Here is a 57,671-nt window from a genome sequence, read left to right as displayed (position 1 = left end):
TTCCCCTGTGATTCAGGAGCTTAAAAATATCTGGATTATGGATGCGGGGGAAGAAAAGCTCCTTATTTTTCATGAAGGGAAGGAGGAGAGCTACGCCTATGGAGAGACTCTGCAGATGCCGGATCATCCAAGGGAGCAGATCGCAGATATTGTGCTTACAGACGGCGTTGTTACAGATATTTCCCTGAAAACAGAAAAGATAAACGGCAGGATACTGCGTGCGGATGGGGATGGAATCGAGGTGGAGGGCTATGGCTGGCTTCCTTTTTCGGAGGATTATAAGGGATACCGTATTTATAACACGCTGGAAATGTGCACTGCCTCTGACTTGAGCTTTGGATACAGCTTCACAGACCTTGTGCTTGACAATGGACAGGTGTGCGGCCTTCTGATGGTGAAGGAGGAGGCTATGGAGTACATAAGAGTGCTGATTAAGACGGGAGATTACGGCGGCCTTCTTCACCAAAGCCTGGTGATCACGTCGGATACTGATTTTACCGTGCAGTATGGAAGCTATGGGGAGCTTAAGGAGGAGACCTTTGGGGCGGGGGAGGAAGTGAGCATTGACCTGGAGAGCCCTTATTTTTCGGGGGACAGGGTAACCGTCACCCCGAACGTGCTCACCGGAAAGGTGATTTTGAAAAATGTAAACCGCAGTCAGGGCATTCCCAGCTACAGGGGACATATGGAGCTTTTGAAAACCCAGGATGGAATTGCTCTGATTAATGAGGTTCTTTTGGAGGAATATCTCTACAGTGTGGTGCCCAGCGAAATGCCGGCCTCCTACCCGGAGGAGGCTCTGAAGGCCCAGGCGGTCTGTGCCAGAACCTACGCCTATGATCACATGCTGCGGGCGGCCTACCCTGGGTATGGAGCCCATGTGGATGACAGCACCTCCTATCAGGTGTACAATAATATTTTAGAGCAGGAAAGCACCACTACGGCGGTAAAGGAAACCTATGGGCAGCTTTTGTATACCGGGGAGGGAACGCTTGCTGGGGCTTACTACTATTCCACCTCCTGTGGAGTGGGAAGCGATGCCTCCGTATGGAAAACAGAAGAGGCAGAGACACTGGATTATCTTCGGGCAAAGGCGTTAAATCCCGAGGCAGTGGAAAAACAGGGCGCAGAAGGCACAGAGAACGAATTGTCTGATATCGGGGAGAGGCTTAAGGATGAGGATGCCTTTGCCGCCTTTATCTGTTCCAAAAACGCTTCTGATTTTGAGGTGTCGGAGGGGTGGTACCGCTGGACCTATCAGGTCCCCCAAATAGATACCGACTATATGCTGGAAGCGCTCAAAAAGCGTTATGCTGCAAATGAAAAGCTTGTACTCACCCTTGTGGACGGAGAATTTGTCAGCACACCCATTTCAGAGCTTTCTGAGCTGACGGGGCTGTCCATTGTAAAGCGGGGCAGCGGCGGTGTTGCGGATGAGCTTATGATCGAGACAAAGGAGCACACCTATAAAGTGATCTCAGAGCATAATATCCGCTATGTGCTCAACAATGGGGAAAGCAAAATTCTGCGGCAGGATGGAAGCCAGGTGGATTCCCCTTCCCTGCTTCCCAGCGCGTTTTTCATTTTGTCCCCTAGTATGGAAAAAGAAATAGTGGTAGGATATACGCTGACAGGCGGGGGCTTTGGACACGGAGTGGGAATGAGTCAGAATGGAGCCCGGAATATGGCCAAAAGCGGCTATGTCTGTGAGGAGATTCTAAGCTTTTTTTATGAAAACTGCTTTATAGAAAATGTTTATCAGGAAGGGCAGACAGAGGAAGGACAGAGCATTGCATAAGCTATTTATAATCCTGCGGGATTTTTCCGCGCAGATGAAAAAACAGAATATCAGCGCATTTGCGGCAAGCACGGCATTTTTTCTGGTGCTGTCCATTGTTCCCATGCTGATTTTGATTTGTACCATAATTCCCTATACCCCGCTGACGGAGGAAAATCTGGTCAGAGCGGTCACTGAAATCACGCCGGACAGACTGGATTCTTTGGTGGAAGGCCTGATCGCCGAGGTTTATGAAAAATCGGCGGGGATTTTGTCCGTTGCAGCCATTACTACCTTATGGTCTGCGGGAAAGGGAGTTCTGGCCCTGATGCGGGGGCTGAACGCCATTGGCGGCGTGGAGGAGGACAGAAACTATTTTGTGGTGCGTCTGGTGGCGTCGCTGTATACTGTGGTGATGCTGGTGGTACTGATTTTATCTCTGTTTATTATGGTATTCGGCAATCAGCTGGTGGAGCTTTTGCTGTACAGAGTGCCTCAGCTGCAGATTCTGGTATCTTTTTTGATGAATTTCCGCTTCCTTCTGGTGTGGGCCATTTTGACGCTGCTTTTCAGCGCTGTGTATGCGTACGTGCCAAACGAAAAGCTGGCCTTTGGGGAACAGGTGCCGGGCGCTGCCTTTGCGGCGGTGGTCTGGAGTGTTTTTTCCTGGGGCTTTTCCCTGTATGTGGAAAGGACGGAATCCTACAGTATTTACGGCAGCCTTTCCCTGATTGTCATTGTCATGGTGTGGATGTATTTCTGCATGTATATCATTATGATCGGAGCCTACCTGAACCGGTATTTCAGGCCTGTAAACAGAGTCCTTGCAAACCGGCACAGGCAGGATGAGACCAGCTTAGAGGATTAGCCGGAAGGCTTCCTCGTCAGAAAACTCAGGCGCACAGAAGCCCGCGTAAAGCACAGCACCTTCCAGGGGCTTTTGGGGCCGACCCGTTTCATCTATTACAGAAAAGGCAGCAGGCGGAATGGACAGTTCAAAGTCAGCTGCCTTTCCTTTTTCCAGAAAAATCCGCCGAAAGGCCGCCAGCCTGGAGTTTGGCACCTCAAAGGGAGTGCCCTCCACGTGCAGATACAGCTGCAGCACATCGTCTACGTCAAAATCCCCGGTATTTTCACAGGACACGCGGCAGAGGAGTCCCTTTTGGGCAAAATCCCGGTAATCGGGGGAAGCCTGTGGAACATCCCTTAGCGACACCCCTTCTGCATCTTCCAAAAGAGAGCAGGACACCTGTGTGATCTGCACCCGGCCATAGGTGAGACCGTAGCCAAAGGGCCTCCAGGGTTTTTTCGTGAGATACCTATGGGTTCTGTCCTTCATGCTGTAATCAGTCATTTCCGGGAGAGGGTTTTGATTGTCATAAAAGGTAATGGGCAGCTTTCCGCCGGGGGAGGCCAGACCAAACAAAATGTCGGCAACCGCCCTGCCCCCTTCACCGCCGGGATACCATACCTGCAGTATGGCATCAGCGTCAGCCTCGTAAGCGGATAAGTCCATGGGACTGCCGGAGGCATTTAATAAAATTAAGGGCTTTTTGACAGCGATGATGGATTCCACCAGCTGTTTCTGCACCTTGGGAAGCAGAAGGTCAGGCCTGTCTCCTGCGGCAAATTCGTTTCCGGTGTCCCCCTGTTCGCCCTCCAGGGTGGCGTCCAGCCCCAGGCAGAGGATCACCAGATCAGCGTTTTCGGCAGCGATTACGCTTTCTGCAGCACCATAATTTTCGTGGGGCCTGCCCACCCGGGGCGGATGATATAGATTACATCCCTGGCTGTAATGGACGGCAATGCCATAGTCGTCGCACAGCCCTCTGATTCCCTCCAGCAAAGTGATTGTTCTGGGCGGTGTGCCGTGATAGTTGCCCACAAGGGCTGTGGCGCTGTCAGCGTTTGGCCCGATTACGGCGATGGTTCTGTATTTTTCTCTGGAAAGCGGCAGGATGTTGTCGTTTTTTAAAAGGACACAGCTTTTCACGGCGGCCTCGTAAGCCAGATTCAGGTGCTCCTTACACCCCACCACCTGGTAGGGAATCTGATCCAGGCTGGAGCGGTCGAACATGCCCAGAAGAAATCTTGTGGTGAACAGGCGCACGGCGCTGCGGCGGATGTCCTTTTCTGTGATTTTGCCCTTTTTGAAGGCGGCCATAAGGTGCTCGTAGGTGCATCCGCAGTTTAGATCGCAGCCCGTCTTCAGGGCCAGAGCCGCAGAGTCCTCAGGGGAATTGGTAACCTGGTGGTTTTCATGGAAATCTCTTATGGCCCAGCAGTCCGAAACATAATGGCCCTCAAAGTTCCATTCCTCCCGCAGCACCTGGTTCATCAAATAATTGCTTGCACAGCATGGCTCGCCATTGGTGCGGTTATAGGCTCCCATAACGGCTTCCACGCCTGCCTCCTTCACACAGGCCTCAAAGGCGGGCAGATAGGTTTCGCGCAGGTCTTTTTCGGATACCCTTGCATCAAATTCGTGGCGGAGAGCCTCGGGACCGGAATGAGCGGCAAAATGCTTGGCGCAGGCTGCAGTGGTGAGAAAACCGTCTATTTTTGCCTGAAGTCCTCTGATGATGGCGCAGCCCAGCTTTGCGGTCAGAAGAGGCTCCTCACCGAAGGTTTCCTGTCCCCGCCCCCATCTGGGGTCCCGGAAAATATTGATGTTTGGCGCCCACATGGTAAGTCCCTTGTACCGTGAGCGGTCACCGTGGGCGGTATAAGCATTATATTTTGCCCTTGCCTCCAGAGAAACAGCCCGGCCGATCCGCTCAAGAAGGTCCGGGTCAAAGGTTGCGCCAAGGCCGATGGCCTGGGGAAAGCAGGTGGCGGTGCCGGCCCTGGCTACGCCGTGCAGCGCCTCATTCCACCAGTTGTAGGCCGGTATGTTCAGCCTGGGAATAGCGGGAGCGTCATATTTAAGCTGGGATGCGGCCTCCTCAACCGTCATCTGCTTTACAAGGGCTTGTGCCTTTTGCTTTGCTTCACTTCTGGTCATGTCAGTAACCCTCCTTTAAGTCTTTTCCTAAGAACAGTTTAGTAGGAAAAATCTCGGAAAACCAGTCATAAATCTTGTTTTTTCAGACAAAAATTGCTATATTGGAAGAAGTAATGGAGGTGCTTTGTGGAGCGCACAGAATCTTGTCAGGAAACCAGCTTTTACGAAACCAGAAAAGAAATTTATGACTGCCATGTGTGGCATCATCCCAACTTTCCGCTTCATATGCACAAGCATCTGGAATTTGCCTATAACGCGGGAGGGCAGATGCAGATGACTGTGGGCGGAAGGGAATACTGTATGGAGGCGGGAGACTGTATGCTGATTTTTCCCTATCAGCTTCATTCCTTTTCCTCTGAAGGTGAGATCGACCTATCTCTGATTATCGCCGATATGGACTATGTGGGTGAATTTAAGGAGGAGCTTTCCCGTTATGAGCTGGAAACGCCCTGCTTTCCTAAAAGCAGCCTGTCCCGGTATGGCCAGCGTATTCTGGAGCTGGTCAGGACGAGCGCCTATGACAGCCAGGTGCCCTATCAGCTTGATAAGGGACTTCTGCTTGTGCTTTTGACGGACATTTTTCATCATATCCCCATGTCGCCCCGGAATGCGCCTGCAGATTTGAGCATTTCCCAAAAGCTTTTACAGTATGTGAATGAGCATATCGTTGAGGAGCTGACAGCGGCCAAAGCAGCCAAGGCCATGGGCATCAGCCCCTATTACCTGTCCAGAATTTTTTCCGAGGAGCTAAAGACCTCTTTTCCCGCCTATGTGGCCGGCCAGCGGCTGAATCTTGCCTGCAATATGCTGCGCAATACCCAGATGAGCGTGACGGAGATCACATACGAGGCGGGATTCCCCAATATGCGAACCTTCCACAGATGCTTCCGCAGACAGTTTGGCTGTACGCCCACGGAGTGGAGAAGCAGCAGCCATAGCTGAGAGGATAGCAGCTCAGCCATAAGCTGTATGACAAGCAGATCATGCTTGCATGAGATTGCTTGTTGCACAGCTTATGACTGAGCTGTTATGCGGGAAAATTTTAGGTTGACATTTTCTGCAAAAATCACTACAATGATAGTCAATAAGTCAAAGGCATTGAAGGCATAAAGTAGTGTTTCAGCTTCTGCCAGAGAGAGGAGGCCACCGGCTGCAAGTCTCCTTAAGTTCAGCTGAAATCGCGAATTTCCTGCCGGAGCCGCCGAGAGGAACAAGCCAAACAGGCTTCAGTAATTTCGGACGTATGCTGCACGTTACGCAAAAAAGAGAGTCCGTTAGACTGCATTTTACAGTAAAATGGAAACATGGGTGGTACCGCGGTGAAAGATCGTCCCTTGCTGCTTTTCGCAGCAAGGGACTTTTTTGCGCGAATCAAAAAAAGAAAGGAATAAGTCATGAAAGCCAAATTAGACCAGATCAGAGAACAGGCGATGGCACAGATTAAAAGCTGTGACACAATGGAAAAGCTTAACGAGATCAGAGTGGGCATCCTTGGAAAGAAGGGAGAGCTCACCAGCGTGCTGAAATCCATGAAGGAGGTATCTCCCGAGGACAGGCCCAAGGTAGGCCAGTGGGTCAATGAGACCAGAGAGGAAATCGAGAAGGCCATTGAAGCTTCCAGAACCAAAATGGAGAAAGCCCTTCGGGAGGCAAAGCTGAAGGCTGAGGTCATTGACGTGACGCTTCCAGCCAAAAAGGCTGAGATTGGACACAGACATCCCAATACCATCGCCTTAGAGGAGGTGGAACGCATCTTCGTGGGTATGGGCTACGAGGTGGTGGAGGGCCCGGAGGTTGAGAAGGATTATTACAACTTTGAGGCTTTGAACATTCCGGCGGACCATCCTGCAAAGGACGAGCAGGACACCTTTTACATTACGGGAGATATTCTTCTTCGTACCCAGACCTCTCCGGTTCAGGTGCGGGAGATGGAGACCGGGAAAATGCCTATCCGCATGATTGCCCCGGGAAGAGTATTCAGGGCCGATGAAGTGGACGCTACCCATTCTCCCTCCTTCCATCAGATCGAGGGGCTGGTGATTGATAAGAATATCACCTTTGCCGATTTGAAAGGAACCCTGGCTGCTTTCGCAAGAGAGCTGTTCGGGGAAGAGACGAAGGTAAAATTCAGGCCCCATCATTTTCCTTTTACAGAGCCCAGTGCAGAGATGGATGTAACCTGCTTTAAGTGCCAGGGAAAGGGCTGCCGTTTCTGCAAGGGCAGCGGCTGGATTGAGATTTTAGGCTGCGGCATGGTGCATCCCCATGTGCTTGAGATGAGCGGCATTGATCCGGAACAATACTCCGGATTTGCCTTCGGTGTGGGCTTGGAGCGCATTGCGCTTTTGAAATATGAAATCGACGATATGCGTCTGCTATATGAAAATGACATCCGTTTCCTGAAGCAGTTTTAGGAGAGGAATAAAAAATAGAAACATCGCTATAATGAGAAAGGAATAAGGACATGAATACAGCGTTATCATGGATTAAGGCATATGTGCCGGAATTAAGCTGCACGGATCAGGAATATTGCGACGCCATGACCCTTACCGGCACCAAGGTAGAGGGCTTTGAGAGAGCGGATAAAAATCTGGAGAAAATTGTGGTGGGGCAGATACTGTCCATAGAGAAGCATCCCGACGCGGACAAGCTGATCGTGTGTCAGGTGGATATCGGAACGGAAACCATTCAGATCGTGACGGGAGCGCCCAATGTAAAGGAGGGCGACAAGGTTCCCGTAGTGCTCGCAGGAGGAAAGGTGGCAGGCGGCCATGACGGCGGGCCCCTGCCGGAGAATGGAATTTCCATAAAGGCCGGCAAGCTCAGAGGCGTGCCCTCCAACGGCATGATGTGCTCTATCGAGGAGCTTGGCTCCAGCAGGGACATGTATCCGGAGGCTCCGGAGAACGGCATCTATATTTTTGAACCGGATGTTCAGGTGGGAGCGGATGCGGTGGAGCTTCTGGGACTGCGGGATACGGTGTTTGAATATGAGATCACAAGCAACCGTGTGGACTGTTACAGTGTGCTGGGAATTGCCAGGGAAGCGGCAGCGGCCTTTAAAAAGCCCTTTGTTCCTCCGGTTGTGCCTTCCACAGGGAACGATGAGGATGTGAAGGATTATATCAGTGTGGAGGTAAAGGACCCGGATCTTTGTACCAGATACTGCGCAAGGGTCTGCAAAAACATCAAAATCGGTCCTTCGCCCAAGTGGATGCAGAGGCGGCTTGCGGCCAGCGGCATCCGTCCGATCAACAATCTGGTGGATATCACCAACTATGTGATGGAAGAATATGGGCAGCCCATGCACGCCTATGACCTGAATACCATCGCCGGACATAAAATCATTGTCAGACGGGCAAAGGACGGGGATGAATTCCAGACCCTGGACGGCCAGATGCGTAAAGTGGACGGCCAGGTGCTGATGATCTGCGATGCCAAGAAGGAAATCGGCATTGCCGGCATTATGGGCGGTGAAAACTCCAAGATCACGGAGGATGTGCAGACCGTACTGTTTGAGGCGGCTACCTTCAACGGCCCTAATATTCGGAAATCTGCCAAGAGAGTGGGACTGCGCACGGATGCGTCCGGAAAATTTGAGAAGGGACTGGACCCCAGGAATGCGGAAGCAGCCATCAACCGGGCCTGCCAGCTGATTGAAGAGCTGGGCTGCGGCGAGGTGGTAGGCGGCATGGTGGATGTGAAGGAGCCTTTGGCGCCTCTTCGCCGGATTCCCTTCTGCCCGGAAAAGATCAACCGTCTTTTGGGAACGGATGTGTCTGTGGAGGAAATGCTTGCAATCTTCGCCAGAGAGGAGCTTGTGTATGACGAGGATGCGGGAGAACTGGTGATTCCTTCCTTCCGTCAGGACCTTGCAGGAACGGCGGATATTGCGGAGGAAGTGGCAAGGTTTTACGGTTATGATAAAATTCCTACCACTCTGCCAAGCGGAGAGGCCACCACAGGCAAGCTGTCCTACAAGCTCCGGATTGAGCAGAAGGCCAGAGACATTGCGGAGTATTGTGGATTTTCCCAGGGAATGTGTTATTCCTTTGAAAGTCCCAAGGTGTTTGACAAGCTTTTGATTGGGAAGGAAGACCCGGCCCGCAAAGCTATCACCATAGCAAATCCCCTGGGAGAGGATTTCTCCATTATGAGAACCATATCCTTAAACGGAATGCTAAACAGTCTGGCCACTAATTATAACCGGAGAAATAAGAATGTGAAGCTTTACGAGCTGGGGAATATTTACCTGCCTAAGGCGCTGCCCTTGACGGAGCTTCCCGATGAGAGGATGCAGTTTACCCTGGGATTTTACGGAGAGGGGGACTTCTTTACCTTAAAGGGAGTGCTGGAGGAGTTTTTTGAGGGTGTGGGCATGCGCAAAAAGCCGGAGTATGACCCGAAAGCCGGCAAGCCTTTCCTGCATCCGGGCCGTCAGGCGCTGATCAGATACGAAGATGTCTTAATCGGTTATCTGGGAGAGGTGCACCCGGATGTGCTTGACAATTATAATATCGGAACCAGAGCCTATGTGGCGGTGCTTGATATGCCCAGCCTGATTCCCTTTACCACCTTTGAAAGAAAATATGAGGGCATTGCAAAATTCCCTTCGGTGAGCAGAGACATCAGTATGGTGGTTCCCAAGAAGGTTATGGTGGGCGAGATTGAGCATGTGATTGTACAAAGAGGCGGAAAGCTTTTGGAGAGCTGCCAGCTTTTTGACATTTATCAGGGCAGCCAGATTAAGGAAGGCTTTAAATCGGTGGCTTATTCTATCACCTTCCGGGCCAAGGACAGGACGCTTTTGGACAGTGATGTAAACGCGGCTATGAAGAAAATCTTAAACGGCCTGGAGCAGCTTGGCATAGAGCTGCGCCAATAAGGATAAGGAAGCAGAAAAATTCAAACAAGCTTGGAAGTGAGGAGAATCATGGAAAGAAAGAACGTATGGGAAACTTATGATGCGAAAGAGCAAAAAAAGCTGGAGGCATTTTGCGGGGAATATCGGGAATTTCTGGATCATGGAAAGACAGAGAGAGAATGTATTGACACGATTGTAAATACCATTGAAAAGGCCGGGTACAGAGAGTTTGCCACTCTGGAAAAGAGCGGAGAGGGGCTGAAAAAGGGTGACAAGGTATACAGCGTGTGGATGAACAAGTCCATCGTCATGTTCCAGATCGGCGAAAAGCCCATGGAAGAGGGGATGAATATTTTAGGGGCGCATATTGACAGCCCGAGACTTGATATTAAGCAGAATCCTCTTTATGAGGAGGGGGGCTTTGCTTATTTTGACACCCATTATTACGGCGGCGTTAAGAAATACCAGTGGGTTACCATTCCTCTTGCCATTCACGGCGTGGTTGTGAAGAAGGATGGAACCACCGTGGAGATCAATATCGGAGAAAACGAGGAGGATCCGGTATTTTTCATATCCGATCTGCTGATTCACCTGGCACAGGAGCAGCTGGAAAAAAAGGCCGCAAAGGTCATCGAGGGGGAGGCCCTGGATATTATCATCGGGAATAAGCCTCTGGTTTTAGATAAGAAATCAAGAAGCAAAAAGGAAGATGTCCAGGGGAAGGAGGATGCCTCGGGAAAGGCCGGGAAGGAGGCTGTCAAGGCAGGTGTGCTCAATATCCTTAAGGAAAGCTACGGTCTGGAGGAAGAGGACTTTATTTCCGCAGAGCTGGAGGTGGTTCCGGCAGGAAAGGCCAGGGAAGCGGGATTTGACCGCAGCATGATCCTTGCCTACGGCCAGGATGACAGGGTGTGCGCCTATACTTCCATGAAGGCAATGCTGGACGTGGGAGAGACGGACAGAACCATCTGCTGTATTCTGGTGGACAAGGAGGAAATCGGCTCTGTAGGTGCAACCGGCATGCAGTCCCGGTTTTTTGAAAATGCGGTGGCCGAGGTCATGAATCTGTGCGGCGATTACAGCGAGCTGAAGCTTAGAAGATGTCTTTCCCGCTGCTGTATGCTTTCCTCAGATGTAAGCAGCGCCTTTGATCCTTCCTATGCTTCCAGCTTTGACAAGAAAAATGTGGCCTTTCTTGGAAAGGGCATGGTATTTAATAAATTTACAGGCGCAAGGGGAAAAAGCAGCTCCAACGACGCAAATGCGGAATACCTGGCCCATATCCGCCAGATTTTTGACAAAAAGAAAATACATTTCCAGACTGCAGAGCTGGGCAAAGTGGATTTGGGCGGCGGCGGAACCATAGCGTATATTCTTGCTTTGTACGGCATGAACGTGATAGACAGCGGCGTGGCGGTGTTAAATATGCACGCGCCCTGGGAGGCCACCAGCAAGGCGGACATTTACGAGACCTACAGAGGGTATAAAGCGTTTGTCCAGGGGGCTTGTCTCTGATGGCCGGCGAGCTGAAAAAGTCAGATTTTTATTTTGATCTGCCAAAGGAGCTGATCGCCCAGGACCCATTGGAGGACCGCAGCGCCTCCAGGCTTCTTTTGCTGGATAAAAATACGGGAGCCGTCTCCCACCGGGTGTTTCGGCAGATTACGGAATATCTGCGGCCCGGGGACTGTCTGGTGCTTAATAATACAAAGGTGATTCCCGCAAGACTGCTGGGACAGCGGGAGAAAACAGGAGGCCATGTGGAGCTTCTGCTTTTAAAACGAAGGCAGGACGATGTATGGGAGACCTTGGTAAAGCCTGGAAAAAAATGCAGACCGGGAGCAAGAATCAGCTTTGGGGACGGACTTTTGACTGCTGAGGTGCTTGAGACGGTGGAGGAAGGCAACCGGCTGGTACGGTTTACCTACGACGGTATCTTTGAGGAGGTATTGGACCGGCTGGGAGAAATGCCTCTTCCTCCTTACATTACCCATAAGCTTCAGGACAAAAATCGTTATCAGACCGTTTATGCAAAATATGAGGGCTCGGCGGCGGCGCCTACGGCGGGGCTGCATTTTACCCAGAGCCTGTTGGATCAGATTACGGAAATGGGAGTGGAAACCGCTTATGTGACTCTGCACGTGGGACTTGGAACCTTCCGGCCGGTGAAGGAGGAAAATGTGCTGGAGCACCATATGCACTCGGAGTTTTATCAGGTGACAGATGAGGCGGCACAAAAGATAAACCGGGTGAAGGAAAAGGGGGGCAGGATTATCTGCGTGGGAACCACAAGCTGCCGGACCGTGGAGAGCGCTGCGGATGAAAATGGCATAGTGCGGCCTGGATGCGCACAGACCGATATTTTTATTTATCCGGGGTATCGGTTTAAGGTTCTGGATGGATTGATTACGAATTTCCATCTGCCGGAATCCACACTGGTGATGCTGGTGTCTGCACTGGCAGGCAGAGAGCATGTGTTAGCGGCTTACAGAGAGGCTATCCGGGAGCGCTATCGATTTTTCAGCTTCGGGGATGCCATGTTCATTGCAGATTTCTCATGACGAAAACGGAGGTGTACGGCTATGGAGGAGAGAAGAAGGCATAAGAGAACACAATTATCAGCAGAGCTTGTGCTGAGGCGGATTGACGGAGAAGAAGAGGAGCTTGTGGAGATTGCAGTCACAGATGTGTCAAGGAGCGGCGTGGGATTTTTCTGCAGCGAGCCCCTGGCCATTGGAACGGTGTACGAATGCTATCTGACTTTGTGGACGAAGGAGGTATTACATACCTTTTTAAGAATCGTCAGGATTGAGATGGAGGAAAACGACTTTTCCTACGGCGCTGTTTTTGTGGGTATGTCAGAGACGGATGCGGCGAGGATTGAAGCGTATCAGACGATCAATGAAAGGGAAGAGTAAATGGACCGTCACCATAGCGGCGTCTTTGCTGCTTTTTTGGCTGTATATTTTGATTTTTGGATTTTCAGGACAGGACGGTGAGGAATCCGGAAATTTAAGCCTCACCATTTCAGAAAAATGTGTGGAGGTAATCAATTCTCTTGCGGGAAATCCCTGGAGCGGACAGAGGATGGAGAGCATAGCTCTTTATTTTGAACATCCGCTGCGGAAGCTGGCTCATTTTACGGAATATGCCTGTATGGGCATTCTGGTGTATGTGCTGTGGAGCCCTTGGATAAAAAAAGGGAAGGGCCTGACTGCGCTGACGGTGGCGTGGGTATTTGTGTCGGCGGCTTTGGACGAAATTCATCAGTTTTTTGTGCCGGGAAGATACTGCAGCTTTTGGGATGTGCTCCTGGATACCTGGGGCGGCTTTTGCGGCGTGCTTTTGTGCCTGCTGCTTTTAAAGGTCAGGAGGTACCTCAGAAGGCTTTTCCCCAGGGAGAAAAAGCCTTCTGGGAAAAATCCCTCATTGTAACGGGTGGAGGGCATATCCCTTTGCACTCAGAATCTGGGAGGCTTTTTCAATGGAGTCCTCCTCATAAAATTCGATTTTCAGAACGCCTCCTTCATATTCCCTGTTGTGGACGATCCCGATATTTTTGATATTGATCTGGTTCAGGGCCAGAATGGTGGCCACAGCGGCCAGCGCCCCGGGTTCGTCGGCAATATCAAGATTGAGGGTATAGGACCGTTTGATCGGGCCGCTGGAAGCGTCCAGAAAGGAATCTCTGTAAATGCGGGCGCTGTCAAACAGCTGATACAAGGCTTCTCCATCCCTTTTTAGAAGCTGGTCTTTTACTGCGGCAAGGGAGTCAATGTAGGAGGAGAGCAGCAAGGCGATATTTTCTGTGTTGGTCAGGCAGACCTGCTGCCACATAACGGCGGAGGAGGAGGCAATCCTTGTAATATCTTTAAAGCCCCCGGCGGCAATCAGACGCATGATGCTGTCCGGAGAATCCTTTTCCCGGATGAGATTGACCAGGGAAGCGGCAATCACATGGGGCAGATGGCTTATGGCCGCCGTCACATAATCATGAAGGCCAAAATCCAAAATGAGAGGGATAGCCCCCAGCTTTTGCACCAATTCCCGGTAAGCATCCACTTTTTGACGGGGAACCGTGTCTGTGGGAGTCAGTATGTAATAAGCGTTCTCCAAAAGCAGCGCCCGGGAATTGACAAAGCCTGTCCGTTCACTGCCGGCCATGGGGTGTCCGCCTATAAACTGTGCGCTCAATCCGGCACGCTCCACCGCGCTGTGAATGCCGCTTTTTACGCTTCCTACATCCGTGAGCAGGCAGGAGGGGGAAATCACTTTTTTTACTTCCTCCAGATTGGCGTCGTTTTTTTGTACGGGAGCGCACAAAAACAGATAATCACACTGGGAAAAGCTGTGATCTATGGAGGAAGCGGCAATGTCCGCCGTATGTGTTTCCAGAGCAGCCTGAAGGGTTTCCGGACGGACATCGTAAGCGATGACTTTCACGTTCGGAATTTTTTCTTTTAAAGCCCTTGCAATGGAGCCGCCAATCAGTCCAAGACCGATAAAACCGCAAGTGAGAGATGTCATGGTTAAGCCTTTCCTTCAGATTTTATCTGAAAACTGCGGCCAGCGAGGCTGCAGAAGGGAGCAAGCTCGCGGGTCAGCTGGTCAAAATGGGCAAAGGTGAGTGACTGGGGCCCGTCGGATAAAGCGTGGGCGGGATCGTTGTGCACCTCGATCATCAGTCCGTCCGCTCCGCATGCCACGGCGGCCTTTGCCATAGAGGGCACATATTTGTAGGAGCCGGTGGAATGGGAGGGGTCCACGATAATGGGCAGATGCGTCTTTTCCTTCATGACAGGAACCGCGCTGATATCAAGGGTATTGCGGGTGGCTGTCTCAAAGGTGCGGATGCCTCTTTCGCAGAGCACCACGTTGGGGTTTCCTTCGGACATAATATACTCCGCAGCGTTGAGCCATTCATCGATAGTGGCGCACAGGCCCCGCTTTAACAGTACCGGGAGACCGGAACGTCCGGCTTCTCTGAGCAGAATGAAATTCTGCATATTCCGGGCGCCGATCTGAATCATGTCCACATATTTTACCGCCGCTTCGATGGCATCTAAGCTTACCACTTCACAGATGGTGGCAAGCCCGGTCTCCTCCCCCGCACGCTTCATATAGCGCAGGCCCTCTTCCTCAAGTCCCTGAAAGGAGTAGGGAGAGGTGCGGGGCTTGTATGCGCCTCCCCGCAGGATGGAAGCGCCGGCATCCTTTACGGCCCGGGCGATGCACATAAGCTGTTCTTCTGTCTCAACGGCACAGGGACCGGCCATGATGGTCATGGTGTCTGGACCGATGATGACGTTTCCTGCTTTCACCCGGGTGGGTTCCGGGTGGAATTTTTTGTTGGCCAGCTTATAGCTCTCCGTGACGGGGACGATGCGGTCCACATCCTTATAGACGGTCAGGTTTTCCGTGGAAAGCCTTGTCTTGTCGCCTACGACACCGATAATGGTGACCTCCCTGCCCTGGGAGAGATGGGCGGTAAGACCGTTGGATTCAATATAGCTTATGACAGCCTTTACGCTTTCTTCGGCAGCACCGGGTTTCATTATAACAATCATTTGATCCTCATTTCTGCGCCGGATTTCCTGGAAGGGAGAACTGGATGCCGACGCCCATTCAGCGTTCTCTGATCTCTACAGTACTATAGCACTTCAACGTGCGAAAGTCAACCAAAACGTAAATAATGTGCAAAAATACCAACAATGACTTGTAATATGGGAATTAATTTAGTAAAATAACCGTATGGGGATTGGACTATCCAATTTTAGTTTTAGCAGGATACCCAAAATACATCGAAATTGGAGGAAAACACATGAATGTTTACACAACTGAAAAAATACGTAACGTTGTCTTGTTAGGACACGGCGGCAGCGGAAAAACCAGTCTGGCAGAGGCGATGGCTTATCTTTCCGGCATTACCTCAAGAATGGGCAAGGTTGCCGACGGCAATACCGTAAGTGATTACAGCAAAGAAGAACAGAAGAGAAAGTTTTCCATCAGCACGTCCGTAATTCCCATTGAGTGGGAGGGCTATAAGATCAATGTGATAGACGCTCCCGGATACTTTGACTTCGTGGGGGAAATGGAGGAGGCGGTAAGCGCCGCAGGAGCCGCAATCATTGTGGTAAACGGCAAGTCGGGAATTGAAGTTGGAACGGAAAAGGCCTGGGAGCTTTGTGAAAAATATAAGCTGCCCCGGTTTGTATACGTGTCCAATATGGATGTGGACAATGCTTCCTTCCGTCAGGTAGTGGAGGATATGACAAGCCTTTACGGCAAAAAAATAGCGCCCTTTCATCTTCCCATTCGTGAAAATGAAAAATTTGTGGGCTATATCAATGTGATTACCGAGGCGGGCAACCGCTGGCAGGGAAAAGAGGTAATTCCCTGTGAGGTGCCGGAGTATAACAAAGCAAACCTGCAGATCTGCCGGGACACCCTGATGGAAGCAGTGGCGGAGACCAGCGAAGAATTTATGGAGCGGTATTTTGGCGGGGAAACCTTTTCTGAGGCGGAGATCAGGGCTGCGCTGCGCACCAATGTCTGCGATGGAAGCATTGTGCCCATGACAATGGGGTCCAACACGCTCTGCCAGGGCGTATATACCCTGCTGGACGATATCATTAAATATATGCCGAGTCCCGAGAACAGGGAAGTGGCCGGCATCAATATGAAGACCAATGAGATTTTTCATGCGGATTACGATTTCTCCAAGGCGAAATCTGCTGTTATCTGGAAAACCATCGTAGATCCCTTTATGGGAAAATATTCCCTCATAAAGGTAAATTCCGGCGTATTCAAGACGGATGATCTGATCTATAATGTGGATAAGGATATTGAGGAGAAGATTGGCAAGCTGTATGTGCTCCAGGGGAATAAACCCATTGAGGTGAAGGAGCTGCATGCGGGAGACCTGGGAGCCCTGGCAAAGCTGACGGCGGCCAGGACGGGAAACAGTCTCTCTACAAAGGCAACACCCATTAAATTTGGCAAATTTGAAATTTCCACGCCATATACATATATGCGCTATCAGCCGAAAAATAAGGGTGATGTGGATAAGATTTCCCAGGCGCTCCAGAAGATGACCCATGAGGATCTGACGCTTAAGGCGGTGAATGATTCGGAAAACCGGCAGATGCTCTTATATGGAATGGGAGACCAGCACCTTGAGATCGTTGTCAGCAGGCTTCTAAACGAATATAAGGTGGAGGTGGAGCTGACAAAGCCCAAGATCGCCTACAGGGAGACCATAAAGAAGCAGTCGGATGTGGAGTACAAATATAAAAAACAGTCCGGCGGCCATGGCCAGTATGGTCATGTAAAGATGCGCTTTTCTCCTTCAGGTGATTTGACCACGCCCTTTGTCTTTGAACAGGAGGTAGTGGGCGGAGCGGTGCCCAAGAACTTTTTCCCGGCGGTGGAAAAGGGACTGCAGGAATCTGTGATCAAAGGCCCCATGGCGGCATACCCCGTTGTGGGTGTAAAGGCGGTGCTTTACGACGGTTCCTATCATCCGGTGGATTCCTCGGAAATGGCCTTTAAAATGGCTACCATTCAGGCATTCAAAAAGGGATTTATGGAGGCGCAGCCCGTGCTTTTAGAGCCTATCGCGTCCTTGAAGGTAACAGTGCCGGATTCCTATACCGGAGATATCATGGGAGATTTGAACAAGCGGAGGGGCCGTGTGCTGGGAATGAATCCTGTTGCAGGAGGAAAGCAGACCATTGAAGCGGATATTCCTATGAGCGGACTGTTCGGATATTGTACGGACCTTCGTTCCATGACCGGGGGCCGTGGAGAATACTCCTATGAGTTTTCCCGTTATGAGCAGGCTCCTTCCGATGTACAGGAGAGAGAGGTTGCGGCCAGAGCGGCTAAGGTGGCGGAAAACAGTGGAGAAGATTAACAGCTTCTTGACAGTAATGAAAAAACAGGATACAATGAACGGTAGTTTTAAATAGAAGAATTTTTTGTATTTTGTCATGGATCATAAAGTGTATAAGCTCTTTCGTCTCTTGACAGCGGAAGGGCTTATACTTATTTTCAGGAGGAACCAATATGGCAGTACCGTACAACCACAGAGAAGTGGAAACAAAATGGCAGAAAATCTGGGATGATGAAAAGGCCTTCAAAACTTCGGACGATTATTCCAAGCCGAAGTATTATGCGCTGGTGGAGTTTCCCTATCCCTCGGGACAGGGACTTCATGTAGGCCACCCGAGACCCTACACGGCCCTTGACATTGTGGCGCGAAAGAGAAGGATGCAGGGGTATAACGTGCTGTATCCCATGGGCTGGGACGCTTTTGGCCTGCCTACGGAAAACTATGCCATAAAAAATCATATTCACCCAAAGATTGTCACCAAAAATAATGTGGAGCGTTTTAAAGGCCAGCTGCATTCTCTTGGATATTCCTTTGACTGGGACAGAGAAATCAATACCACGGATCCGGCTTATTATAAGTGGACCCAGTGGATTTTTCTGAAGCTGTTTAAAGCCGGGCTTGCCTATAAGACGGAAATGCCCATTAACTGGTGTACTTCCTGCAAGGTGGGACTTGCAAATGAGGAAGTGGTAAACGGCGTGTGCGAGCGCTGCGGCTCTGAGGTTGTCAGGAAGGTAAAGAGCCAGTGGATGTTAAAGATCACAGAGTATGCGGAAAAGCTTATTGAAGGTCTGGACACTGTGGACTATATCGAGAGAGTAAAGGTTTCCCAGAAAAACTGGATCGGCAAATCCCAGGGGGCGGAGGTTGACTTTGCGCTCACGGGCAGAGAAGATAAGCTGCGCGTTTACACCACAAGGCCGGATACGCTTTTCGGGGCCACTTATATGGTGCTCTCTCCGGAGCATCCTTTGATCGACAAGTACCGGGATGAGATCGAAAACTGGGAGGAGGTGGCCGCTTACAGGGAAATGGCGGCCAGAAAGTCGGATTTTGAGCGGACGGAGCTTTCCAAGGAAAAGACCGGTGTGCAGATCAAGGGACTAAGCGCCACCAATCCTGTGAATCAAAAAGAGATTCCTGTGTGGATATCCGATTATGTGCTGATGACCTACGGTACCGGCGCGATTATGGCTGTGCCCGCTCATGACGAGAGAGACTGGGAATTTGCAAAAAAATTTGATCTGCCTATCGTAGAAGTGGTAAGCGGCAGCTCTGTCAGCGTACAGGAGGCGGTTTATTCAGATGTGGCTTCGGGGATTCTGGTAAACTCCGGCTTTTTGGATGGACTTTCCGTGGCGGAGGCCAAGGAAAAAATGATTTCCTTCCTGGAGGAAAAGAAAATCGGCAGGAGAAAGACCAATTACAAGCTGCGCGACTGGGTATTTTCCAGACAGCGTTACTGGGGGGAGCCTATTCCCATTGTGTACTGTGAGAAATGCGGCTATGTGCCTCTGGATGAAAGCGAGCTTCCTTTAGAGCTTCCCGAGGTGGAAAGCTATATGCCCACCGACAACGGGGAATCTCCTTTGGCGGCTATGGCGGACTGGGTCAATACCACCTGTCCCTGCTGTAAGGGACAGGCAAAACGGGAAACGGATACTATGCCCCAGTGGGCAGGCTCTTCCTGGTATTATCTGCGCTATACGGACCCTCACAATAATCAGGCCCTTGCCAGCAAAGAAGCGCTTGATTACTGGCTTCCTGTTGACTGGTATAACGGAGGAATGGAACATACCACACTGCATTTGCTTTATTCCAGATTCTGGCATAGATTTCTTTATGATCAAAAGGTGGTTCCCTGTCCGGAGCCTTACCAGAAGCGGACCAGCCACGGCATGATCCTTGGTTCAAACGGGGAGAAGATGTCCAAGTCCAGAGGTAATGTGGTAAACCCGGATGATATTGTGAGGGACTATGGAGCGGATACGCTGCGCACCTATGAAATGTTTATCGGGGCCTTTGATTTAAGCGCCATCTGGTCAGAGGACGGCGTAAAGGGCTGCCGCAGATTTCTGGAAAGAGTGTGGAAGCTGCAGGAACTTTTGACAGAAGGTGACGGCTATAGTCCTGAGCTTGAGACAAAAATGCACCAGACCATCAAAAAGGTGAGCAGTGATTTTGAAAGCTTAAAATACAATACCGCTATTGCGGCTATGATGTCGTTGATCAATGACATGTATAAGAGGAATGCGGTGACAAGAGGAGAGTATAAAACGCTTTTGACGCTGCTAAATCCGGTGGCGCCCCACATCACGGAGGAGCTTTGGCAGACGGCGGGATATGAGGGAAGAATCTATCAAACTGTCTGGCCGTCATATGACGAGTCTAAAACGGTGGAGAGCACCATAGAGGTGGGGGTACAGGTGAACGGCAAAATGCGTACAACCATTACAATCCCCAGAGAGGAAGCAAAGGAAGCTGTGATCGAAAAGGCGAAAGAGGCTTTGGGCGACAGGCTTACAGGCACTGTGGTGAAGGAAATTTATGTTCCGGGAAGAATTGTGAATATTGTAGTAAAATAGCAGCAAGGGAGGGCACTTAAGCCCCTCCCTTGCTTTTTTCCAATATTTTGTTGATCTGCTTCAGCTCTTCTGGGGAGCTGTGTTTTTTGATGGCTGCAATAGCCGCAGTCATTTCCTGCTGTGTGAAAGTCAGCTTTTCCTGCTTTGCCTTTTTCATCATGGGCAGGAGCATTGCCATCATTTCCTTTTGGCTTTTTCCGTGTCCCTCTGCGAACATTCTGCCCAGAAAATCCAGCTTGCCTGGAGGGATGTCCTTTACAAGTTCGTCCTGCATCCAGGCGGGCTTTGCCTTTTCATCCATTTATTTTCCTCCTCGGATCATTTATTTTGAAACATTCCCGACAATCCGGAAAGAATGTCGGCGGCATCTCCCTGAAAGGGATTTTCCCCCTCTGGGAAGAGCTCTTTCATCATCTGCATCATTTCCATCATTTCCTGCGCATTGGAAAGATTTTGAAGCATATTTTTCATGCTCTGCAGCTGTTCCTTTTCTCTTGGGGCGCAGTAGGGAAGCATTTCGTCGCAGAGCCTGGCAGCGTCAAAGCTCTCCTCTTTTGGAAGCCCCCTTATGGATGCGCCGGGATATCTTCGAAAAAAGGAAAGGGTATACTGCAGTTCCATCCATTTTATATAAACCGCAATGCTTTTTTGCGCGGCGGGATCCAGATAGGTCAGCAGAACCTTAAGCATTTGGATATGATTTGTGGTAAACAGCGTGTCAAATGCAACGACCTTATCCTGTCCCCTTTCGTCCATAGCTGCCTCCTTAATGGTATTTTTATATCCTATGAGGCCTCATTGAAAAATAGGCCCCCGAAGGAGCCTATTTTTGGAAAAATGGCAGCCGCATAAGCTTTGTGCCGCAGCAGAATCAGCAGCCACAGCCGCAGCTGTTGCCGCAGCCGTTGTTGTTGCCGCAGAAGCAGGACAGAAGCAGAATCCAGATCAGCCATTCGCAGCAGTCATTGTTTCCGCTTCCAAGGATGCCGTTGCCGCAGCCATTGCCACAGCCGTTGCCGCCGCAGCAGAACAACAGAAGAATAATCCAGATACAGTTTCCGAAACCGTTATTTCCGCAGCCGCAGGAATTGCTTGCGCAGCCACAGTTTGTAGCAGTCAAATCACTCATTTTTTTCCTCCAGGTTTTATTTATGGTTTATTCTATGCGCTACGGCATGTCAATGTTTCTGCGGTTTTTGGGTGTTTTGGAAAATGTGCGCAGATTAGGGTATTGCATTAATTTCAACATATAGTAAAATATAAATGGGGAGAAGAAAGACAGGGAGTAAGAACATATAGGGACAGATTATGACACAAAAAACATATATTGTGGAAGGCAGACAGTTCCGCACGGAGACAGATTACCGGCGGGCTGTCCACGACAGAGAGCTGATAGAGCGTCTGCGCGCAGAAGCGGCCGGATATGACAAAAAAAAGCTGGAACAGCTTTATTCTGATATAAAGAATGGGAAATATAATTTTTTTACGCTTTTGGGACAGGATTTTGCGGATGAGGTGGAGGAGCTTCTCCGGAAGAAGACTGCCAAAGGAGGCGGACAAAGAAAAAATGCCGGCTCTGAAAAAGGAAAGGGGAGAGGAAAGGAGAGCAGGAAAAGAGCAGGAACGAAAAAGAGCACGAAAAAGAATGACCAGAAGCTGGAGGCGTTTGTCCGAGAAGAGCTGAAGAAGCGAGAAAAGCGCAGAAGACTTATGATTGTGGGCTGTCTTGCAGTGGCAGCGGGCTGTATTGGTTATTTCTGCCTGTATTCTTATTATGATTACAGAACAAGAGCCGCCTACAGCGAGCTGAGCGCACTGAAGGAGAAGCCGGCGCCTGCGTCCGCTGATGAATCTCCTGTAATTCATTATACGCTGGACGGGGAAACACAAGCCCGGGAAGTGCTGGACGAATATAAAAATTTATTAAATAAAAATAAAAAGCTAATCGGATGGATAAAAATTGACGATACAAATATAGATTACCCTGTAATGCAGACCTCGGACAATGAATATTATCTGGATCACAACCTCAACCAGGAATATGATAAAAACGGTTCTATTTTTATGGACAAGGACTGCGACGTGCTGAAGCCAAGCACGAATCTGATTATATACGGACATCATATGAAAAATGGGCAGATGTTTGGGGATCTTGACCTGTACAGCAGCGAGGAATACTTTAAAGAACATCGGTACATTCAGTTTGATACCATTTATGAAAAAGGAGTCTGGGAGGTCATGTATGTTTTCAGATCCAGGGTATACAGCGAAGAAGAAATTGTATTTAAGTATTATCAGTTTATAGACGCGCTGAGCGAACAGGAATTTAATTCCAATATGCAGGAGATGGCCGCGATGTCGCTGTACGATACCGGCGTCACTGCTCAATATGGCGACAGGCTGTTAACTCTTTCCACCTGCGATTATCAGGAGACAGATGGAAGGTTTGTGGTCGTAGCCAAAAAAAGTCAGTGAGGAAGGTTAGCAAAGGAGTAGACAAAAGTGATGAAGGTGAAAAAGAAGACCAGGAGATTAAAAAAGGCGGTCAGGAAGACACTGGGGACGTTATTTCTGATTTCGGCGCTGATAGTAGCCGCCATACCGGTGGAAAATCTGCAGGCGTATGACGAGAACGGCGATCCGGTTCTGCCGGCGATTGTAACAGATGACGGCAGCAATATTCCTACGGTTAGATCAGGCGATAAGATATATACCACAGGGGATGGGCGGTTCCAGTTTGCTTATGTGAATGTTCCGGGCGGCTCCATTGAGAAGGTTGCCGTAATCGTAGGCTATTCGCAGGTGGGAAGCCTGCAGGGAAATACGCTTACCATACCCGACACAGTGGACGTGTATGATAAATTCACGGATACCAACGGTACCTACAGAGGCTATGCCGCAGTAAACGGCGACGGAGAGTTTCTGTATTATAACAAGCCGGATATTCAATATGGACCGGATGGATTGGAAGTGAGCCGGACGGACCACTTCTATGTGTGCTATTACGATACCTACAATGACTGGGGCAGCATTGCGTCCTCCAGTCTTTACATTAAGACCAATCCTGGAGGACTTGATACGGATTCTTCCGCCTTCAGTCAGACGATCGATCCCAGCCAGTGGAGGCTGTCCCAGATCACGGTGGCCTATATCGGCAATCAGAGGGTTGTGCAGTCGGCTGTAAGCGGCAATAACCAGGACTGGACTGTGGAGGATGTTACAAGCACCGCCAAGAACGGCGTTTTTTCCGGAAACGGAAGTATTATTCATCTGGTCGTGGGGGAAAACCTTCAGGGAATCGGGAATTATGCGTTCTATAACTGTACGGCAATGCAGTCCATCACATTGGGGAACGGCCTGACTACCATCGGCAATGGGGCCTTTGAAAACTGCGTCAACATAAAGAATATTAATCTGCAGCCAAACTCCAATATTCAGACCATTGGAGACCATGCGTTTTATAATTGCACCGGTCTGACCTCCTTTAATATGCCCATTAATGTGCTGCGGGTAGGAGATTACGCCTTTGCAGGCTGTACAGCTCTTGAAACCATAGACCTGGACGGCTATGAGGGAGAGCTTCAGAATGTGGTGCTTCAGCAGATTGGGAGAGGCGTGTTCAGGAGATGCAGCTCGCTGACAGGCGTGGCCTTTCATGAAAACTGGACTGCTGACCTGCCGGCGTCGATTTTTGAGGGCTGCACCAGCCTGGAATACATTACCTTCCCCAGCAGCAGCGCTAATTTGACCTTTTCTCCGGATGGCGGAGGAACAGACAGCCACAATCTGACCTTTACCATGGAGGATTTTAAGAATACCGTTCCGGAATCCTTTTATTTTGAGAGCATAGCGGAAGGAGATACCCATAATCTTTGCCGTACCAATGGTTTCGCTTTTAAATATTATGGACAGGATATTTACGAGATTATTCTCACCGATGGAGCGGGTGGAGAGGCCTTGTTCCAGGTAAATTCCTCCAACCAGCTGATCCAATGTGTGATCGACGGCATGAAGGATATTCCCATTCCGGGTACGATCGGGCCTTACCAGATTACAGAGATTTATTCTTCCAGCTTCCAGAATAATGCGGATTTGGAGTCAATTACCATCCCTTCGTCCATTACGGTAATCGGGGCGGACGCTTTTAAGGGCTGTTATAATCTGAAAGACGTTATTTTTGAGGAGCCCATTAATATCACCACAATTGGCAGCAATGCCTTTCAGACCCAGGACGTTCTGCCAGGATTGGAAGGAGCCCTGAGCCAGACGCCGAGACTGACCTTTACGGGAACTATTTCGCCGGACAGTGTGCCTTTTCAATATGCCATGGATCCCGGTTCTAACATTAATAAGGGAACCCAGCCGGTAACCTACATAGAATATTACAGCGGCTGGCCCACTAATCTGGTGGTACAGTATAATCCTTCAACCGACAGTAATGAATTGATAGATTATCCCACCATGAGTGATTTAAATTCCTACACGGCGGATTCCTTCCCTTATGCCACAGCGGAGCTGGCTCAGACTGCGAAAAACGCTGTGAACAAATACATCCGGGACAATGGCGGCACTGGTTATACTTTGGATCCAGGCATAGAAAGCGAGGCCATTACCCAGGATGAGCAGGCGATTTTGAATGCGGTGCTGAACCTGTCAATTCCAAACGGCGTGGAGTCTGTGAAGGACGAATTGTTCAAAGACAAGGAGGAAGAGGACTTTACGTGGGCCAAGGAGCAGCATTGGCAGAGCCTGGACTGGAATAATATGACAGCGGAACAGATGCCTTTGCAGAAATCCATTACCACGGAGGGACTGGCACAGATACCTGCCCAGATGTTTGAGGGATGCGTCAACTTAACCAGTGTCAGCATTCTCGGAGATACTGCAAGAATTGGAGATTACGCATTTGACGGCTGTACTTATTTAAGCTCAGTGCAGATTTCTCCCACGGTGAGCGAGATGGGGCTCAGGCCCTTTAGAGGCTGTTCCCAGCTGATTGATGTGGATTTTCAGGGAAGCCCTAACTTTACCTGTGAAAGGTCTATTATCTACGGGCTTACGGACGGAGCTAAAACCAGCATTGTGCAATGTCTGGAATCCAGAGGCAACGGCAGGGTAAACGGCAGCTATAACGGAAAGGTGGATGCCGTAGAGCTTGCAGGAGTCACCTCTGTGGCCGACGAAGCATTTATGGATGCTGCCAATGTGACCAGCATAGATTTCAATGACAGCAGGATTACAAGGGTTCCTCCTTACGCATTTGCGGAAACAAGCAGCCTGTATTCGGTAACGCTTCCCGCTACAGTGCAGAGCATTGCGGAGCATGCCTTTTTAAACAGCGGAGTGCAGGCGGTTTATATTCCCGGGTCGGTGAGCTACATCGACAATACGGCCTTCGGGGATGAGCGAGGAGAGAATATTTCATCCAACCTGACGCTCTACTGTCCGGATGACAGCGTAGCTGCTATTTTTGCCGATGAAAAAGGAATTGACCACCAGCCTTATAGCGGGCAGGAGGTATTTACCGTAATCTTCTGGATGACCAATTATGCCACCGGAAGGGGAGAGGTCATCCATCAGGAGGATGTGGTTGCAGGAGACGATGTGGCGCTGCCTACCACGGACGATTATCCGCAGCTGATTCAGGAGGGCTACCGCTTTATCGGATGGAGCGAGGATGGGCGTAATATTCAGGCGCCCACGGATATCTGGGCTCAGTATGAGGTGATAGATCCCAATGCGGAGAAGCTGACGGTTGAGTTTTATGATATCAATAATCAGCTGATTGAGAGTGTTTTGGTAGACGCAGGAAGCGATGCAACCTCTCTTGCCCCCAGCGCGGCGGAGATGGCAGTGTCAGGATACTCCTTTACCGGATGGCGTCCCGCCATAAACAATATTACGGAGAATACCAAAACCTATGCCCAGTACACTCCTTTGGGCGAGACAGAGTATGTTGTAAATTTCTATGATTGGAATGGAACGCTGCTTTACACCCAGACAGTGGCGGCAGGCGGCAGCGCGATTCCTCCCCAGAATCCGGTGCGGGAAGGCTATACCTTCACGGGCTGGATGCCGGGCATAACGAATATCCAGAAGGATACGGACGTATATGCCCAGTATGAAAGAAATGACGGCACCGGCGGGAGCGGAAACGGCAATAATAATGGAAACAATAACAATGGAAATGCAGTATACTATACCCTGACCGTGCGCAACGGCAGCGGGTCCGGAAGCTATGTGGCAGGCTCCCAGCCTATTATCATTGCCAACGATCCGGCATCCGGACAGGAATTCAGCAGCTGGACTGTGGAGCCTTCAGATGTGACCATAGCCAGCACGGCTGTAAGCGCTACTGTAATTACCATGCCTGAAAAAAATGTGACTGTAACGGCAAATTACAGAAAAGCAGGCTCGGGCACAGCTACTACGGGAAGCGGTAATTCGGCGGGCTCCAGCTCTTCTAACAGACCAAATAATACCACGGGGACCGTATCCAATGGAGGCACCACCGTTGTCATTGATAAAAACGGACTGTCCAACACAGGCGTAGTGTCCGCCACAGTAAACGGCTCCTCCGATGATTTTGTGATTAAGATTACGGAGAGTGCGCAGGCTACGGAAGCGGCCGTAAGAGCCCTGATGACGGAATACGGCGATTTGACAAACATAAAATATTTCCCTATGGATATCAGCCTTTATGATTCTACGGGTACGAAGAAGATTACAGACACTACAGGCTTGTCCATCACCATAACGCTGCCCTTGCCGGATTCCCTGATTACTTACGCAGGAAATAACATGATAGCAGGGGTGGTAAATGACAGATTAGATAAGCTGACGCCGAGATTTACCACAATATCCGGTGTGTCCTGTATCACATTTACGGCAGAGCATTTTTCACCCTATGTGATTTATGTGGATACGGAGGATCTGACTGCGGGAACCGTGGCGGACAATACGCCCCAGACCGGAGACGGCATTCATCCCAAGTGGTTTTTGTCCGTGGGTCTTGCATGTTTGTCCTTTGTATTGTTTATGAAGAGGGACAAAAAGGTGCTGAGAAAAGCAAGAGCTTAGCGTGAAGAGCGGTAAACGGAAAGAAGTGGGAAGATGTATGAGAAAAATGGAGCTTCATAAGAGTAAGAAAAAAATGAGCGGGATTCTGCTTATGATCACTGCGCTCATCATTATGCAGCTTCCTGTAACGGAGGCAGATGCGGCAACATCTGCCTCCGATTTTAGGATAGAGGGAAGTACACTGGTAAAGTACCGGGGAACAGAGACCAATGTGTCTGTGCCGGATACTGTGGAGGTTATTGGGGAAAGCGCCTTTGAGGGAGATACCAATATTGAATTGGTAGTGCTTCCCAATTCCGTAAGGCGGATTGAACCTTACGCCTTTTGGGGCTGTGATAATCTGGACACGGTGGTTTTGGGAAGAGGTCTTACGGAAATAGGTGATTATGCTTTTACGGAGTGCAGGGGACTTGAACAGATGACCATTCCCTCTAATGTGAGAAGCATAGGAATTCAGGCCTTTGCAGACTGCGTAAATCTCACCGATATCACGATTCCGGATCAGGTGACGAATATCCATGAGACAGCCTTTGACGGCTGTTATCAGCTGACCATACATTGTGATGCGGGGAGTGTGGCGGATCAGTTTGCGCAGGAGTTTTACGTAAGGCAGAGTGAAATGCCGGAATACGAGGATGTGCCTGATTACCAGTATGAGGACGATGCTTCCGGGGATGGCTCAGGAGAAGCTGTTGACGGTACTGCAGATGCTTCCGGGGAATCGGGTACACAGGACGATCAGACAGAGGAGACTCCCTCTCAGGACGGCTCGGGTACGGAAACCCTTCTGGGGAGCACTAAAATTGTAGGAAATCAGGCGGTTTTTTTTATAGATAACACAAGTCCTACCGTCTTTGACGGAAGCCAGGGAGGAAGTGGGCAGGCAGGAGCGGATGGCTCAGACACAGGAAACGACGCAGGAGCAGCGGATGCCGGTGCAGCAGTAAATTCCGCAGAAGCTGGGGAAGCCGGGGAACGGCTGGCCAAGTATACGATTGTAGATCAAAGAATCGTGGCGGATCAGGCGTATTACAGAAATGAGACTTTGGAGAACCTGACGCTGCCCGAGGGCATAGAGGAGATTGGACAGTTTGCCTTTGCCAGAAGCAGCGTGACACAGGCGGTTCTTCCGGAGGGAGTGGAGAGAATCTGCTATGGGGCCTTTTACCACTGTGACCAGCTTTCTTCGGTAGAACTGCCGGAAACCGTTATGCTGGTGGAACCTAAGGCCTTTGACCATACAGCCTGGGTGGAAAATTTTTTGGAAAACGGACAGGAAGATTTCTTGATCAGCGGCGGTGTGCTGGTTGCATACAGGGGGAATGCCTCCCAGGTGGAAATTCCGCAAGGCGTCAGAATCATTGCAGGAGAAGCCCTTAAGGATCACAGTGAGATCACCAGTGTGACCCTTCCGGATACCCTTTCCTCTATCGGGGAAGGCGCTTTTGAGGGCTGCAGCGGACTTTCCGAGATTGTGTTCGGACAGCAGGATACCTTGGTGGAGATTAAGGATAGAGCCTTTTTCGGCTGTGCTCTTGAGAGCGTTTCTCTTCCGGCCTCTGTGGAGAGACTGGGAACCAAGGCCTTTGATGAGGAGGCAGCTGTGAGCAGTGAAGGAGCTCAAATGCCGGAAACTACTTATGAGACTTCTGCCCAGAGACTATCCAATGAAGCCTATCGGAACTATCCGGAGGAAACGGGAGAGCCGGGCGTTGCAGTGACCGGATATGAAGGAGCCACAGCTTCCCTGGAGGGAGCGGCGCGGGCTTATACCCTGTCTGTAAATCCACAGGGGGACAGAGCTGTTTTGGAAGCTGCTTTCCAGAGGAGCCTTGGGACAGCGCTTCCGGAAAATACGCTGGTTTTGGAGCTTATACTGAGCGATAACAGTGGAATCCCTTTGACGAAGCTTGGAACAAGGCAGCTTACGGTGACGCTGCCGGTTCCTGATTCCCTGAAGGGTGAGCAGGCCCAGGTGTATACTGTAGACCGAAACGGACAGCTGGAGCAGATTTCCTCCCAGCGAATTCTTTCCGGGGATGTGGAGTGCATCCGGTTTTCTGTGAATCAGATTTCCTCCTTCGGAATCTGCGGCACGGGGGAAGCCCTTGACGACAGTGAGATATTAGAGGAGACTGTTCAAAGCACCAGCATGAGCGGACCTGAAGCAGGCAGTGACAGCGCCTTGGCGTTTGCTCGTTTTCTGGTGGGAGGAGCGCTTTTGATTACAGGAGCCATACTTTTATTTGTCAGAAGGAAAAGAGAAGAAACGTAACGAAACCATTGCTCCGGCATAAGATAGGATAAAGTATATGCCGGAGCAATCATTATTATGCAGCGTGTAAGAGAACAGATTGGGGCGCAGCCGCTGGAGGAATTGCCGGAGAGGCCGGTGACGGTAGCGGTGCTGGATACGGGGATCGCAAGGCATCCTGATCTTTTTGGGAAATTGTTATGCTTTCGGGATTTTGTAGGGCACAAAAATGTAATGTATGACGATAACGGGCATGGTACTCATGTGTGTGGAATTATCTGCGGGAGCGGCATTCTGTCAGAGGGACGCTACCGGGGAATCGCTCCGGAGGCCAGACTTGTGGTGGGAAAGGTTTTAGACAAAAAGGGAGATGGAACCACTGAGAGCATGCTGGAGGGATTAAAGTGGATCATGACCGTCCGGGAGAAATATGATATCAGAATTTTAAATATATCGGTAGGTATTGGAAATCTGGACGAGGAGAAAAAGGAAAGGGCTCTGAGAGAACGGCTGGAGGCTGTCTGGGACAGCGGAATAGCAGTGATTTGTGCGGCGGGGAATAAGGGCCCCGGAAACGGCAGTATTTCTTCCGTAGGGGGAAGCAGGCGGATGATTACGGTAGGATGCCATGACGGGATTTACTGCCGGGACAATCCCAAGAGATGTGAAACCTATTCGGGAAGGGGAAATCTGGCCGATTCCATCAGAAAACCGGACCTGGTGGCACCCGGTACGGATATCATATCCTGTAATATGGGGTATCAGAGCGTTCATGGAAAAATAAAAAACGCTTATATCGCAAAAAGCGGAACCTCCATGGCCACTCCTATTGTGGCCGGGGCGGCAGCCCTTGCGCTGCAGAAGTTTCCTGAACTGACCAATGAGGAGCTGAAGCAGAAGCTGACCATGACAGCCACCGACCTGGGGGAGCCCTGGAATAAGCAGGGATGGGGCATGGTTCATGTGAAAAGATTGCTAAAAAGCTATTGACACACCTGGTATGATTGTATACAATTATACGAGGCAAGCTGATAAATACAAAGCGTGCATGTGCATCCGCACACAAATGAACGCCTGAGCACAGGCAGATGGGAGTGCCCTATGAGAGAGAATGACACATTTCAAGATCGTCCTGTCACCATGAACCAGAAGAATAATCTGCTGCAGATTGAGGAGCATATGTACATATTAGACGATGTGGATAAGCCTAATGTGTTCCGTAATATGTTTCCTTATTCCGAGGTTCCAAAGATTCCTTTTAACGACAGGATCGTTCCCCACAATATGCCTAAGGAAATCTGGATTACGGATACCACCTTTCGGGATGGACAGCAGTCCAGAGCGCCTTATACCACGGAGCAGATTGTAAAGATTTTTGATTATCTGCATGAGCTGGGCGGACCCAACGGAATGATAAGAGCCAGTGAATTTTTCCTGTACAGCAAAAAGGACAGGGATGCGGTTTATCAATGTATGGAGAGAGGCTACCGGTATCCGGAGGTCACAAGCTGGATACGTGCAAATAGAGAGGACTTTAAGCTGGTAAAAGAGATCGGCATGAAGGAGACGGGTATCCTGGTAAGCTGCTCTGACTATCATATTTTTTTAAAGCTGAAGATGACCAGGCGCCAGGCTATGGAGCATTATCTGAGTGTGATCAGAGAGTGCTTAGAGGAGGGAATCAGCCCCCGGTGTCATTTGGAGGATATTACAAGAGCGGATATTTACGGCTATGTGGTGCCTTTTTGCCTGGAGCTGATGAAGCTGATGAAGGAGTACCAGATTCCCATTAAAATACGGGCCTGTGATACCATGGGATATGGCGTGAATTTTCCTGGTGCGGTGATTCCCAGAAGCGTACAGGGAATTATTTACGCCATCCATACCCATGCGGGTGTGCCTCATGAGCTGATCGAATGGCATGGTCATAATGATTTCTATAAGGCGGTGACCAATTCCACCACGGCGTGGCTGTATGGCTGCTCGGGCGTGAATACGTCGCTGTTTGGCATTGGTGAAAGGACGGGGAACACCCCTCTGGAGGCCATGGTGTTTGAGTACGCCCAGCTGAAGGGAGATTTAAACGGCATGAATACCACTGTAATCACCGAGCTGGCAGAATACTATGAAAAGGAAATCGGATATCAGATTCCGCCCAGAACTCCTTTTGTGGGCAAGAATTTCAATGTGACCAGAGCGGGGATACATGCGGACGGATTGTTGAAAAATGAAGAGATTTACAATATTTTTGACACAGAGAAGTTTTTGAACCGCCCGGTGCTGTGCGCCGTCTCCAACACCTCGGGACTGGCAGGCATAGCCCACTGGATCAACACTTATTACAAGCTTAAAGGAGACAAGCAGGTGGATAAAACCAGTGAGCTGGTAAAAGAGATCAAGAAATGGGTGGACGAGGAATATGCGGGAGGACGGGTGACCGTGCTTACGGACGAGGAGATCGTAGCCTGTTTAAACCGTATATGTCTGGAGAAAAACATAACCATTGGTGAATAAGCCCAAAGCAAGGCTTATCGGAAAGGCATGAAAAGTGAGCAAGTATGATGTGAAGCAGGAGGTAACGGACAAGTACTCCCTGCGGGGCCGGGTATTTCACCGGCTCAGGGAAGATATTCTCAACGGAAAATATGAGGAGCATGAAGAACTTCGGGAGGTTGCCATAGGCGAAGAGCTGGGAGTCAGCAGAACACCTGTGAGGGAGGCTTTCAGGCAGCTGGAGCTGGAAGGCCTGATTCAGATTATTCCCAACAAGGGAGCCTATGTGACGGGCATCACCCAAAAGGATGTGAAGGATATTTATATGATCCGTTCGCTTTTGGAAGGCCTGTGTGCCAGATGGGCCACGGAGCACATTACAAAGGAGCAGCTTGAGGAGCTGGAGGAGAACGTTTATCTGGCCCGGTTTCACGCAGAAAAAGGACATTTGGAGCAGCTGGCGGAGCTGGATAACCGCTTCCATGACATTTTATATGAGGCCTGCAGCAGTAAGATACTGGAGCATCAGCTGAAGGATTTTCACCAGTATGTGCTGCGGGTGCGCAGAAAAACCCTTTCCAGCGCAGACAGAGGGCCTAAGTCCAATGATGAGCATGAAGAGCTTTTAGAGGCAATCAAGGCGGGAAACGCCGGGCTGGCAGAGCAGCTTGCAAACCGCCATATGATAAATGCCTATGAAAATATGGTAAAAAACGGGCTGAATGAAGCCTACGGGAAACAAGAAAAGGAGACCGAAGCAAATGGAAAAAATTAAGATGACAACGCCTCTTGTGGAAATGGATGGAGACGAAATGACCAGAATTCTCTGGAAGATGATCAAGGATGAGCTTTTGCTTCCCTACATTGACCTGAAGACAGAGTATTATGATCTGGGCCTGGAGCACAGGAATGAGACCGACGACCAGGTGACGGTGGATTCCGCAAAGGCAACCTTAAAGTACGGTGTGGCCGTAAAGTGCGCAACCATTACGCCAAACGGCGCCCGGATGCAGGAATATCATCTGAAGGAAATGTGGAAGAGCCCAAATGGCACTATCCGCGCCATTCTTGACGGTACCGTATTTCGCGCACCCATCCTGATAAAGGGGATTGTGCCTTATGTGAAAAACTGGACAAAGCCCATCACCATTGCCCGTCATGCCTACGGCGATGTGTATAAAAACACAGAGATCAAGGTGCCGGGACCGGGCAGGGCGGAGCTTGTTTACACGGCGGCAGACGGCACGGAAGTAAGAGAGCTGATTCACAATTTTGAGGGACCTGGAATTCTTCAGGGCATCCATAATACGGAAAAGTCCATTTCCAGCTTTGCAAGAGCATGCTTCGGGTATGCGCTGGATACCAAGCAGGATCTGTGGTTTGCCACAAAGGACACGATTTCCAAGAAATATGACCACACCTTTAAGGATATCTTCCAGGAAATTTATGATACAGAGTACAAGGAAAAATTTGAAAAACAGGGGATTACTTATTTTTATACCCTGATCGATGATGCGGTGGCGCGGGTGATCCGCTCCGAGGGAGGATTTATCTGGGCCTGCAAGAATTATGACGGAGATGTGATGTCGGATATGGTGGCAACCGCTTACGGAGATTTGTCTATGATGACCTCCGTGCTGGTTTCTCCAAGTGGAGCCTATGAGTACGAAGCGGCTCACGGCACCGTACAGCGCCATTATTATAAGCATCTGAAGGGAGAAGAGACCTCCACCAATTCCATCGCTACCATCTTTGCATGGACCGGCGCTCTGAAAAAGAGAGGGGAGCTGGACGGCAATGAGGCGCTTTGCGCGTTTGCGGACAAGCTGGAGAAGGCCTGCATAAAGACGGTGGAGGATGGAAAGATGACCAAGAGCCTTTCTCTGATTTCCACCTGTGAAAATCCTGTGATTTTAAACTCCCTGGAATTTATTCAGGCGATACGTGAAACGCTGGAGACTCTTCTGTAGGAAAACATTAAGGAAATATTGCAGATTTTTCAGAAAAAGAATGGGAAATCCCGGCTTATCTTGCCAGGATTTCCCATTCTTCATATAAGGCTTCCAGCTGTGCATCCACCTGTTCCTGTTCCTTCGTAAGCTCCATAAGCTTTGCGGCCTGGGTGCCCAGGGAAGGGTCGGAAAGCTGTGCGCGCAGCCGCCCAAGCTGCTCTTCCAGTGCGGCAATTTTTTCCTCACATTTTTTTAAATCGTTTTCCTTTTTCCGAATCCGGGCCTGCTCCTCCTTTTGGGCTTTCCAGTCCTGCTTTGCTTCGGAAGAGGAAGGGGCCAAAGAGGGGGCAGAAACGTCAGCGGGAGCAAAGGAAGCCCTGACGGTATCTCTTTTTTCCAGATAATAATCATAATTTCCAATGTAATTGACAAACCGACAGGCCGTGAGCTCTAAAATGCGGTGGGCGGTCTTGTTGATAAAATAGCGGTCGTGGGAGACGTAGAGGACTGTGCCCTGATACTGGTTTAAGGCGTCTTCCAAAATCTCCTTTGACATGATATCCAGATGATTGGTAGGCTCATCCAGAATCAGGAAATTGGCGTTGGAAAGCATCAGCTTTGCCAGAGATACCCGTCCCCGTTCTCCGCCGCTTAAATCTGCAATGCGCTTGAATACATCGTCCCCCGTAAAGAGAAAGGCGGCCAGCACATTGCGGATTTCTGTGTTGGAGAGATTAGGATACTCGTCGGAAATTTCCTCAAAAAGAGTTTTTTCACTGTGCAGCACATGATGCTCCTGATCGTAGTAACCGATCTCTACATTGGCGCCCAGACGGAAGGAGCCGCTGTCAGCAGGAAGCAGGCCGTTGAGTATTTTGAGCAGGGTGGTCTTTCCCGTGCCGTTATCTCCGATAATGGCTGTATGCTCCCCTTTTTTCAGTTCAAAGCTTACATCCTGAAACAGGGTGTGTCCATCGAAGCTTTTGCTTAAGCCCTCCACCGAAAGCACATCCTTTCCGCTCTCCCTGCGGGGGGTAAGGGTAAGCTTCATGTCCGCCCTTGCCTCTGTGGGCCGTTCGATCACGTCCATCTTATCCAGCAGCTTTTCCCGGCTTTCCGCCCGTTTGATGGATTTTTCCCGGTTGAAGGAGCGCAGCTTTTCGATGACCGCCTCCTGATGCTTGATTTCCCGCTGCTGATTCATGTAGGCATTCCAGGCTGCAGCCCTAAGCCTTTCCTTCTTTTCCGCATAGGCAGAGTAGTTGCCCAAAAAGGTTGTGGACTTTGTCTGGTCGATTTCTATGATCTTTTGGGCAATGCGGTCCAAAAAGAAACGGTCATGGGACACAACCAGCACAGCGCCCCTATAATTCATCAGATAGGTTTCCAGCCAGGAAATGGAATTCATGTCCAGATGGTTGGTGGGCTCATCCAAAATAATCAAATCCGGCTTCTGTAAAAGCAGCCGCCCCAGGGCAACTCTGGTTTTCTGGCCTCCGGAGAGGGTGGAGACGGGCTTTGCAAATTCCTCTTCCTGAAAGCCAAGCCCCTTCAGCACGCCCATAATCTCGCTTTTGTAGGAATAGCCGTTTTTGGTTTCAAAGGCATGGGTGAGAGCAGAGTACTCCCGCATCAGCTCCTCCAGCCGGCCATCGTCCGCAGACTTCATGCTTTCCTCACATTCCCGCATGCGCTCCTCCAGATCGATGAGCTCCTGCTTCACAGACAAAAGCTCCTCATAAATAGAACGGGAGGTATCCGGCTCGCTGTTTTGGGCAAGATACCCCAGCGTCTTGTCCTTAGAGAGCACTGCGCCACCCTGGTCGGGTTTAAGCTCACCCACGATAATGCGCAGAAGCGTAGTTTTGCCCGCGCCGTTTATGCCTACGATGGCGGCCTTTTCATAATCTTCTATATGGAAGCTGATATTTTCCAATACTTTGTTTTCGCCAAATGCCTTGGATATATTTTGACAGGAGAGTATCATAATTTATTCCTCCTCAATAGTATCATAATATTTTACCTTGGAGAAATAATCCTGTCAATTCATTGACAAGTTTTTAACATTCGTCTATAATAATTTTATAAAATAGTTTGGAGGTAGTATCTTTGGAAGAAAAAGAAATTTCTCAAGCTGTCATCAGCCGTCTGCCAAGATATTTCCGTTATCTGGGAGAGCTTAAGGATGAAGGGGTTGAGCGGATATCCTCCCAGGAGTTAAGCGAGCTGATGAAGGTGACGGCATCCCAGATTCGGCAGGATTTTAATAATTTTGGCGGCTTTGGACAACAGGGCTATGGTTATAATGTGGAATATCTCTATAGGGAAATCGGCAAGATTCTCGGGCTGGATGAGAAGCATAACTTTATTATAATAGGAGCGGGAAATTTAGGACAGGCGCTGGGAAATTACCTGAATTTTGAGCGGCGAGGCTTTATTTTCCGGGGAATGTTTGACAAAAATCCAGCGCTTGTGGGCAAGGACGTCAGAGGGGTAAAGGTTATGCCCATGGAGGAGATGGAGCGCTTTGTAAAGGAGAACGATATCGATATCGCCGTGCTTACCATTCCCAAATCGGGTGCGGAGGAAGTGGCGGAGAGGCTTGTGGCAAATGGAATCCGGGCAATCTGGAATTTTGCTCATGTGGATTTGAATGTGCCGGAAGGGATTCAGGTGGAAAACGTGCATCTCTCCGACAGCTTGATGAAGCTATCCTATAATATCGGCTGTTATAAGCGGGAAAAGGATAAAGCATAGCAGGAGGAAGCTATGGGGAGCGAGGATAAAAAGGAAATTTTTTCAGGGGCCCTTCAAGGGAAAAAAATTCCAATATTGACGCTGGACAATAAATGGTACCGGCTGCTGGACGAGACGGGCAGGACAGCTGCAGGAGAGCTGACAGAACACCTCAATGAGCTTTTGCGCAGACAGGGAAAGCTCAATACAGAGTCCAAGGAAATCAGGAAGCTGAAAAAGAAGCTGATGAGCGAGATTGTGCCTATGGTCAATGAGGCAGAGCAAAGCCAAAATGCCGCCCTGGAGCAGAAAATAGAGGACAACAAGCGCCTGATTGCAGAGTGCAATGAAAAGCTGGAAAAATATCAGGACGAGATGCTTGAATTGCCCGGGGAGATTGACCGAGTCAATTTTCAACTGATGCTCTTTACCATGGAATGCTGTTATAGGACCATGAAGGAAAACCAAGGGGCTATTCAGGAGATTACGGACTGGGTGACGCAGGTCAGGATTGACTTAAAAAAGAATCTGATCCGCAGACAGGAGATGGAGCAGCAGAATCAGGAAATCTATTCCTATATGCACGATGTGTTCGGAGCGGATGTGGTGGATTTGTTTGATATGAGCATGCTTCCGGAGAATTCTTCGGAAAAATAACAATGGGAACCATGCTTTGCGGGCTTCCTGTATCGTGAATAAAAAGGATTGTTGCAGAACAGTCCTTTTTGTTTTATACTTGGAATGCGCAAAGGACAGCGCAGAAATGAGGCAAATATGAAATATCTGGTCACTGCAGAGGAAATGAAAGAATATGACCGCAATACCATAGAAAGAATCGGCATTCCGGGCATGGTGCTTATGGAGAGAGCGGCACTGGCGGCACTTGGAGAAATCCGGAAGATTATGAAAAAATGCCGGGATCAGAGGAAAAGAGTGCTGATTCTTACCGGGATGGGGAACAATGGCGGAGACGGACTTGCATTGGCCAGGCTTCTTGCAGAGGAGTCCTGGGAGGTGGAGATATGGCATGTGGGAGAAAGAAAAAAGGCTTCTCCACAGTGGGAGAAGCAGTCTGCCATTCTGCAAAATTATCCTGTGAAAACAGGCAGCAAACCTTTCAGGGAGGAATATACTATTTTAATAGACGCTTTATTCGGAGTAGGACTTTCCAGAGAGGTGAAGGGAGAGTTCGCCCAGGCCATAGAAACCTTTAACAGCCTTTCGGGGTATAAGATAGCTCTGGACGTTCCAAGCGGCATTGATTCTGACACCGGACGGGTGCTGGGAACAGCCGTGAGGGCGGATATGACGGTGACCTTTGGATTTTTGAAAAGAGGGCTTGCCCTGTATCCGGGCTGTCTTTACTGCGGAGAGGTGAAGGTAGACGGCGTTGGAATCGGCGAAGCCAGTTTTTTTGGAAGAAAGCCGCAGATGTTTTGCTATGACGAAGATGCAGAGAGCCTTCTGCCCCCTCGGGACCTGGCGGGCAATAAGGGCACCTTTGGCAAGGTGGTTTTGGCGGCGGGCAGCAGGAATATGGCGGGTGCTGCAGTGCTGGCTGCCAGGGCTGCCTATCGGATAGGTGCCGGTATGGTCAAGGTGATCACGCCAGAGGAAAACAGAGTGATTCTGCAGCAGCAGGTGCCGGAGGCTTTGCTTGGGAGCCCAAAGGAGCTTTTGCAGAGTCTTAAGTGGGCGGATGTGATTGCCGCCGGCCCCGGACTTTCCACTGGAAAGCAGGCCCTGGAGCTTTTGCGGAGCCTGATCTTTGAAAGCAGCCTTCCCCTGGTGCTGGACGCAGATGCCTTGAACCTGCTTTCTGAGGAGAACACATTTTTTCAGGAGCTATCCAGACAGGGGGCGGCGGGCAGAAGGATGATTCTGACACCCCATGTGGGAGAGCTTTCCAGACTTATGGGGAAAACGATACAGGAGCTTAAGGAAAATCTGCCTGATGCAGGAGTAAGGCTTGCAGAAAGGCTTCACGCCGTCTTAGTGGTAAAGGATGCCCGTACCTTTGTGTGTCGGGAAGATGGGACTGTGTGCGTAAATCTGGCGGGCAACAGCGGCATGGCAACCGCTGGAAGCGGCGACGTTTTGGCGGGGGTGATAGCCGGACTGTGTGCACAGGGGATGGAACCCTTTGAGGCCGCTGCCGCAGGCGTGTGTCTGCATGCAAGGGCGGGAGACAAGGCAGCCTGCAGATGCGGTGAACACGGCCTGATGGCGGGAGACATTATTGAAAATATGGCATTTTGCCAGGATACGCAAAGGAAAGAAATCAGATGGACGAATGGAACGAGAAATTAAAGGCCTGTCAGAGAGGGTATGTGGAGATAAATCTGGATGCTATTGTGGAAAACATGTGCAGCATGAAAAAGCAGATCGGAGCGCATACAAAAATGCTGGGCGTGGTCAAGGCAGACGGCTATGGGCATGGCAGCGTTCCCATTGCCAGACGCCTTGAGGGGCTTGATTTTCTGTACGGCTTTGCTGTGGCTACGGTGGAGGAAGCTTACAAGCTGCGGCGCGCGGGAATCAAAAAGCCCATCCTTATTCTGGGCTATGCCTTTCCCGATTCTTATGAAATGCTTGCAAGATGGGAAATTCGTCCGGCAGTGTTCCGGGAGGACTCCCTTAAGGCGTTGTCCCAAGGGGCAAAAGCGGCGGGAAAGCGCCTTAAGGTGCATGTGAAGGTAGATACGGGAATGGGCAGGATTGGCATTATGCCAGACGATGAGGGACTTGCCTTTGTGCGCAGGCTTTCCATGGAGCCGGGGATTGAGATAGAGGGGATATTCACCCATTTTGCCAAAGCGGACACAAGGGATAAAACCAGCGCCCGACAGCAGCTTTGCATTTTCCAGGACTTTTTGAAAAGAATAGAAGAGGAGCTTGGCATCAAAATTCCCATAAAGCATTGTTCCAACAGCGCGGGGATTCTGGAGCTGCCGGAGGCGCACATGGATTTGGTCAGAGCAGGCATTGCCCTGTATGGACTTTATCCTTCCGGGGAGATGCGCAGGGATGTAGTACCCCTGCGGCCGGCTCTGTCCTGGTACAGCACAGTGATCTACCTAAAGACCATTCAAAAGGGTCAGAGCGTGGGCTATGGCTCTACCTTTACCGCAAAACGGGATACCCGGGTGGCCACGATTCCCATAGGCTATGGGGACGGCTATCCCCGCTCCCTGTCGGGAAAGGGGTATGTGCTGATCAGAGGGAAAAAGGCTCCCATATTAGGGAGAATCTGCATGGATCAGTTTATGGTGGACGTTTCAGAGATACCAAAGGCTGCCGAGGGTGACCGGGTGACGCTGCTTGGCGTTGACGGAAGAGAGCAGATCAGCGCAGAAGAGCTGGGGGAGCTGTCGGGACGTTTTCATTATGAATTGGTCTGCGACATTGGAACGAGAATCCCCAGAGTCTATCTCCAGGGCGGAGAAAAATTTTGAATACCTCCAGATAAAACGGCAATACTATCGTACAAACAACGAGAGCTGTAGACGGCGGAAGCTGCTTGTATGGCAGAATGGAGGAAAAATGAAAAGAGGAGATGTATATTACGCGGATTTAAGACCGGTCATCGGCTCGGAACAGGGAGGCATACGGCCAGTGCTGATCATCCAGAATGATGTGGGAAACAGGCACAGCCCCACCGTGATCTGCGCAGCCATTACCTCTAAGATGAACAAGGCAAAGCTTCCCACTCATATAGAATTGAACGCAAAGCTTTATGATATGGATAAGGACTCTGTGGTTTTATTGGAGCAGCTTAGGACGATTGATAAGAAGCGTCTCAAAGACAAGGTATGCCACCTGGACGGCGAGGTCATGCAAAGGGTGAACAAGGCCCTGATGATAAGCCTGGAATTGGATACATAAAGGACCCGGGCTTGCAGTTCTTGACGAATGATATGGAAAATGGTATATTTATGAAAAATGTCTTTATGCAGAAGGCTTTGCAGGATAGAAGGAACAAAAGGAGAAAACCATGTCAGGACATTCAAAATTTGCTAATATTAAACATAAAAAGGAGAAAAACGACGCCGCCAAGGGAAAGATTTTTACCATTATCGGAAGAGAGATCGCGGTAGCCGTGAAGGAGGGCGGACCGGACCCGGGCAACAATTTCAAGCTGGCCGCGGTGATCGCCAAGGCAAAAGCCAATAATATGCCAAATGACACCATTGAAAGGGGCATAAAGAAGGCGGCCGGAGACACGGGAAATGTAAATTATGAATATGTCACCTATGAAGGCTATGGACCAAGCGGCATCGCCATTATCGTAGATGCGCTTACAGACAATAAAAACCGCACCGCAGCCAATGTGAGAAGCGCCTTTACCAAGGGACAGGGAAATGTAGGCACACCCGGCTGCGTGTCCTTTATGTTTGACAAAAAGGGGCAGATTATCATTGATAAGGAAGAGTGCGATATGGAGGCGGACGATCTGATGATGCTTGCACTGGATGCAGGCGCGGAGGATTTTTCCGAGGAGGAGGACAGCTTTGAGGTGCTCACCGACCCCGACAGCTTCGAGGAGGTGAGGAAGGCCCTGGAGGACGCCGGCATTCCCATGCTGAGCGCTGAGGTGACCATGATTCCCCAGAATTATGTGGAGCTGACAGACGAAACGGCCATAAAGAACCTGCAGAAAACGCTGGATCTTTTGGATGAGGATGACGACGTACAGGCAGTTTATCACAACTGGGACGAATAAGGCGCACAGTAGCTTAGGCTGAAAGGCAAAAAGAGCGTGGAAATGAGGAAAAAAGATGGAAAATAATTACAAAAAAGAAACGATCTGTATTCAATCCGGATGGAAGCCTGTTAATGGACAACCCCGTGTGCTGCCCATTATTCAGAGCACTACCTTCAAATACGATACTTCAGAGCAGATGGGAAGGCTCTTCGATTTGGAAGAGAGCGGTTATTTTTATACAAGACTGCAGAATCCCACCAACGACTTTGTAGCCCAGAAGATTTGCGAGCTGGAGGGCGGAGCTGCCGCCATGCTTACCAGCTCCGGACAGGCTGCCAACTACTACGCCGTATTCAATATCTGTGAAGCGGGGGATCATGTGGTTTTGTCCTCCACGGTTTACGGCGGCACCTTCAATCTTTTGACGGTTACCATGAAAAAAATGGGAATTCAGTGTACGGTGGTAGACCCTGATGCACCGGAGGAGGAGATTGCAAAGGCATTTCAGGAGAATACCAAGTGTGTTCTTGCGGAGACCATTGCAAATCCGGCGCTGGTGGTTTTGGATATTGAAAAATTTGCGCGACTGGCCCATTCCCATCAGGTGCCTTTGATCGTAGATAATACCTTTGCCACACCCATAAACTGCAATCCTTTTTTATGGGGAGCGGATATCGTAACTCATTCCACTACAAAATATATGGACGGCCATGCTATGTGCGTGGGCGGCGCGATTGTAGATTCCGGCAACTTTGACTGGGAGAGCTGCCCGGAGAAATTCCCTGGACTGACCACTCCGGATGATTCTTACCACGGAATCACCTATACGAAAAAATTCGGCAAGGCAGCCTATATTACAAAGGCTACTGCACAGCTGATGCGGGACCTGGGGTCTATCCAGGCGCCTCAAAATGCTTTTCTTTTGAATATAGGTCTGGAAACGCTGCCTCTGCGCATGGAGAGGCACTGCGCAAACGCTCTGGCCGTGGCGGAGTACCTGGAGTCTCACGACAAGGTTGCATGGGTAAATTATCCGGGCTTAAAGAGCAGCAGGTATTATGAGCTGGCCAAGAAGTATATGCCAAAGGGAACCTGCGGCGTGATCTCCTTTGGATTAAAGGGCGGCAGAAAGGCTGCAGAAAAAATGATGGATCATTTAAAGCTGGCTGCGATTGTCACTCATGTGGCAGATGCAAGAACCTGTGTCCTTCATCCGGCAAGCCACACCCACAGACAGATGACGGACGAGCAGCTTGTGGAGGCGGGAGTAGCTCCTGATTTGATTCGTTTCTCCGTAGGTCTGGAGCATATGGATGATATTATCGCGGACCTGGAACAGGCCTTGCGGGAGGTATAATGCAAAAGGAGAGCGTATGGAGAGACTGGCGATTGTAGTTCCCTGCTATAATGAGGAGGAAGTGCTCAAGATTGCTTCCCAGGCTCTGCGGGAAGTACTGGATGATTTGGTGAAAAAGGAAAAGATAGCTGAGGACAGCTTTATTCTGTTTGTCAATGACGGAAGCAGGGACCGCACCTGGGAATTGATTGAGGAAGAACACAGAGCGCATCCCGTTCAGGTTTTCGGCGTGAAGCTGGCAGGCAATGTGGGACATCAGTTTGCGCTGACGGCAGGGCTCATTACTGCTATGGATATCAGTGATGTGACAATCTCCATAGATGCGGACCTGCAGGATGATGTGGCCGTGATTGAGGAGATGATCGATAAGTTTCATCAGGGCTGCGACATTGTATACGGTGTCAGAAAAGAGCGCAAAACGGACACTTTCTTTAAACGCACCACAGCCCAGGGCTTTTATAAGCTCATGGACCTTATGGGCGTAAAGACCGTTTACAATCACGCGGACTTTCGTTTGATGTCCAAGCGGGCAGTGGAGCAGTTTTCCAAGTATAAGGAGACCAATCTGTTCTTAAGAGGCATGATGCCTCTTCTGGGCTACCAGACAGACAGCGTCTATTATGACCGAAAGGAGCGGGTGGCCGGGGAGTCCAAATATCCCTTGAAAAAGATGCTTGCCCTTGCCTTTAACGGGATATCCTCCTTTAGTGTAAAGCCCATTAGTCTGATACTGGGAATCGGCCTGCTTATTGTTATAGTTTCGGTGCTGGCTCTCGTTTACGCCCTGATTTCCTATTTTACCGGACATGTGGTTCCCGGGTGGACTTCGCTGATTTTATCCATCTGGTTCCTGGGAGGCCTGCAGCTTCTTGCCATCGGTCTGGTGGGACAATATATCGGCAAGATTTATATCGAGGTGAAGCACAGACCACGCTATAATATTGAAAAAGTGTTGACCAGCGAAGAAATTAAGGAAGCTTGACATGAATTGGGAAAAAAACGGATTCAGCTATGCGCTGTGGCTTTTGTATAGTGCCGCAGCCATTGTTTTTTCGGTCTGTGTGGCGGTAAGCCTGTGCACAGAAAAGGGATATGAACCGCAGATAGGGCTTGTGTTGTGCATGGGGGCGTTTGCTGTGGCTGGGATTGCCACACTTTTTGTACATAAGGCTGCGGCAGCAATTTCAGATGGCGGGACTGCGGCAGCAGGACGCTTTTCCTTGCTTGTGCCGGAGTGTATCGGGGCAGTGGTTTTGCTTGCGGCAGGCATTTTTCTCCGGATACAGGCCATGCCCCAGACTCAGACACAGTCGGTTTATTTCGAGGCGGCAAAGGTTATGGAGGGACAGACGGTTCCCATGGTGGTGCATGGGGCTGTGTATGCCTACCTGCAGCTTCTGCATCTGCTTTGTCTGGTGTTTGGAAATAAAATGACTGCAGCCGTCATCTGCCAGATTGTTCTGCAGATGTGCGCTTTTGCGCTTCTCTATATAGGGGTGAAAAAAACAGCCGGAAGAGGGGCAGCATTGATTATGCTTGCCTTTGCCATGCTTTCACCGGGTATGATAAAGGAAGCAGTGGTTCTTTCCCCGGATATGCTGTTTCTGCTCTTTTTTGGGGTGGCTTTTGTGTCTGCAGCAAACCTGGCGGGAAAGAAAAGTCCTGTGGCATATTTATGTACCGGGCTTCTTGCCGGAATTGTGTGCTACTTTGATATAACAGGAAGTATCCTTCTTTTATTTCTCTGGAGCTTGGCTTTTTTAAAGGAGTCTGGCCTATCGGGCCGGATGCCTCTGCTTCTTTTGAGCCTGGCGGGCTTTTGCCTGGGACTTTTGGCGGTGATCTGCATAGACGCTCTTTCCAGCACAAAGAACGTGGGCAGTGTAATGGGGGCCTGGCTTAAGCTTTATAGTCCCGACAGTTTTTTGATTCCGGCGTTTTTGAATGCTGGAGCAATTTTCCCGGAGGGAATATTGCTTGCTTTCTGTCTGCTTCTTGGGGTGTTTGGCTTTTGGTGCAGAAAGGGAGCCGAGCGTCTGCGGGGCTTTACAATTCTGCTTTTTGCGCTGGGAGCGGCACAGTGCTTTGGGCTGGTAACCCAGGAGATGGACGGAGGAGTCTTATTCTTTTTTTTATTGTCCGTTCTGGCAGGCATAGGCGTTCAGGAAATATTTGCAGTGTCCGGTGCGGACGGTCAGCTGGAGGAAAGGGATAAACCAGAAGGTGAGGAACCGGAAACGGAGAAGGCAAAGGCAGAAGAACCGAAAACTCAAAAAGCGGATGCAGAGAACGGGGAGCTTGAGCTGATGCCGGAGTTTCAGGAAAAAGAGGCAAAGCCCAAGGTCAAATACATTGAAAATCCGCTTCCTCTGCCAAAGAGGCATGAAAGACGGACTATGGATTACAGACTGGGGTCTGACGACAGGGATGACTTTGACGTTGCCGTAAGCGACGATGATGATTTTGACATTTAAGCTGCGCATGAATCTGTAAAAAGCGTACATAATAGGAAAGACTGGATCAGAGAGATTCTGGTACAGTCTTTTTTTAGCGGCGCCTATAGCGTCCTAAAGACAGAAAGGAGAGAAGACAGATGGCGCAGGATGGAGAAAAGGAAAAAGACGGCAGAATTGAAGAAGAAAAACACAGGGATGAACGGATTGAGCAGACCGGACAGCTGACCTTGGATGAAAATGAGCAGAAGCAGAACATTCATCTGTTGACCATTATTGGAGAGATAGAGGGGCATGACAATCTTTCAGGCAGTTCAAAAACAACAAAATACGAACATATCCTTCCGCAGCTGGCGGCCATTGAGGACAGCAAGGAGATTCAGGGCCTGCTTGTTTTATTAAACACAATGGGGGGAGACGTGGAGGCGGGGCTTGCCATTGCGGAAATGATTGCCTCTTTGAGCAAGCCCTCGGTTTCCCTTGTGTTGGGAGGAAGTCATTCCATCGGCGTGCCAATTGCGGTGAGCACGGACTATTCTTACATTGTGCCTACAGGAACCATGGTGATACATCCCGTGCGGATGAACGGCATGGTGATCGGCGTGCCCCAGACCTTTGAATACTTTAAACTGATTCAGGATCGGATTACCGGCTTTGTGTGTGATCACTGTAAAATCAATAAAAGCCGCCTGGAAGAGCTGATGCTGGAAACCGGTGTGCTCACAAAGGATGTGGGAACCATCCTGGTGGGAGAAGAAGCGGTAAAGAATGGCATTATTGACGAGGTGGGCGGTGTGGACAAAGCAGTGCGCCGTCTGCACCAGATGATTGAAAAAAGAAAATCCGTGAAATAGTCCGGGTTTGTTAAATTGTATACATGGTGACAATCCGCCTGAAAAATGGTATACTCTTATAAGTGCATTTTAGATGGAAACAGAGAGGTATGAGGAAATGGCGGCAGCATCAGGCAAAAGAGCATCCTCTTCCAAAAAAAGAAGCGGAAATACAAATACTGCAAATTCAAATAAAAAAAAGAAAAATACCTATCAGAAGGCCCAGGACAGCGCACTGTTTCACGAGATAGGGCTGATTGTGCTGTTTGTGGCAATGGTGGTTTTATTTTGCTGCAATTTTGGGGTAATCGGTCCTGTGGGTGATTCCGTCAGCGCTGTCATGTTTGGGCTTTTTGGATGGACGGCTTATGCGGCTCCGGTTCTTCTTTTTCTGGCTGTGGCTTTTTGGTCGGCCAATGAAGGGAATCCCACTGCACTGCGCAAGGTGATAGCGGGCATCGTGCTGTTTTTGATGGCGGGGGTTGTCTGTGATCTGATTGCGGGAAACGGCAGCGGCATGGCGGCATATGATATCAAAGCCATTTACGAAAGCTCCAGTACAGGAAGGAATGGAGGCGGCGTATTGGCGGGCAGCCTCGCCTTTTTGCTGCATCATTATATGGAAACCATCGGTACGGTGCTGGTTGTCATTTTGTGCTCTACAATCAGCCTGATTCTTTTGACGGAGAAATCTCTGCTGCGCACGGTAAAGGACGGCTCAAGCCGGATGCGTGAAAGGAGCAGGGAGGACGCGGAAAGAAGAAGAGAATACACAAGACAGCGCAGAGAGGATCAGGAAGCTGCGAGAGCCAGAAGAGAAGAAGCGCGCAGGCTGAAGGCGGAGGAAAAGGAAAACGAAAGAATCCTGCGCATGGAGAAGAAGGTAACGGGGGTGATGCTGGACACCTCCCTGTCAAAGCCCTCACAGGAACGGCGAAGAGACGATATCCATGAGATTACCTTTTCCGGAGAAGCGGATTTTTCCCAGGAACAGAATTCCGCAGCACAAGCCAAAGAGGAACCGGATTTTGATTTTGAAAGAATCCAAATCCGCAGCGCGTATCAGTCTAATTCTCCTGAGCCTGTACAGGAGAACCGGGAGCCTTTGGAGGAGCCGGGGGAGGCAGCGCCGGAAAATGGGCTTTCAGACACCGTTGCGGCTTCCAGAATCCGCATCCACAAGGAGAGAATTCCGGAGGAGAGTTCCGCTGCTGTAAAGAGGCCGGAGAAAATGACTTCTGAAAAGCAGGAAAAGCCCCTTGGGGATACCAGAGAGGAGATACATAGGGACATTCAAAGCGCGGAAAAAAGAATTCCGAGAAAATATATGTTTCCACCGCTCTCAAGGCTTAAGAAGGGCGTGACGGCCACAGGAGATTCTACCAGAGAGCTCAAGGAGACGGCTCTTCGCCTGCAGCAGACGCTGAACACCTTCGGCGTGAGGGTCACCATCACCGATATCAGTCAGGGGCCCAGCGTAACCCGTTATGAGCTGCAGCCGGAGCAGGGCGTGAAGGTGTCGAAGATCGTGGGGCTTGCGGACGATATTAAGCTGAATCTTGCGGCTACGGATATTCGTATTGAAGCGCCTATCCCCGGCAAGGCGGCTATCGGCATTGAGGTTCCAAACAAGGAAAATATGCCGGTGGCTCTGCGTGATCTTTTGGAGACCAAAGAATTCAAGGAGTTTCCCTCTAATCTTGCCTTTGCGGTGGGAAAGGATATCGCGGGCAAGGTGGTGGTGGCGGATATTGCAAAGATGCCTCATATGCTGATTGCAGGTGCAACAGGCTCCGGAAAATCCGTGTGTATCAACACGCTGATCATGAGCATTCTCTACAAGGCCCATCCTGATGATGTAAAGCTGATCATGGTTGACCCAAAGGTGGTGGAGTTAAGCGTCTATAATGGGATACCCCATCTTTTGATTCCGGTGGTCACGGACCCGAAAAAGGCCTCTGCAGCCCTTCACTGGGGGGTGAGTGAGATGGAGGACCGCTACCGCAAATTTGCGGATTTCAACGTGCGTGATTTAAAGGGCTATAACCAAAAGGTGGAGGCCATGCGGGAAAGGGGCGATGAGACGGCTCCCGGAAAGCTGCCCCAGATTGTCATTATCGTGGATGAGCTGGCGGATCTTATGATGGTCTGTCCCGGGGAGGTGGAGGAATCTATCTGCCGTCTGGCACAGCTGGCCAGAGCTGCGGGGATTCATCTGATCATTGCAACACAGAGACCAAGCGTTGATGTAATCACCGGCTTAATCAAGGCCAATATGCCCAGCCGTGTGGCATTTTCCGTTTCCAGCGGTGTGGATTCCCGTACGATTCTTGATATGAACGGTGCGGAGAAGCTTTTGGGAAAAGGCGACATGCTGTTTTATCCACAGGGGTATTCCAAGCCTGCCCGCATACAAGGGGCCTTTGTGTCTGACAAGGAGGTTTCCGATGTGGTGGACTTTCTCAAAAATCAGGCGCTGGGCAACACCTATGCGGAGGACATTGAAAAAAAAATAAAGACCATGGGAAGCGCTTCCGGAGGAGGAAGCGGCTCCGGCCAGGCCGGGCAGAGGGACGAGTACTTTGCGGAGGCCGGCAGATTTATCATTGACAAGGACAAAGCCTCCATAGGCATGCTGCAGCGCGTGCTCAAGGTGGGATTTAACAGAGCCGCCAGGATTATGGATCAGCTGTGTGAGTACGGTGTGGTGGGTGAGGAGGAAGGCACCAAGCCCAGAAAAGTATTAATGAGTATGGAGCAGTTCGAGCAGCTTTTGGAAGAAATATAAGCAGAATCTAGGAGTAAGAGAGGTTGACAACGCCATGAAAACAGATATTCAGATTGCCCAGGAAGCAGTTATGAAGCCTATTACAGAGATTGCCCGGACCATTGGCATTGAGGAAGGAGAGCTGGAGCTTTACGGAACCTATAAGGCCAAGCTTTCGGAAGCGTATATGGAGAGAATGAAGGGGCAGCCGGACGGAAAGCTCATCCTGGTAACTGCCATCAACCCTACGCCGGCGGGAGAGGGAAAGACCACTACCAGCATAGGGCTGGGGCAGGCATTTGGCAAATTGGGAAAGAAGGCCATTCTGGCCTTGAGAGAGCCGTCGCTGGGTCCCTGCTTTGGCGTTAAGGGAGGCGCCGCAGGGGGCGGCTATGCCCAGCTGGTGCCTATGGAGGATTTGAATCTTCATTTTACGGGGGATTTTCATGCTGTTACCTCCGCCAACAATCTTTTGGCGGCGCTTATTGACAATCATATCCAGCAGGGAAATGAGCTGGGGATCGACCCAAGACAGATTGTCTGGAAGAGATGCGAGGATATGAATGACAGAGCCTTGCGGAATGTGGTGATCGGTCTTGGGGGACGTACGGATGGGTTTGTGAGAGAGGATCACTTTGTAATCACAGTGGCAAGCGAGATCATGGCGATTTTGTGCCTTGCGGAGGATATGAAAGATCTGAAGGAGCGGCTTGGCAAAATTGTAGCAGCCTACAATTTTGACGGAGAGCCTGTCACGGCGGGAGATTTGAAGGCGGTGGGCGCTATGGCTGCCCTTCTTAAGGATGCCCTGAAGCCGAACCTGATACAGACCCTGGAGCATACGCCGGCGCTGGTGCATGGAGGCCCTTTTGCCAACATTGCCCATGGGTGTAATTCCGTGCGGGCGACCAAGGCGGCGCTTAAGATGGCGGATTATTGTATTACAGAGGCTGGCTTCGGCGCTGATCTGGGAGCGGAAAAGTTTTTTGATATCAAATGCCGTATTTCGGGTCTTAAGCCCGATGCGGCGGTGCTGGTGGCCACCGTCAGGGCGTTAAAGTATAATGGAGGAGCGGCAAAGGCTGATTTAAACAAGGAAGATGTGGCTGCTTTGAAAAAGGGCATTGTAAACCTGGAAAAGCACATTGAGAATCTGAAGAAGTTTGGTGTTCCCGTGGTGGTGACTTTAAATTCCTTTGCCACGGATACCGTGGAAGAGGTTTCCTTTGTAAAAGATTTCTGTGAAGAGAGAGGGTGTGAGTTTGCCCTTTCCCAGGTCTGGGAAAAGGGAGGCGAAGGAGGCATAGAGCTGGCCCGGAAGCTGATGGAAACCTTGGAAAAAAAGGAGAGCCGTTTTCATGTGCTGTATGAGGATGACCTTGGGTTGCGGGAAAAAATCACTATGATAGCAAAGGAAGTCTATGGCGCAAACTGCGTGAATTTTTCACCTGCGGCTGCAAGACAGCTGGAAAAGCTGGAAAAGCTGGGTTTTGGCGCGCTTCCGGTATGTATGGCGAAAAATCAGTATTCCCTGTCCGACGATCCTGCTTTGTTGGGACGTCCGGAAAATTTTGAGATCAATGTGAGAGAAGCTTACGTTTCAGCAGGTGCTGGATTTGTGGTGGCGCTTACGGGAGCGGTCATGACCATGCCAGGACTGCCCAAGAGCCCGGCGGCCTATCGTATAGATGTAGATGAAAATGGTGTGATTACCGGTCTCTTTTAAGGAATTGAACTTGCGGGAAAGGTATGGAATTTATGAAGTGTCCAAATTGCGGGGCGGAGATAAGGGAGGGGTCTCTTTATTGCGAACATTGCGGTGAAGACATTCACATTGTGCCTGATTTTGAACCGGAGGTAGAATTTAGTCTTGAACAGACCTTAAGCGGCATTGTGGAGGAGCTTGGAGACAGTAAGAGCGAGAAAATTGCGGAACCGGAAGAGAATGCTTCAGGGAAACAGAACAAGGAGCATGGCCGGAAAAGAGCAAAAAGGCGAAAAAAGAAGCTGGCTCTGCTCATAGGTGGCTGTGTGTTTCTGGGGCTGCTTATATCGGCTGCTGTCTGGTCTGTTGCAATTTACCGGTACAATTCTCTTGATTATCAGGTACAAAGGGCGGTACAATGTGTGGAGAGCGGACAATACGATCAGGCGGTGGGTTATTACAGCCGGGCTCTTTCGCTGGACGAAAACAACATTGAGCTGAAATTTGCCCTGGCTGAAGCCTATTTTTTAAAGAACAATAGGATCGAATACGAGTATCTTCTGCGGGAAATCGTAAAGGACGCCGATGCAACCACACAGCAGCTGGAGAGAGCTTACGGCAAGCTCATTGCCATTTACCGTGCCAGGGAGAATTACCAGACCATAAACGATTTGATTTTGGGAAGTGAGAACAGCTCCATTATTTCCACCTATCAGAGTTATATCGCAATGGCTCCGGAATTCAGCATACCGGAGGGCTATTACAATGAGGTACAGCCTCTAAAGCTTACGGCGTTCGGCTCCGGCCGGATTTATTATACGCTGGACGGCAGCGAACCGGATGAAAACAGCAGCCAGTATACGGCTCCTATCATACTGGAGGATGGAGATTACATCATCAAGGCTTATTTTGTGAATGAGAATGGAATCGTCAGCGAATGCGTCACAAAAGAGTATCATATTGACATTGAGGAGATTCCGGCTCCGGAGATCAGCGCGGTGAGCGGCGAATACAATTTTCCTATCTACATTGAGGTTTTGAGCGATGCGGAGGATGTGTATTACACAACGGACGGCACAACGCCCACCTATTCCTCCACACCATATACAGGACCGATTCCCATGCCCCTTGGCAAATCCGTATTCCGATTTGCCAAAATTGTAGACGGAAGGTGCGGAAACGTCTCGGAGAGAACCTATCAGCTTGAGATGAATACGGAGTTCACCCCACAGGATGCGGAGACTGCAGTGGTGGAGTATATCGTTTCCACCGGAAAGATTTTTGACGAAAATGGCTATTTTAATGAGACGAACGCCAGATATCTGTATCAGTATCAATATGTGACGAACATCAGTGAGATAGATGATTTTTATGTGATATCTGAAATTTTTGAGGATGCAGACGGAATCCGCACAAAAACAGGCAGTCATTTTGCAGTAAACGCATATACGGGGGCGGTTTTTAAGCTGCAGACAGATGAAAACAATCAACTTACATTAGTTGAAATAGAATAGAGAGGTGTGTTATGTATAGGATTGCGAAAAAAAAGGAGCTTACCGCCAATATTTATTTGATGGAGGTGGAGGCAGAGAGAGTGGCAAAATCCTGCGAGCCGGGACAGTTTGTCATTGTCCGCACGGACAGCCAGGGGGAGAGAATCCCTTTGACCATCTGTGACTACGACAGAGAAAGGGGAACGGTTACCATTGTATTCCAAAGCGTGGGCGCGGGAACACAGATCATGGCCCATCTGGAGGAGGGAGACAGCTTTCACGATTTTGTGGGGCCCTTGGGCTGTGCTTCTGAGTTTGTAAAGGAAGATATAGAGGAGCTTAAGAAAAAGAAAATTCTCTTTGTGGCTGGAGGCGTGGGGGCGGCGCCGGTGTATCCCCAGGTAAAATGGCTGCATGAAAGAGGAATTTCGGCGGATGTGATTGTTGGCTGCAAGACGAAAAGCCTGTTAATTTTGGAAGAGGAAATGAAGGCAGTTGCCGGAAACCTTTACATTACCACCGATGACGGTTCCTATGGCAGAAGCGGCATGGTGACGAAAACCATACAGGATCTGGTGGATGAGGGCAAAAAGTATGATGTGTGTGTAGCCATTGGGCCCATGATAATGATGAAATTCGTATGCCAGCTTACAAAACAGTTAAACCTTCCTACGGTTGTGAGCTTAAATCCCATTATGGTAGATGGCACTGGAATGTGCGGAGCATGCCGGGTCACGGTAGGCGGGCAGGTAAAATTTGCCTGTGTGGACGGACCGGAATTTGACGGTCATGCAGTGAATTTTGACGAGGCCATGAGACGCCAGCAGATTTACAAAACCGCAGAGGGAAGAGCCATGTTAAAGCTGCAGGAGGGAGATACCCATCACGGAGGCTGCGGCATCTGCAGCTAGGGGATTTTAAGCTGCAGTTATCTAAAGAATCGAAGAATTTCGGAAACAGTTCAATCATGGAGGGAACAATGGACGTATTAAAAAAGGTGCCTGTCAGAGAACAGGACGCAAAGGAACGTGCAGCCAACTTTAAAGAGGTATGCCTTGGATATAACAAGGAGGAGGCCATGGAGGAGGCAGCCAGGTGTATCAACTGCAAAAACGCTCAGTGCGTCAAGGGCTGTCCTGTTGCAATCAATATTCCCGGCTTTATCCAAAAGGTAAAGGAAGGAGAGATCGAGGAGGCTTATCAGATTATCAGTGAAGCCAGCGCGCTTCCGGCAGTTTGTGGGCGTGTCTGCCCACAGGAGAGCCAGTGTGAAGGGAAATGTATCAGAGGAATCAAGGGTGATCCCATTTCTATCGGCAAGCTGGAGCGTTTTGTGGCAGACTGGGCCAGAGAAAACGGCATCAAGCCGGCGGGTCCCAAGGAGAAAAAAGGAAAGAAGGTTGCTGTGATCGGTTCCGGACCTGCAGGACTTACCTGTGCGGGCGATTTAGCCAAAATGGGTTATGAGGTGACAATCTTTGAAGCGCTTCACGAGCCGGGAGGCGTTTTGGTATACGGCATACCGGAGTTTCGTCTCCCCAAAAAGGAAGTGGTGGAGAAGGAGATCGAAAACGTGAAATCCCTTGGGGTAACCATAGAGACCAATGTGGTGGTGGGAAAATCTGTGACCATCGATGAGCTCTTGGAGGAAGAGGGCTTTGACGCGGTGTTTATCGGCTCCGGCGCGGGACTGCCCAAATTTATGGGGATTCCCGGAGAAAATTCCAACGGCGTATTTTCCGCAAATGAATATCTGACCAGAAACAATCTGATGAAATCCTTTGATCCTGACTCCAACACACCCATTATGCACGGTAAGAAGGTGGCGGTGGTAGGCGGAGGAAATGTGGCCATGGACGCTGCCCGGACGGCGCTGCGCCTGGGCGCTGAGGTGCACATTGTATACCGCAGAAGCGAAGAGGAGCTGCCCGCCAGAGTGGAGGAGGTGCATCATGCCAAGGAGGAAGGGATTATATTTGATCTGCTGACCAATCCTACGGAAATCCTTGCGGATGACAAGGGCTGGGTAACTGGCATGAGATGTATCAGAATGGAGCTGGGAGAACCGGATGCCTCAGGACGCCGCCGCCCGGTGGAAATCCCGGGCTCAGAGTTTGTCATGGAGCTGGATACGGTGATCATGTCCCTGGGAACCTCTCCCAATCCCTTGATTTCATCCACAACGGAGGGGCTTGAGGTCAATAAGTGGAAGTGTATTATTGCGGACGAGGCTGACGGAAAAACCACCAAAGAAGGCGTTTATGCGGGCGGGGACGCTGTCACCGGAGCTGCCACCGTTATTTTGGCCATGGGCGCAGGAAAGGCGGCGGCCAAGGGAATAGACGAATACTTAAGCGGAAAGGAATCGTAAAATGGTTAAGCATATTGTACTGTGGAATTTTGTGGAGGAGCTTACGACACAGGAGCGCACACAGGCGGGAGAGAAGATGAAGCAGCTTTTAGAGCCCATCAAAGAGCGTGTTCCGGGGGCTGTAGACATCCAGGTGATTATGAATGAACAGGAATCCAGCAACCGGGATGTGGCTTTGATTTCTACCTTTGAGACCCTGGAGGCTCTGGCGGAATATCAGAAGCATCCGGATCATGTGTCCGCAGGAAAGTATATCAGAAGCGTTACCTGCAACAGAGCCTGCATGGATTACGAGTTTTAGGAGGAAGGATTATGCCCTGGTGTCCCAAATGCAAGAATGAGTATCGTGAAGGAATCACCGTATGCGCAGACTGCGGGTGCGAGCTGGTGAATGAGGAGCAGATGGAGGAGCTTGTTTCTGTCATTTTCGGGGAGGAGGAACAGATGACTTCCCTGAAGGCGTTTTTGGAGTATCAGCAGATTGAGGGCGCCGTGATCCGCTATGACGAGCAGGATCAGGTTTTCGAGCTGCTTGTAAGGAAAAACGACAGGGAACGGGCTTTGGAAATTGCCAGGATTTTTTTGGAGCAGGAGGGCTCCCTTTCGCAAAACCGGGAGGAAAAAGAGGAAAAATCCACAGTTTATGAAAAGAGTGAACAAAAGGCGGAGGATAATCGTTCCTCTGCCTGGACGCTGTTAGTTGTGGGCGGCGCAGGCCTGGTATTTCTAATACTGGGAATGGGGGGAGTGCTTCCCTTTTCTGTGGGCAATCCCTATTTGTTTTACGGTGTGATGAGCGCTGTATTTCTCCTTTTTATTGTGATGGGCGTAGTTTCCATGAAAAATGCCAGGGTATTTGAGAAGAAAGCGGAATCGGAGAATACCCTTCGTGAAACGTTGGAGAAGTGGTGCAGAGAAAATCTGGACGCTGAAGAAATCGACAAGGAGCTTGGAGATGTGTCAGGGGATGGGGAAGAGATTCTCTACTTTAAGCGGTATGAGAAACTGAAAGAGAAGCTGAATCATCAGTTTATGAATCTGGATCAGGCCTTTCTGGAAAATCTTATCGACGAAACCATATATGATATGGTGTTTGGAGATATATGAAAATCACAGTAGTATGTGTGGGAAAAATCAAGGAAAAATTTTACAGGGATGCTGTTTCAGAATATGAGAAGCGTCTGAGCAGATACTGCAGATTTGAAATTCTGGAGGTGGCGGACGAAAAAACCCCGGAGGGCGCGGGGAGCGCTTTGGAGGAGCAGATCAAGGAAAAAGAGGGGAAGCGGATTCTGGCCAGGATAAAAGAGGATGCGTATGTGTGCACCCTTGAGATCGGAGGCAGAAAATTTTCCTCGGAGGGCTTTGCGGCCTATCTGGAGAAGGCTGCTTTAAGCGGAAAAAGCAATATCGTTTTTGTGATCGGCGGCTCCCTCGGACTGCATCAGTCTGTGCTTGACCGGTCGGATCAGGCTGTCAGCTTTTCGGATATGACCTTTCCGCACCAGCTCATGAGAGTGATTTTAAGTGAACAGATTTACCGGGCTTTTCGGATTATTCACAAGGAGCCGTACCATAAGTAAGGGCGGTTTGTCGCATTTGGATATGATATAGTGTGAAGTAATGAATCAAATAAAACGTTTGGAAAGAGAGTGGACAAATAGTGTTTCACTCTTTTTTCGTAGAACCGAGAAATGAATGCTCATGTACGGTAAAGAAGCAAGCAACCGAAAACAACAGATAGACTGCCAGCACCACATTATTTCGAACCAAAGACCAAAAGACAAGCACCATGGGAATGTGTATAACTTGCTATTCCCACAATGCCGACGACTACGGAATCCCTTTCATTCCTCATGTCAAATAGCATAAATTTAAAAATTTGGTACCAAAATAGCATTTTTTATTAAGACAACGCATATTTAAACTTGCTATAATAAATAAGAGTGCAAGGAGGATATAGGATGAAACACCAAAAAGAAGTTGTTAAAAAAGTCATAGATTATATCGAGAAGAATTTAGAGAAAGAAATTGACTTAGATAATATATCAAAAAATGTTGGTTATTCCAAATTCTACCTTAATCGCATTTTTACAGAGTATACAGGAATTACCATGTATAAATATTTACAAAGCCGCAGGCTCACTGTCGCTGCTGAAAAACTGGTAAAAACAGATAAGCCAATAATGCAAATTGCGTATGAAGCTGGATATGATACACAACAATCATTTTCATTTGCTTTTAAACAAATATATTTATATCCACCTAAAATTTATAGGGACATGGGAATCTTTATACCAAAACAAAACAGAATTTCTTTGTGTTGTTCCTATATCTCTAGTTACAAATTTATTACACAAATTAAGGAGATTGCTGCATGAGTACGATACCTTATGTTATTGAACAGACAAGCCGTGGAGAAAGAAGTTACGATATTTTTTCACGGTTACTATCCGACAGAATTGTTTTTTTGGGGGAAGAAGTAAGCGATATGTCAGCCAGTCTGATTATTGCTCAAATGTTGTTTTTAGAAGCACAAGACCCCGAAAAAGATATACAGTTATATATAAACAGTCCTGGAGGTTCTGTATCAGCCGGTTTTGCTATTTATGATACAATGCAATATATAAAATGTGATGTTTCAACTATTTGTATTGGTCTTGCCGCCAGCTTTGGAGCTTTTTTATTAGCTGGTGGAACGAAAGGAAAACGTATCGCTTTGCCAAACGCAGAAATAATGATACACCAACCAGCAATTCACGGAAATGGCATTCAGGGACAGGCAACAGATATAAAAATAACATCCGACCATATACAAAAAAGCAAAGAACGCCTAAACTCTATTTTAGCAGAGAATACTGGAAAAAGCATTGAGGAAATTGCCCTTGCAACAGAACGTGATAATTATATGTCAGCAACCGAGGCAATGGATTTTGGGTTAATTGATAAAATCATAGATAAGCGTTGAAATGTTTCATGTGAATACTTAAAAATCCAATCGCACATATGCTCAAGCTATACAAGAGCGTTGGCGCGAATTGGGGCTATTAGCAAAGCCAGCCGAGCCAGTCAACGGCAAGTAAATGGGCTACGCCCACCATTGACAGCCCCGCCTGTCTTTGCTGGTAGGCAGCTAAGGGGCGACAGCAAAAAGTGCTGCCGCCCTTTCTCATCATTCAGAAAGGGGGAATTTCCATGACCGAGTTAGAATATCAAGAATATATCCGGCATACGCACAATGCCTATTGCAAGATTGTCATTCGCCATGCAGTCATAGATAAAATTTTGAATCTGCGCCGGAGGTGGGAACGGGAAGTTTCCCTTGACTATCTGATGAATGAGAAGTTT

The 57,671-nt window shown here is 49.6% G+C and carries 45 protein-coding genes, 1 pseudogene and 1 other annotated feature (1 of these 47 running past the window's edge); of the genes and pseudogenes, 39 read left to right on the top strand and 7 right to left on the bottom strand.

The features are described from left to right. Together SHK35_RS07220 and SHK35_RS07215 are read left to right on the top strand one after the other, a co-directional pair. Nucleotides 1-1,798, top strand: partial view of a SpoIID/LytB domain-containing protein gene (locus SHK35_RS07220; RefSeq protein WP_318709241.1) — the 3' portion only. The gene continues 167 nt to the left of window position 1, outside the view; only the last 1,798 of its 1,965 coding nucleotides appear in the window; its start codon lies beyond the left edge, outside the window; it ends in the stop codon at nucleotides 1,796-1,798. 34 nt (nucleotides 1,799-1,832) lie between these two features. After that, the gene (locus tag SHK35_RS07215; protein ID WP_318705145.1) at nucleotides 1,833-2,645 is read left to right on the top strand and encodes a YihY/virulence factor BrkB family protein; all 813 of its coding nucleotides are present in this window, start codon (nucleotides 1,833-1,835) and stop codon (nucleotides 2,643-2,645) included. Here SHK35_RS07215 and SHK35_RS07210 read toward each other — a convergent pair. Beyond that, entirely contained in the window at nucleotides 2,634-4,781 is a 2,148-nt protein-coding gene (locus SHK35_RS07210) for a glycoside hydrolase family 3 C-terminal domain-containing protein (protein WP_318709240.1), read from the bottom strand. The two genes, SHK35_RS07215 and SHK35_RS07210, sit on opposite strands and share 12 nt — an antisense overlap. 126 nt (nucleotides 4,782-4,907) lie before the next feature. On the opposite strand from SHK35_RS07210, the gene SHK35_RS07205 reads away from it, so the two are divergent. From SHK35_RS07205 to SHK35_RS07175, 7 genes are all read left to right on the top strand, one after another. Then, nucleotides 4,908-5,723 carry an AraC family transcriptional regulator gene (locus tag SHK35_RS07205; protein ID WP_318705143.1) on the top strand — a complete coding sequence of 272 codons (816 nt, stop codon included), beginning with the start codon at nucleotides 4,908-4,910 and terminating at the stop codon, nucleotides 5,721-5,723. A gap of 147 nt (nucleotides 5,724-5,870) precedes the next feature. Further along, nucleotides 5,871-6,119 (top strand) — a binding site (T-box leader). Nucleotides 6,120-6,175: 56 nt separating this feature from the next. Then, the gene (gene pheS, locus SHK35_RS07200) at nucleotides 6,176-7,195 is read left to right on the top strand and encodes a phenylalanine--tRNA ligase subunit alpha (RefSeq protein ID WP_318705142.1); all 1,020 of its coding nucleotides are present in this window, start codon (nucleotides 6,176-6,178) and stop codon (nucleotides 7,193-7,195) included. Nucleotides 7,196-7,245: 50 nt separating this feature from the next. Further along, nucleotides 7,246-9,666 carry a phenylalanine--tRNA ligase subunit beta gene (pheT, locus tag SHK35_RS07195; RefSeq protein WP_318709239.1) on the top strand — a complete coding sequence of 807 codons (2,421 nt, stop codon included), beginning with the start codon at nucleotides 7,246-7,248 and terminating at the stop codon, nucleotides 9,664-9,666. 48 nt (nucleotides 9,667-9,714) lie between these two features. Further along, complete coding sequence (locus tag SHK35_RS07190) at nucleotides 9,715-11,160, top strand: aminopeptidase (protein WP_318709238.1); 1,446 nt, start codon at nucleotides 9,715-9,717, stop codon at nucleotides 11,158-11,160. Between the two features lie 11 nt (nucleotides 11,161-11,171). Further along, nucleotides 11,172-12,206 (top strand): tRNA preQ1(34) S-adenosylmethionine ribosyltransferase-isomerase QueA, encoded by a 1,035-nt coding sequence (queA, locus tag SHK35_RS07185; protein WP_334301684.1) that lies wholly within the window; start codon nucleotides 11,172-11,174, stop codon nucleotides 12,204-12,206. Between the two features lie 21 nt (nucleotides 12,207-12,227). Continuing rightward, nucleotides 12,228-12,563 (top strand): PilZ domain-containing protein, encoded by a 336-nt coding sequence (locus tag SHK35_RS07180; RefSeq protein WP_318705138.1) that lies wholly within the window; start codon nucleotides 12,228-12,230, stop codon nucleotides 12,561-12,563. Continuing rightward, the gene (locus tag SHK35_RS07175; RefSeq protein ID WP_318705137.1) at nucleotides 12,547-13,080 is read left to right on the top strand and encodes a VanZ family protein; all 534 of its coding nucleotides are present in this window, start codon (nucleotides 12,547-12,549) and stop codon (nucleotides 13,078-13,080) included. Before SHK35_RS07180 ends, SHK35_RS07175 begins: the two co-directional genes overlap by 17 nt. Here the strand turns inward: SHK35_RS07175 and SHK35_RS07170 are convergent. Then, nucleotides 13,072-14,172: a prephenate dehydrogenase gene (locus SHK35_RS07170; RefSeq protein WP_318709236.1), complete on the bottom strand. Its 1,101-nt coding sequence runs from the start codon at nucleotides 14,170-14,172 to the stop codon at nucleotides 13,072-13,074. The two genes, SHK35_RS07175 and SHK35_RS07170, sit on opposite strands and share 9 nt — an antisense overlap. 2 nt (nucleotides 14,173-14,174) lie before the next feature. Next, nucleotides 14,175-15,212 (bottom strand): 3-deoxy-7-phosphoheptulonate synthase, encoded by a 1,038-nt coding sequence (gene aroF, locus SHK35_RS07165; protein WP_318709235.1) that lies wholly within the window; start codon nucleotides 15,210-15,212, stop codon nucleotides 14,175-14,177. A 254-nt stretch (nucleotides 15,213-15,466) separates the two neighbouring features. On the opposite strand from aroF, the gene SHK35_RS07160 reads away from it, so the two are divergent. Beyond that, nucleotides 15,467-17,560: an elongation factor G gene (locus SHK35_RS07160; RefSeq protein WP_318709234.1), complete on the top strand. Its 2,094-nt coding sequence runs from the start codon at nucleotides 15,467-15,469 to the stop codon at nucleotides 17,558-17,560. Between the two features lie 152 nt (nucleotides 17,561-17,712). Then, the gene (leuS, locus tag SHK35_RS07155) at nucleotides 17,713-20,124 is read left to right on the top strand and encodes a leucine--tRNA ligase (protein ID WP_318705133.1); all 2,412 of its coding nucleotides are present in this window, start codon (nucleotides 17,713-17,715) and stop codon (nucleotides 20,122-20,124) included. Between the two features lie 16 nt (nucleotides 20,125-20,140). Here the strand turns inward: leuS and SHK35_RS07150 are convergent, their stop codons facing one another. The 3 genes from SHK35_RS07150 to SHK35_RS07140 all read right to left on the bottom strand — a co-directional run bounded on the left by SHK35_RS07150 (nucleotide 20,141) and on the right by SHK35_RS07140 (nucleotide 21,253). Further along, nucleotides 20,141-20,425, bottom strand: a complete 285-nt coding sequence (locus SHK35_RS07150) for a hypothetical protein (RefSeq protein WP_318705132.1) — start codon at nucleotides 20,423-20,425, stop codon at nucleotides 20,141-20,143. Between the two features lie 17 nt (nucleotides 20,426-20,442). Continuing rightward, entirely contained in the window at nucleotides 20,443-20,880 is a 438-nt protein-coding gene (locus SHK35_RS07145; protein ID WP_318705131.1) for a hypothetical protein, read from the bottom strand. A gap of 115 nt (nucleotides 20,881-20,995) precedes the next feature. After that, nucleotides 20,996-21,253 carry a chorion class high-cysteine HCB protein 13 gene (locus tag SHK35_RS07140; protein ID WP_318705130.1) on the bottom strand — a complete coding sequence of 86 codons (258 nt, stop codon included), beginning with the start codon at nucleotides 21,251-21,253 and terminating at the stop codon, nucleotides 20,996-20,998. A 179-nt stretch (nucleotides 21,254-21,432) separates the two neighbouring features. Between SHK35_RS07140 and srtB the strand changes: the two genes are divergently transcribed. The 7 genes from srtB (at nucleotide 21,433) to SHK35_RS07105 (ending at nucleotide 33,921) form a co-directional block, all read left to right on the top strand. Next, entirely contained in the window at nucleotides 21,433-22,599 is a 1,167-nt protein-coding gene (gene srtB / locus SHK35_RS07135; RefSeq protein WP_318705129.1) for a class B sortase, read from the top strand. A gap of 30 nt (nucleotides 22,600-22,629) precedes the next feature. Next, nucleotides 22,630-27,204 (top strand): leucine-rich repeat protein, encoded by a 4,575-nt coding sequence (locus tag SHK35_RS07130; RefSeq protein WP_318709233.1) that lies wholly within the window; start codon nucleotides 22,630-22,632, stop codon nucleotides 27,202-27,204. A 37-nt stretch (nucleotides 27,205-27,241) separates the two neighbouring features. Then, nucleotides 27,242-29,479: a leucine-rich repeat domain-containing protein gene (locus tag SHK35_RS07125; RefSeq protein ID WP_318709232.1), complete on the top strand. Its 2,238-nt coding sequence runs from the start codon at nucleotides 27,242-27,244 to the stop codon at nucleotides 29,477-29,479. A gap of 57 nt (nucleotides 29,480-29,536) precedes the next feature. Beyond that, a complete protein-coding gene (locus SHK35_RS07120; RefSeq protein WP_318705126.1) occupies nucleotides 29,537-30,448 on the top strand; it encodes a S8 family peptidase in 912 nt (303 codons plus the stop codon). Nucleotides 30,449-30,559: 111 nt separating this feature from the next. Next, on the top strand, nucleotides 30,560-31,972 hold the full coding sequence (locus SHK35_RS07115; protein WP_318705125.1) for a 2-isopropylmalate synthase: 1,413 nt from the start codon (nucleotides 30,560-30,562) through the stop codon (nucleotides 31,970-31,972). A 34-nt stretch (nucleotides 31,973-32,006) separates the two neighbouring features. Next, nucleotides 32,007-32,726: a GntR family transcriptional regulator gene (locus tag SHK35_RS07110; RefSeq protein ID WP_318709231.1), complete on the top strand. Its 720-nt coding sequence runs from the start codon at nucleotides 32,007-32,009 to the stop codon at nucleotides 32,724-32,726. Further along, nucleotides 32,713-33,921, top strand: a complete 1,209-nt coding sequence (locus tag SHK35_RS07105; RefSeq protein WP_318705123.1) for an NADP-dependent isocitrate dehydrogenase — start codon at nucleotides 32,713-32,715, stop codon at nucleotides 33,919-33,921. Before SHK35_RS07110 ends, SHK35_RS07105 begins: the two co-directional genes overlap by 14 nt. 55 nt (nucleotides 33,922-33,976) lie before the next feature. Here the strand turns inward: SHK35_RS07105 and SHK35_RS07100 are convergent, their stop codons facing one another. Continuing rightward, nucleotides 33,977-35,890, bottom strand: a complete 1,914-nt coding sequence (locus SHK35_RS07100) for an ABC-F family ATP-binding cassette domain-containing protein (RefSeq protein ID WP_318705122.1) — start codon at nucleotides 35,888-35,890, stop codon at nucleotides 33,977-33,979. Nucleotides 35,891-36,012: 122 nt separating this feature from the next. Here SHK35_RS07100 and SHK35_RS07095 point away from each other — a divergent pair, with 122 nt between their 5' ends. The 21 genes and pseudogenes from SHK35_RS07095 to SHK35_RS07000 all read left to right on the top strand — a co-directional run bounded on the left by SHK35_RS07095 (nucleotide 36,013) and on the right by SHK35_RS07000 (nucleotide 57,291). Next, entirely contained in the window at nucleotides 36,013-36,660 is a 648-nt protein-coding gene (locus SHK35_RS07095; RefSeq protein WP_318709230.1) for a redox-sensing transcriptional repressor Rex, read from the top strand. A 12-nt stretch (nucleotides 36,661-36,672) separates the two neighbouring features. After that, nucleotides 36,673-37,296 (top strand): hypothetical protein, encoded by a 624-nt coding sequence (locus tag SHK35_RS07090; RefSeq protein ID WP_318705120.1) that lies wholly within the window; start codon nucleotides 36,673-36,675, stop codon nucleotides 37,294-37,296. A 117-nt stretch (nucleotides 37,297-37,413) separates the two neighbouring features. Then, the gene (locus SHK35_RS07085) at nucleotides 37,414-38,949 is read left to right on the top strand and encodes an NAD(P)H-hydrate dehydratase (RefSeq protein WP_318709229.1); all 1,536 of its coding nucleotides are present in this window, start codon (nucleotides 37,414-37,416) and stop codon (nucleotides 38,947-38,949) included. Further along, nucleotides 38,925-40,094: an alanine racemase gene (alr, locus tag SHK35_RS07080; RefSeq protein WP_318709228.1), complete on the top strand. Its 1,170-nt coding sequence runs from the start codon at nucleotides 38,925-38,927 to the stop codon at nucleotides 40,092-40,094. The genes SHK35_RS07085 and alr overlap by 25 nt, the downstream gene beginning before the upstream one ends. A gap of 88 nt (nucleotides 40,095-40,182) precedes the next feature. Then, on the top strand, nucleotides 40,183-40,524 hold the full coding sequence (locus tag SHK35_RS07075) for a type II toxin-antitoxin system PemK/MazF family toxin (protein ID WP_318705117.1): 342 nt from the start codon (nucleotides 40,183-40,185) through the stop codon (nucleotides 40,522-40,524). Nucleotides 40,525-40,633: 109 nt separating this feature from the next. Next, nucleotides 40,634-41,362, top strand: a complete 729-nt coding sequence (locus SHK35_RS07070; RefSeq protein ID WP_318705513.1) for a YebC/PmpR family DNA-binding transcriptional regulator — start codon at nucleotides 40,634-40,636, stop codon at nucleotides 41,360-41,362. 55 nt (nucleotides 41,363-41,417) lie between these two features. Further along, on the top strand, nucleotides 41,418-42,701 hold the full coding sequence (locus SHK35_RS07065) for an O-acetylhomoserine aminocarboxypropyltransferase/cysteine synthase family protein (protein ID WP_318705512.1): 1,284 nt from the start codon (nucleotides 41,418-41,420) through the stop codon (nucleotides 42,699-42,701). A 16-nt stretch (nucleotides 42,702-42,717) separates the two neighbouring features. Further along, a complete protein-coding gene (locus SHK35_RS07060) occupies nucleotides 42,718-43,683 on the top strand; it encodes a glycosyltransferase family 2 protein (protein ID WP_318705510.1) in 966 nt (321 codons plus the stop codon). Between the two features lies 1 nt (nucleotide 43,684). Beyond that, nucleotides 43,685-45,175: a glycosyltransferase family 39 protein gene (locus SHK35_RS07055; RefSeq protein WP_318709227.1), complete on the top strand. Its 1,491-nt coding sequence runs from the start codon at nucleotides 43,685-43,687 to the stop codon at nucleotides 45,173-45,175. Between the two features lie 119 nt (nucleotides 45,176-45,294). Further along, nucleotides 45,295-46,008, top strand: coding sequence for a ClpP family protease (locus SHK35_RS07050; protein ID WP_318709226.1), 714 nt, complete (start codon nucleotides 45,295-45,297; stop codon nucleotides 46,006-46,008). A gap of 97 nt (nucleotides 46,009-46,105) precedes the next feature. After that, nucleotides 46,106-48,775, top strand: a complete 2,670-nt coding sequence (locus SHK35_RS07045; RefSeq protein WP_318709225.1) for an FtsK/SpoIIIE family DNA translocase — start codon at nucleotides 46,106-46,108, stop codon at nucleotides 48,773-48,775. Between the two features lie 34 nt (nucleotides 48,776-48,809). Then, nucleotides 48,810-50,480 (top strand): formate--tetrahydrofolate ligase, encoded by a 1,671-nt coding sequence (locus SHK35_RS07040; RefSeq protein WP_318705503.1) that lies wholly within the window; start codon nucleotides 48,810-48,812, stop codon nucleotides 50,478-50,480. Between the two features lie 23 nt (nucleotides 50,481-50,503). Beyond that, nucleotides 50,504-50,575 (top strand): annotated as a pseudogene (locus SHK35_RS14280) (zinc-ribbon domain-containing protein); the annotation flags it as partial. Between the two features lie 15 nt (nucleotides 50,576-50,590). Continuing rightward, the gene (locus SHK35_RS07035) at nucleotides 50,591-51,973 is read left to right on the top strand and encodes a chitobiase/beta-hexosaminidase C-terminal domain-containing protein (protein WP_318709224.1); all 1,383 of its coding nucleotides are present in this window, start codon (nucleotides 50,591-50,593) and stop codon (nucleotides 51,971-51,973) included. A gap of 11 nt (nucleotides 51,974-51,984) precedes the next feature. Then, entirely contained in the window at nucleotides 51,985-52,863 is an 879-nt protein-coding gene (locus SHK35_RS07030) for a sulfide/dihydroorotate dehydrogenase-like FAD/NAD-binding protein (protein ID WP_318705501.1), read from the top strand. A gap of 68 nt (nucleotides 52,864-52,931) precedes the next feature. After that, nucleotides 52,932-54,323, top strand: coding sequence for an NADPH-dependent glutamate synthase (gene gltA, locus SHK35_RS07025; protein ID WP_318709223.1), 1,392 nt, complete (start codon nucleotides 52,932-52,934; stop codon nucleotides 54,321-54,323). 1 nt (nucleotide 54,324) lies between these two features. After that, on the top strand, nucleotides 54,325-54,624 hold the full coding sequence (locus SHK35_RS07020) for a Dabb family protein (RefSeq protein WP_318705499.1): 300 nt from the start codon (nucleotides 54,325-54,327) through the stop codon (nucleotides 54,622-54,624). An 11-nt stretch (nucleotides 54,625-54,635) separates the two neighbouring features. After that, nucleotides 54,636-55,430, top strand: a complete 795-nt coding sequence (locus tag SHK35_RS07015) for a hypothetical protein (protein WP_318709222.1) — start codon at nucleotides 54,636-54,638, stop codon at nucleotides 55,428-55,430. Then, nucleotides 55,427-55,906, top strand: coding sequence for a 23S rRNA (pseudouridine(1915)-N(3))-methyltransferase RlmH (rlmH, locus tag SHK35_RS07010; RefSeq protein ID WP_318705497.1), 480 nt, complete (start codon nucleotides 55,427-55,429; stop codon nucleotides 55,904-55,906). The genes SHK35_RS07015 and rlmH overlap by 4 nt, the downstream gene beginning before the upstream one ends. Before the next feature lie 381 nt (nucleotides 55,907-56,287). Further along, the gene (locus SHK35_RS07005) at nucleotides 56,288-56,704 is read left to right on the top strand and encodes an AraC family transcriptional regulator (protein ID WP_318709221.1); all 417 of its coding nucleotides are present in this window, start codon (nucleotides 56,288-56,290) and stop codon (nucleotides 56,702-56,704) included. Then, on the top strand, nucleotides 56,701-57,291 hold the full coding sequence (locus tag SHK35_RS07000; RefSeq protein ID WP_318709220.1) for an ATP-dependent Clp protease proteolytic subunit: 591 nt from the start codon (nucleotides 56,701-56,703) through the stop codon (nucleotides 57,289-57,291). The genes SHK35_RS07005 and SHK35_RS07000 overlap by 4 nt, the downstream gene beginning before the upstream one ends. Nucleotides 57,292-57,671: the final 380 nt, after the last annotated feature.

This window comes from Candidatus Acetatifactor stercoripullorum, assembly GCF_944382095.1.
In the GTDB taxonomy this organism is placed as follows: domain Bacteria; phylum Bacillota; class Clostridia; order Lachnospirales; family Lachnospiraceae; genus Acetatifactor; species Acetatifactor stercoripullorum.
This window is presented reverse-complemented; position numbering and strand designations above follow the sequence as displayed.

Bases quoted from the DNA above. Each gene is read 5' to 3' on its own strand.
- SHK35_RS07215 (WP_318705145.1), top strand. From the start codon at position 1,833: ATGAAAAAACAGAATATCAGCGCATTTGCGGCAAGCACGGCATTTTTT.
- SHK35_RS07210 (WP_318709240.1), bottom strand. From the start codon at position 4,781: ATGACCAGAAGTGAAGCAAAGCAAAAGGCACAAGCCCTTGTAAAGCAG.
- pheS (WP_318705142.1), top strand. From the start codon at position 6,176: ATGAAAGCCAAATTAGACCAGATCAGAGAACAGGCGATGGCACAGATT.
- pheT (WP_318709239.1), top strand. From the start codon at position 7,246: ATGAATACAGCGTTATCATGGATTAAGGCATATGTGCCGGAATTAAGC.
- SHK35_RS07190 (WP_318709238.1), top strand. From the start codon at position 9,715: ATGGAAAGAAAGAACGTATGGGAAACTTATGATGCGAAAGAGCAAAAA.
- SHK35_RS07180 (WP_318705138.1), top strand. From the start codon at position 12,228: ATGGAGGAGAGAAGAAGGCATAAGAGAACACAATTATCAGCAGAGCTT.
- SHK35_RS07175 (WP_318705137.1), top strand. From the start codon at position 12,547: ATGAAAGGGAAGAGTAAATGGACCGTCACCATAGCGGCGTCTTTGCTG.
- SHK35_RS07170 (WP_318709236.1), bottom strand. From the start codon at position 14,172: ATGACATCTCTCACTTGCGGTTTTATCGGTCTTGGACTGATTGGCGGC.
- aroF (WP_318709235.1), bottom strand. From the start codon at position 15,212: ATGATTGTTATAATGAAACCCGGTGCTGCCGAAGAAAGCGTAAAGGCT.
- SHK35_RS07160 (WP_318709234.1), top strand. From the start codon at position 15,467: ATGAATGTTTACACAACTGAAAAAATACGTAACGTTGTCTTGTTAGGA.
- leuS (WP_318705133.1), top strand. From the start codon at position 17,713: ATGGCAGTACCGTACAACCACAGAGAAGTGGAAACAAAATGGCAGAAA.
- SHK35_RS07150 (WP_318705132.1), bottom strand. From the start codon at position 20,425: ATGGATGAAAAGGCAAAGCCCGCCTGGATGCAGGACGAACTTGTAAAG.
- SHK35_RS07145 (WP_318705131.1), bottom strand. From the start codon at position 20,880: ATGGACGAAAGGGGACAGGATAAGGTCGTTGCATTTGACACGCTGTTT.
- SHK35_RS07140 (WP_318705130.1), bottom strand. From the start codon at position 21,253: ATGAGTGATTTGACTGCTACAAACTGTGGCTGCGCAAGCAATTCCTGC.
- srtB (WP_318705129.1), top strand. From the start codon at position 21,433: ATGACACAAAAAACATATATTGTGGAAGGCAGACAGTTCCGCACGGAG.
- SHK35_RS07130 (WP_318709233.1), top strand. From the start codon at position 22,630: ATGAAGGTGAAAAAGAAGACCAGGAGATTAAAAAAGGCGGTCAGGAAG.
- SHK35_RS07125 (WP_318709232.1), top strand. From the start codon at position 27,242: ATGAGAAAAATGGAGCTTCATAAGAGTAAGAAAAAAATGAGCGGGATT.
- SHK35_RS07120 (WP_318705126.1), top strand. From the start codon at position 29,537: ATGCAGCGTGTAAGAGAACAGATTGGGGCGCAGCCGCTGGAGGAATTG.
- SHK35_RS07115 (WP_318705125.1), top strand. From the start codon at position 30,560: ATGAGAGAGAATGACACATTTCAAGATCGTCCTGTCACCATGAACCAG.
- SHK35_RS07105 (WP_318705123.1), top strand. From the start codon at position 32,713: ATGGAAAAAATTAAGATGACAACGCCTCTTGTGGAAATGGATGGAGAC.
- SHK35_RS07100 (WP_318705122.1), bottom strand. From the start codon at position 35,890: ATGATACTCTCCTGTCAAAATATATCCAAGGCATTTGGCGAAAACAAA.
- SHK35_RS07090 (WP_318705120.1), top strand. From the start codon at position 36,673: ATGGGGAGCGAGGATAAAAAGGAAATTTTTTCAGGGGCCCTTCAAGGG.
- SHK35_RS07085 (WP_318709229.1), top strand. From the start codon at position 37,414: ATGAAATATCTGGTCACTGCAGAGGAAATGAAAGAATATGACCGCAAT.
- alr (WP_318709228.1), top strand. From the start codon at position 38,925: ATGGACGAATGGAACGAGAAATTAAAGGCCTGTCAGAGAGGGTATGTG.
- SHK35_RS07075 (WP_318705117.1), top strand. From the start codon at position 40,183: ATGAAAAGAGGAGATGTATATTACGCGGATTTAAGACCGGTCATCGGC.
- SHK35_RS07070 (WP_318705513.1), top strand. From the start codon at position 40,634: ATGTCAGGACATTCAAAATTTGCTAATATTAAACATAAAAAGGAGAAA.
- SHK35_RS07065 (WP_318705512.1), top strand. From the start codon at position 41,418: ATGGAAAATAATTACAAAAAAGAAACGATCTGTATTCAATCCGGATGG.
- SHK35_RS07060 (WP_318705510.1), top strand. From the start codon at position 42,718: ATGGAGAGACTGGCGATTGTAGTTCCCTGCTATAATGAGGAGGAAGTG.
- SHK35_RS07055 (WP_318709227.1), top strand. From the start codon at position 43,685: ATGAATTGGGAAAAAAACGGATTCAGCTATGCGCTGTGGCTTTTGTAT.
- SHK35_RS07050 (WP_318709226.1), top strand. From the start codon at position 45,295: ATGGCGCAGGATGGAGAAAAGGAAAAAGACGGCAGAATTGAAGAAGAA.
- SHK35_RS07045 (WP_318709225.1), top strand. From the start codon at position 46,106: ATGGCGGCAGCATCAGGCAAAAGAGCATCCTCTTCCAAAAAAAGAAGC.
- SHK35_RS07040 (WP_318705503.1), top strand. From the start codon at position 48,810: ATGAAAACAGATATTCAGATTGCCCAGGAAGCAGTTATGAAGCCTATT.
- SHK35_RS07030 (WP_318705501.1), top strand. From the start codon at position 51,985: ATGTATAGGATTGCGAAAAAAAAGGAGCTTACCGCCAATATTTATTTG.
- gltA (WP_318709223.1), top strand. From the start codon at position 52,932: ATGGACGTATTAAAAAAGGTGCCTGTCAGAGAACAGGACGCAAAGGAA.
- SHK35_RS07020 (WP_318705499.1), top strand. From the start codon at position 54,325: ATGGTTAAGCATATTGTACTGTGGAATTTTGTGGAGGAGCTTACGACA.
- SHK35_RS07015 (WP_318709222.1), top strand. From the start codon at position 54,636: ATGCCCTGGTGTCCCAAATGCAAGAATGAGTATCGTGAAGGAATCACC.
- rlmH (WP_318705497.1), top strand. From the start codon at position 55,427: ATGAAAATCACAGTAGTATGTGTGGGAAAAATCAAGGAAAAATTTTAC.
- SHK35_RS07005 (WP_318709221.1), top strand. From the start codon at position 56,288: ATGAAACACCAAAAAGAAGTTGTTAAAAAAGTCATAGATTATATCGAG.
- SHK35_RS07000 (WP_318709220.1), top strand. From the start codon at position 56,701: ATGAGTACGATACCTTATGTTATTGAACAGACAAGCCGTGGAGAAAGA.